General features: G+C 66.6%; 54 protein-coding genes and 2 pseudogenes (1 of these 56 running past the window's edge). 35 read left to right on the forward strand and 21 right to left on the reverse strand.

From position 1 onward, the window contains the following. Positions 1–247: 247 nt before the first annotated feature. Both AB4Z47_RS21840 and ramB read right to left on the reverse strand, forming a co-directional pair. Positions 248–370 (reverse strand): hypothetical protein, encoded by a 123-nt coding sequence (locus AB4Z47_RS21840; protein WP_441953165.1) that lies wholly within the window; start codon positions 368–370, stop codon positions 248–250. Between the two features lie 83 nt (positions 371–453). After that, positions 454–1,860: an acetate metabolism transcriptional regulator RamB gene (gene ramB / locus AB4Z47_RS21845; RefSeq protein WP_441953166.1), complete on the reverse strand. Its 1,407-nt coding sequence runs from the start codon at positions 1,858–1,860 to the stop codon at positions 454–456. Positions 1,861–1,953: 93 nt separating this feature from the next. Between ramB and AB4Z47_RS21850 the strand changes: the two genes are divergently transcribed. From AB4Z47_RS21850 to AB4Z47_RS21875, 6 genes are all read left to right on the forward strand, one after another. Then, the gene (locus AB4Z47_RS21850) at positions 1,954–3,465 is read left to right on the forward strand and encodes an ATP-dependent DNA ligase (RefSeq protein ID WP_441953167.1); all 1,512 of its coding nucleotides are present in this window, start codon (positions 1,954–1,956) and stop codon (positions 3,463–3,465) included. Positions 3,466–3,614: 149 nt separating this feature from the next. Further along, complete coding sequence (locus AB4Z47_RS21855) at positions 3,615–4,859, forward strand: lipase family protein (protein WP_441953168.1); 1,245 nt, start codon at positions 3,615–3,617, stop codon at positions 4,857–4,859. A gap of 91 nt (positions 4,860–4,950) precedes the next feature. Further along, positions 4,951–6,174 carry an anion permease gene (locus AB4Z47_RS21860; RefSeq protein ID WP_441953169.1) on the forward strand — a complete coding sequence of 408 codons (1,224 nt, stop codon included), beginning with the start codon at positions 4,951–4,953 and terminating at the stop codon, positions 6,172–6,174. A gap of 11 nt (positions 6,175–6,185) precedes the next feature. Next, the gene (locus AB4Z47_RS21865; RefSeq protein ID WP_441953170.1) at positions 6,186–6,467 is read left to right on the forward strand and encodes a hypothetical protein; all 282 of its coding nucleotides are present in this window, start codon (positions 6,186–6,188) and stop codon (positions 6,465–6,467) included. Positions 6,468–6,478: 11 nt separating this feature from the next. After that, complete coding sequence (locus AB4Z47_RS21870) at positions 6,479–6,814, forward strand: DUF3349 domain-containing protein (protein ID WP_441953171.1); 336 nt, start codon at positions 6,479–6,481, stop codon at positions 6,812–6,814. A gap of 17 nt (positions 6,815–6,831) precedes the next feature. Further along, complete coding sequence (locus tag AB4Z47_RS21875) at positions 6,832–7,122, forward strand: DUF3349 domain-containing protein (protein ID WP_441953172.1); 291 nt, start codon at positions 6,832–6,834, stop codon at positions 7,120–7,122. Positions 7,123–7,184: 62 nt separating this feature from the next. Here the strand turns inward: AB4Z47_RS21875 and AB4Z47_RS21880 are convergent, their stop codons facing one another. Beyond that, a complete protein-coding gene (locus AB4Z47_RS21880; protein WP_441953173.1) occupies positions 7,185–7,625 on the reverse strand; it encodes a DUF4254 domain-containing protein in 441 nt (146 codons plus the stop codon). A 52-nt stretch (positions 7,626–7,677) separates the two neighbouring features. After that, positions 7,678–7,980, reverse strand: a complete 303-nt coding sequence (locus AB4Z47_RS21885; protein WP_441953174.1) for a hypothetical protein — start codon at positions 7,978–7,980, stop codon at positions 7,678–7,680. A gap of 186 nt (positions 7,981–8,166) precedes the next feature. Between AB4Z47_RS21885 and AB4Z47_RS21890 the strand changes: the two genes are divergently transcribed. Then, the gene (locus tag AB4Z47_RS21890) at positions 8,167–9,027 is read left to right on the forward strand and encodes a helix-turn-helix domain-containing protein (RefSeq protein ID WP_441953175.1); all 861 of its coding nucleotides are present in this window, start codon (positions 8,167–8,169) and stop codon (positions 9,025–9,027) included. A 10-nt stretch (positions 9,028–9,037) separates the two neighbouring features. Then, the gene (locus AB4Z47_RS21895) at positions 9,038–9,253 is read left to right on the forward strand and encodes a DUF397 domain-containing protein (protein ID WP_441953176.1); all 216 of its coding nucleotides are present in this window, start codon (positions 9,038–9,040) and stop codon (positions 9,251–9,253) included. Between the two features lie 350 nt (positions 9,254–9,603). Here AB4Z47_RS21895 and AB4Z47_RS21900 read toward each other — a convergent pair whose 3' ends face one another. From AB4Z47_RS21900 to AB4Z47_RS21920, 5 genes are read right to left on the reverse strand one after another with little or no spacing between them, the layout of a single operon-like run. After that, positions 9,604–10,428, reverse strand: a complete 825-nt coding sequence (locus AB4Z47_RS21900; protein ID WP_441953177.1) for a class II fructose-bisphosphate aldolase — start codon at positions 10,426–10,428, stop codon at positions 9,604–9,606. 13 nt (positions 10,429–10,441) lie between these two features. Then, positions 10,442–11,389, reverse strand: coding sequence for a 1-phosphofructokinase (locus AB4Z47_RS21905; protein ID WP_441953178.1), 948 nt, complete (start codon positions 11,387–11,389; stop codon positions 10,442–10,444). Then, positions 11,386–12,537 (reverse strand): N-acetylglucosamine-6-phosphate deacetylase, encoded by a 1,152-nt coding sequence (locus AB4Z47_RS21910; RefSeq protein WP_441953179.1) that lies wholly within the window; start codon positions 12,535–12,537, stop codon positions 11,386–11,388. The genes AB4Z47_RS21905 and AB4Z47_RS21910 overlap by 4 nt, the downstream gene beginning before the upstream one ends. Next, positions 12,534–13,520, reverse strand: coding sequence for an ROK family protein (locus AB4Z47_RS21915; protein ID WP_441953180.1), 987 nt, complete (start codon positions 13,518–13,520; stop codon positions 12,534–12,536). Before AB4Z47_RS21915 ends, AB4Z47_RS21910 begins: the two co-directional genes overlap by 4 nt. Positions 13,521–13,533: 13 nt before the next feature. Next, positions 13,534–14,445: an SIS domain-containing protein gene (locus AB4Z47_RS21920; protein WP_441953181.1), complete on the reverse strand. Its 912-nt coding sequence runs from the start codon at positions 14,443–14,445 to the stop codon at positions 13,534–13,536. A 158-nt stretch (positions 14,446–14,603) separates the two neighbouring features. On the opposite strand from AB4Z47_RS21920, the gene AB4Z47_RS21925 reads away from it, so the two are divergent. The 4 genes from AB4Z47_RS21925 to AB4Z47_RS21940 all read left to right on the forward strand — a co-directional run bounded on the left by AB4Z47_RS21925 (position 14,604) and on the right by AB4Z47_RS21940 (position 18,703). Then, positions 14,604–15,854 (forward strand): extracellular solute-binding protein, encoded by a 1,251-nt coding sequence (locus AB4Z47_RS21925; RefSeq protein WP_441953182.1) that lies wholly within the window; start codon positions 14,604–14,606, stop codon positions 15,852–15,854. A gap of 28 nt (positions 15,855–15,882) precedes the next feature. After that, positions 15,883–16,737, forward strand: coding sequence for a carbohydrate ABC transporter permease (locus AB4Z47_RS21930; RefSeq protein ID WP_441953183.1), 855 nt, complete (start codon positions 15,883–15,885; stop codon positions 16,735–16,737). Continuing rightward, complete coding sequence (locus AB4Z47_RS21935) at positions 16,734–17,627, forward strand: carbohydrate ABC transporter permease (RefSeq protein WP_441953184.1); 894 nt, start codon at positions 16,734–16,736, stop codon at positions 17,625–17,627. Before AB4Z47_RS21930 ends, AB4Z47_RS21935 begins: the two co-directional genes overlap by 4 nt. Before the next feature lie 284 nt (positions 17,628–17,911). Continuing rightward, positions 17,912–18,703, forward strand: coding sequence for a DeoR/GlpR family DNA-binding transcription regulator (locus tag AB4Z47_RS21940; protein ID WP_441953185.1), 792 nt, complete (start codon positions 17,912–17,914; stop codon positions 18,701–18,703). A gap of 76 nt (positions 18,704–18,779) precedes the next feature. On the opposite strand, the gene AB4Z47_RS21945 is transcribed toward AB4Z47_RS21940, so the two are convergent. Further along, positions 18,780–19,061: a hypothetical protein gene (locus tag AB4Z47_RS21945; protein ID WP_441953186.1), complete on the reverse strand. Its 282-nt coding sequence runs from the start codon at positions 19,059–19,061 to the stop codon at positions 18,780–18,782. 565 nt (positions 19,062–19,626) lie between these two features. On the opposite strand from AB4Z47_RS21945, the gene AB4Z47_RS21950 reads away from it, so the two are divergent. Together AB4Z47_RS21950 and AB4Z47_RS21955 are read left to right on the forward strand one after the other, a co-directional pair. Continuing rightward, complete coding sequence (locus tag AB4Z47_RS21950; protein ID WP_441953187.1) at positions 19,627–20,868, forward strand: MFS transporter; 1,242 nt, start codon at positions 19,627–19,629, stop codon at positions 20,866–20,868. 7 nt (positions 20,869–20,875) lie between these two features. Then, a complete protein-coding gene (locus AB4Z47_RS21955) occupies positions 20,876–22,129 on the forward strand; it encodes an ATP-grasp domain-containing protein (protein WP_441953188.1) in 1,254 nt (417 codons plus the stop codon). Between the two features lie 211 nt (positions 22,130–22,340). On the opposite strand, the pseudogene AB4Z47_RS21960 reads toward AB4Z47_RS21955, so the two are convergent. Further along, positions 22,341–22,476 (reverse strand): annotated as a pseudogene (locus AB4Z47_RS21960) (nicotinamide riboside transporter PnuC); the annotation flags it as partial. A gap of 153 nt (positions 22,477–22,629) precedes the next feature. On the opposite strand from AB4Z47_RS21960, the gene AB4Z47_RS21965 reads away from it, so the two are divergent. From AB4Z47_RS21965 to AB4Z47_RS21980, 4 genes are all read left to right on the forward strand, one after another. Further along, entirely contained in the window at positions 22,630–23,433 is an 804-nt protein-coding gene (locus tag AB4Z47_RS21965; RefSeq protein ID WP_441953189.1) for an ABC transporter ATP-binding protein, read from the forward strand. A 127-nt stretch (positions 23,434–23,560) separates the two neighbouring features. Then, positions 23,561–24,307, forward strand: a complete 747-nt coding sequence (locus tag AB4Z47_RS21970; protein WP_441953190.1) for an ABC transporter permease — start codon at positions 23,561–23,563, stop codon at positions 24,305–24,307. Positions 24,308–24,374: 67 nt separating this feature from the next. Further along, positions 24,375–25,169 carry an ABC transporter permease gene (locus AB4Z47_RS21975; protein WP_441953191.1) on the forward strand — a complete coding sequence of 265 codons (795 nt, stop codon included), beginning with the start codon at positions 24,375–24,377 and terminating at the stop codon, positions 25,167–25,169. A 93-nt stretch (positions 25,170–25,262) separates the two neighbouring features. Beyond that, a complete protein-coding gene (locus AB4Z47_RS21980; RefSeq protein ID WP_441953192.1) occupies positions 25,263–26,351 on the forward strand; it encodes an ABC transporter substrate-binding protein in 1,089 nt (362 codons plus the stop codon). Here AB4Z47_RS21980 and AB4Z47_RS21985 read toward each other — a convergent pair whose 3' ends face one another. Together AB4Z47_RS21985 and AB4Z47_RS21990 are read right to left on the reverse strand one after the other, a co-directional pair. Continuing rightward, positions 26,352–27,389, reverse strand: a complete 1,038-nt coding sequence (locus AB4Z47_RS21985; RefSeq protein ID WP_441953193.1) for an XdhC family protein — start codon at positions 27,387–27,389, stop codon at positions 26,352–26,354. It abuts the gene before it with no gap. Positions 27,390–27,402: 13 nt separating this feature from the next. Next, complete coding sequence (locus AB4Z47_RS21990; protein ID WP_441953194.1) at positions 27,403–27,990, reverse strand: nucleotidyltransferase family protein; 588 nt, start codon at positions 27,988–27,990, stop codon at positions 27,403–27,405. A gap of 151 nt (positions 27,991–28,141) precedes the next feature. On the opposite strand from AB4Z47_RS21990, the gene uraD reads away from it, so the two are divergent. The 5 genes from uraD (at position 28,142) to AB4Z47_RS22015 (ending at position 31,986) form a co-directional block, all read left to right on the forward strand. Continuing rightward, positions 28,142–28,645: a 2-oxo-4-hydroxy-4-carboxy-5-ureidoimidazoline decarboxylase gene (gene uraD, locus AB4Z47_RS21995; RefSeq protein WP_441953195.1), complete on the forward strand. Its 504-nt coding sequence runs from the start codon at positions 28,142–28,144 to the stop codon at positions 28,643–28,645. Next, positions 28,642–28,959 (forward strand): hydroxyisourate hydrolase, encoded by a 318-nt coding sequence (gene uraH / locus AB4Z47_RS22000; RefSeq protein WP_441953196.1) that lies wholly within the window; start codon positions 28,642–28,644, stop codon positions 28,957–28,959. Before uraD ends, uraH begins: the two co-directional genes overlap by 4 nt. Positions 28,960–28,965: 6 nt before the next feature. Continuing rightward, positions 28,966–29,871: a factor-independent urate hydroxylase gene (gene pucL / locus AB4Z47_RS22005; protein WP_441953197.1), complete on the forward strand. Its 906-nt coding sequence runs from the start codon at positions 28,966–28,968 to the stop codon at positions 29,869–29,871. Next, positions 29,859–31,220: an 8-oxoguanine deaminase gene (locus tag AB4Z47_RS22010; RefSeq protein WP_441953198.1), complete on the forward strand. Its 1,362-nt coding sequence runs from the start codon at positions 29,859–29,861 to the stop codon at positions 31,218–31,220. The genes pucL and AB4Z47_RS22010 overlap by 13 nt, the downstream gene beginning before the upstream one ends. Before the next feature lie 316 nt (positions 31,221–31,536). Then, complete coding sequence (locus tag AB4Z47_RS22015; protein WP_441953199.1) at positions 31,537–31,986, forward strand: hypothetical protein; 450 nt, start codon at positions 31,537–31,539, stop codon at positions 31,984–31,986. Positions 31,987–32,274: 288 nt separating this feature from the next. Here the strand turns inward: AB4Z47_RS22015 and AB4Z47_RS22020 are convergent, their stop codons facing one another. The 3 genes from AB4Z47_RS22020 to AB4Z47_RS22030 all read right to left on the reverse strand — a co-directional run bounded on the left by AB4Z47_RS22020 (position 32,275) and on the right by AB4Z47_RS22030 (position 34,471). After that, positions 32,275–32,742 (reverse strand): NUDIX hydrolase, encoded by a 468-nt coding sequence (locus AB4Z47_RS22020; protein WP_441953200.1) that lies wholly within the window; start codon positions 32,740–32,742, stop codon positions 32,275–32,277. After that, entirely contained in the window at positions 32,729–33,253 is a 525-nt protein-coding gene (locus AB4Z47_RS22025; protein WP_441953201.1) for a DUF5919 domain-containing protein, read from the reverse strand. The genes AB4Z47_RS22020 and AB4Z47_RS22025 overlap by 14 nt, the downstream gene beginning before the upstream one ends. A 78-nt stretch (positions 33,254–33,331) precedes the next feature. After that, the gene (locus tag AB4Z47_RS22030; RefSeq protein ID WP_441953202.1) at positions 33,332–34,471 is read right to left on the reverse strand and encodes a S8 family serine peptidase; all 1,140 of its coding nucleotides are present in this window, start codon (positions 34,469–34,471) and stop codon (positions 33,332–33,334) included. Positions 34,472–34,828: 357 nt separating this feature from the next. Here AB4Z47_RS22030 and AB4Z47_RS22035 point away from each other — a divergent pair. Further along, positions 34,829–34,981: pseudogene (locus AB4Z47_RS22035) on the forward strand (factor-independent urate hydroxylase); the annotation flags it as partial. Between the two features lie 582 nt (positions 34,982–35,563). Here the strand turns inward: AB4Z47_RS22035 and AB4Z47_RS22040 are convergent. Then, entirely contained in the window at positions 35,564–36,433 is an 870-nt protein-coding gene (locus AB4Z47_RS22040; RefSeq protein WP_441953203.1) for a DUF6924 domain-containing protein, read from the reverse strand. A 498-nt stretch (positions 36,434–36,931) separates the two neighbouring features. On the opposite strand from AB4Z47_RS22040, the gene AB4Z47_RS22045 reads away from it, so the two are divergent. The 5 genes from AB4Z47_RS22045 to puuE all read left to right on the forward strand — a co-directional run bounded on the left by AB4Z47_RS22045 (position 36,932) and on the right by puuE (position 43,891). After that, a complete protein-coding gene (locus AB4Z47_RS22045; RefSeq protein ID WP_441953204.1) occupies positions 36,932–37,780 on the forward strand; it encodes an FAD binding domain-containing protein in 849 nt (282 codons plus the stop codon). Then, on the forward strand, positions 37,780–40,605 hold the full coding sequence (locus tag AB4Z47_RS22050) for a molybdopterin-dependent oxidoreductase (protein WP_441953231.1): 2,826 nt from the start codon (positions 37,780–37,782) through the stop codon (positions 40,603–40,605). Before AB4Z47_RS22045 ends, AB4Z47_RS22050 begins: the two co-directional genes overlap by 1 nt. After that, entirely contained in the window at positions 40,602–41,816 is a 1,215-nt protein-coding gene (locus AB4Z47_RS22055) for a DUF6986 family protein (protein ID WP_441953205.1), read from the forward strand. The genes AB4Z47_RS22050 and AB4Z47_RS22055 overlap by 4 nt, the downstream gene beginning before the upstream one ends. Positions 41,817–41,931: 115 nt before the next feature. Further along, the gene (gene alc / locus AB4Z47_RS22060) at positions 41,932–42,909 is read left to right on the forward strand and encodes an allantoicase (protein ID WP_441953206.1); all 978 of its coding nucleotides are present in this window, start codon (positions 41,932–41,934) and stop codon (positions 42,907–42,909) included. 73 nt (positions 42,910–42,982) lie between these two features. After that, positions 42,983–43,891 carry an allantoinase PuuE gene (gene puuE / locus AB4Z47_RS22065; protein WP_441953207.1) on the forward strand — a complete coding sequence of 303 codons (909 nt, stop codon included), beginning with the start codon at positions 42,983–42,985 and terminating at the stop codon, positions 43,889–43,891. Here the strand turns inward: puuE and AB4Z47_RS22070 are convergent. Further along, positions 43,881–44,330: an RDD family protein gene (locus AB4Z47_RS22070; RefSeq protein ID WP_441953208.1), complete on the reverse strand. Its 450-nt coding sequence runs from the start codon at positions 44,328–44,330 to the stop codon at positions 43,881–43,883. The two genes, puuE and AB4Z47_RS22070, sit on opposite strands and share 11 nt — an antisense overlap. A gap of 98 nt (positions 44,331–44,428) precedes the next feature. Then, a complete protein-coding gene (locus AB4Z47_RS22075) occupies positions 44,429–45,688 on the reverse strand; it encodes a cytochrome P450 (RefSeq protein WP_441953209.1) in 1,260 nt (419 codons plus the stop codon). 411 nt (positions 45,689–46,099) lie between these two features. Here AB4Z47_RS22075 and AB4Z47_RS22080 point away from each other — a divergent pair, with 411 nt between their 5' ends. From AB4Z47_RS22080 to AB4Z47_RS22105, 6 genes are all read left to right on the forward strand, one after another. Then, the gene (locus AB4Z47_RS22080; protein ID WP_441953210.1) at positions 46,100–47,221 is read left to right on the forward strand and encodes a hypothetical protein; all 1,122 of its coding nucleotides are present in this window, start codon (positions 46,100–46,102) and stop codon (positions 47,219–47,221) included. 742 nt (positions 47,222–47,963) lie between these two features. Next, the gene (gene aceA, locus AB4Z47_RS22085) at positions 47,964–49,250 is read left to right on the forward strand and encodes an isocitrate lyase (RefSeq protein WP_441953211.1); all 1,287 of its coding nucleotides are present in this window, start codon (positions 47,964–47,966) and stop codon (positions 49,248–49,250) included. A gap of 381 nt (positions 49,251–49,631) precedes the next feature. Next, positions 49,632–50,504: a 3-hydroxybutyryl-CoA dehydrogenase gene (locus AB4Z47_RS22090; RefSeq protein ID WP_441953212.1), complete on the forward strand. Its 873-nt coding sequence runs from the start codon at positions 49,632–49,634 to the stop codon at positions 50,502–50,504. 252 nt (positions 50,505–50,756) lie between these two features. Further along, a complete protein-coding gene (metE, locus tag AB4Z47_RS22095; protein WP_441953213.1) occupies positions 50,757–53,063 on the forward strand; it encodes a 5-methyltetrahydropteroyltriglutamate--homocysteine S-methyltransferase in 2,307 nt (768 codons plus the stop codon). Between the two features lie 120 nt (positions 53,064–53,183). After that, positions 53,184–53,603, forward strand: coding sequence for a VOC family protein (locus tag AB4Z47_RS22100; protein ID WP_441953214.1), 420 nt, complete (start codon positions 53,184–53,186; stop codon positions 53,601–53,603). Beyond that, positions 53,603–54,169 carry a TetR/AcrR family transcriptional regulator gene (locus AB4Z47_RS22105; protein ID WP_441953215.1) on the forward strand — a complete coding sequence of 189 codons (567 nt, stop codon included), beginning with the start codon at positions 53,603–53,605 and terminating at the stop codon, positions 54,167–54,169. The genes AB4Z47_RS22100 and AB4Z47_RS22105 overlap by 1 nt, the downstream gene beginning before the upstream one ends. Here AB4Z47_RS22105 and AB4Z47_RS22110 read toward each other — a convergent pair. Next, on the reverse strand, positions 54,159–55,499 hold the full coding sequence (locus AB4Z47_RS22110) for a tetratricopeptide repeat protein (protein WP_441953216.1): 1,341 nt from the start codon (positions 55,497–55,499) through the stop codon (positions 54,159–54,161). The two genes, AB4Z47_RS22105 and AB4Z47_RS22110, sit on opposite strands and share 11 nt — an antisense overlap. An 86-nt stretch (positions 55,500–55,585) precedes the next feature. Next, positions 55,586–56,258, reverse strand: partial view of an AI-2E family transporter gene (locus tag AB4Z47_RS22115; RefSeq protein ID WP_441953217.1) — the 3' portion only. The gene runs 548 nt beyond the window's last position; 673 of the gene's 1,221 nt are visible here — the last part of the coding sequence; its start codon lies beyond the right edge, outside the window; its stop codon occupies positions 55,586–55,588.

The raw sequence follows: 56,258 nt of genomic DNA on the forward strand, positions 1-56,258 counted from the left end.
GTCGACGGTCGACGATCGACGGCACCTGGCAACCCCCCGCCTCGACGCCGGTGAGCTGACCTGCCGCCCAGTGATGCCGCCGCAGCTCAGGCGGCGGTATCACCGCCACGCACCGAGGCCACCGCAGAAACGCACTCATCCGCCGCATACCGCGCGATGCGATGGGTCAAAATGGTCCTTTCTGACCCAAACTCGATTCGGCGCACCGGAATCGCGAAACCGCAGCTCGCCGAAACCATGAATCGGGTCACAACCCGTGTGCGGTATCTACGGGACGAAACCAATCCAGCAGCACGGAGGCGGTGCTGCTGGCGATCGCGACATTCGAGTCGTCGGGGCCCAGCACGGCACACACCTGCGAATCGGTCACCAAACCGTCATCGTGCGCGAGTCCTTGTCTCGCAGGTCTCCGCCAAGCACATGACCCAGGCGCGGTGAGCGGGGGCGGTGCGACTACTTCAGCACATACGGGGAGACCGAGCTGCGGTGTTCGCTGATGTCGAGGACCTTGCCGAGGGGTGGGAAGGCGCGTTGGGGGCAGTTGGCGCGTTCACAGACGCGGCAGCCCGCGCCGATCGGCGTCGCTTGGACTTCGTCCAGATCGATGCCGTCGGCGTAGATCACGCGGCCTGCGTGTCGCAGTTCGCAACCGAGGCCGATCGCGAAGGTCTTGCTCGGCTGCCCGTAGTGGGTGGCGCGGCGCTCCACCGTGCGGGCCACCCACAGGTACTTGCGGCCGTCGGGCATCTGGGCGATCTGCGTCATGATCTTGCCGGGATAGGCGAACGTCTCGTAGACGTTCCACAGCGGGCAGGTGCCGCCGCTGGCGGAGAAGTGGAAACCGGTGGCGGACTGGCGCTTCGACATATTTCCCGCCCGGTCGACCCGGACGAAGGAGAACGGGACGCCGCGCAGTGCCGGCCGTTGCAGAGTGGACAGCCGGTGGCAGATGGTCTCGTAGCTCTGTGCGAAGAACGCCGACAGCCGCTCGATGTCGTAGCGGAAATCCTCGGCGACCTCGTGGAAATGCGTGTACGGCAGGACCATTGCCGCGGCGAAGTAGTTGGCAAGGCCGAGCATGGCCAGCTTGCGGGCGTCCTCGGACGCGAAATTGCCCTCCTCGACCAGCTTTTCGAGCAGCTCCCCGCACTCGAAGTAGGCCAGCTCGGCGGCCAGCTTGAAGGTGCGCTGTCCGCCGGAGAGGTGCGGTGCGATCTCGAGGTGCTGGGTCTGCGGGTCGTAGCGGTGCAGCACGCCCTCGCCGAGGTCGATGCGCTCGATGATCCGTACGTCGTGCGCGCGCAGCATCCTGGCGACTTCGCTGTTCACGTCACCGCCGTGGAAGCGGATGCGCGCGGTGAGTTCCTCCGCGGCCGTGTCCAATGCATGGATGTAGTTCTGCCGCTGGTAGAAGTAGTCGCGCACTTCCTCGTGCGGTTTGCTGATCGCGGCGGTGCCCGCGCCGTCTGCGAACCGGTCCTCGGTGGCGGCCGCGAGCTGGGCGGAGGTGTTGCGATAGCGGTTGTGCATGTTCACCAGCGCGCGGGCCATGCTCGGGTGCGCCGAGATCATGTCCGCGATCTCCTGGGTGTCGGCCTCGATGCCCAGCTCCTGATCCATCACGACCTCCTGGAGTTCGGCGATGAGCCGGGTGTCGTCCTGGGAGGAGAAAAACGTCGCGTCGACGCCGAACACCTCGCTGATCTTCAGCAGCACCGGTACGGTCAGCGGGCGCACGTCGTGTTCGATCTGGTTGAGATAGCTCGCCGAGATCTCCAGCTTCTGGGCGAGTGAGACCTGGCTCAGCCCACGTTCGGTCCGCAGCTGGCGTAGCCGCGCTCCGACGTAAGTTTTGGCCATGTGTCCAGTTTATGGGCGCTTTCGCAAACCTGCCAAGGGGAAATTAGCAGTCGGTCGGAGCGATATGTCACACCTCGGGGTTACCGTCGAGAGGTGTTGTTCTCGGATGTCGTGCAGGCCTCGGAGACCGTTCGAGCGACCAGGTCACGAAAGACGAAGATTGCCACGCTGGCACAACTGCTGACATCGGCCGCGCCGCACGAGTTGGCGCCGGTCGTCGCCTGGGTGTCCGGCGAACTGCCACAGGGGCGGATCGGGACGGGTTGGCGCACGCTCACGGCGATGGACGGCACACCGGCAATCGTTGCGACGCTGACGGTTTCGGCGGTGAACTCCGCGCTGAGCGATCTGGCCGAGACCGCGGGCCCTGGCTCGACTGCCCGCCGCAAGGAACTGCTTGCGGCGCTGTGGTCCACCGCGACCCATGACGAACAGGACTTTCTCCTGCGACTGCTGACCGGCGAGTTGCGCCAGGGCGCGCTCACGGCGCTCGTCGGCGAGGCGGTGGCCGCGGCCGCGGACGTGCCGCCGGATTCGGTGCGCAGGGCGTACATGCTTTCCGGTCGGCTGCCGGTCACCGCCGCGGCCGCACTCACCGGCGGAGCCGAGGCGCTGGCCGAGTTCCGTCTGGAGGTCGGCCGTCCGATCCAACCGATGCTCGCCGCACCGGGCGCGACGCTCGACGAGGCGCTTGCCGAGTTCGACGGCGAGGTAAGTGTCGAGCACAAAATGGATGGCGCCCGTATCCAGGTGCACCGGGAGGGCGATCAGGTCCGGGTCTTCACCAGGACGCTGCGTGACATCACCGCGGGGGTGCCGGAGCTGGTGGAGCTGGTCGCCGGGCTGGCCTGTACGAGCGTCGTGCTGGACGGGGAGACGCTCGCGCTCACCGACTCCGGGCGGCCGCGTCCATTCCAGGAGACCATGAGCCGCTTCGCCGAGGTGAGTTCCACGCGGGAGTTGCTGCTGCACCCGTACTTCTTCGACTGTCTGCACCTGGATGGCAGGGACCTGCTCGACGCCCCGCTGTCCGAACGGCGCGCCGCGCTCACGAAGGTGGCCGGGGCGTACAGCATTCCCGCGCTGATCCGGCCCGACGCCGAGGCGGCCGCCGAATACTTCGACGGTGTGCTCGCGGCCGGCCACGAGGGCGTCATGATCAAGTCGTTGACCGCACCGTACGCGGCGGGCAGGCGCGGGCGGGCCTGGCAGAAGATCAAGCCGACGCACACCCTCGACCTGATCGTGCTCGGCGCGGAGTGGGGCTACGGTCGCCGCACCGGCTACCTGTCGAATCTGCACCTCGGCGCGCGCGATCCGGAAACCGGCGATCCGGTGATGGTCGGCAAGACATTCAAGGGGTTGACCGACGCGCTATTGCACTGGCAGACAGCCGAATTCCCGCGGCACGAGCGGGCCCGTGACCGGTCCACCGTGTACCTGTGGCCGCAACTCGTTGTCGAGATCGCCCTCGACGGTGTCCAGGTCAGCCCGCGCTACCCCGGCGGCGTCGCCCTGCGCTTCGCCCGGGTGGTGCGCTATCGCCCGGACAAGGATCCCGTCGAGGCCGACACCATCGACACGGTGCGCGGACTGCTGCCTTGATCAGACCGTGATCTGACACCGTCGGCGTGTGACGCTGCGCTGAGGGTTGTGCCGCTGTCAGTATGGGCTCATCAGGGTGGCAGATGCTCGACACTGCAATGGTTCGGCAGGTTTTCTTGCATCGGGACAGGGGTCGGCAGGTGGGTGCGATGGTGCGTTTGCGGTACGTCGGAACGGTGTTGGCGCTGGTCGCTGCCTTGGCGGTGAGTGCAGCGGGGACGTCCGCGCGCGCGAATCCGATCGAGCAACTCCTCGCGCCGTCGCGTGAGTACGCCGGAGTTCTGCCTACGCCGCTGGGTGATCCGTTCTATACGCCGCCGCCGGACTTCGAGAACCAGCCGCTGGGAACGATTCTCGCGACCCGCCCGAGCGGCACGGGCCTGACCCTCTTTCCGCTGATCTCGACCGAACTGCTGATCCGATCCACCGACGCCAAGGGTCGGCCGGTGCCGGTGGTCGCGACGTTGCTCATGCCGACCGCGCCGTGGACCGGCCCCGGGCCGCGCCCGCTGCTGTCGTTCAACGCCGCGATCGACTCGCTCGGGCACAAATGTGCGCCGTCCTACGAGCTGAAATCCGCGCTGGAGAGCAAGTTGTGGGCCGCGCAGATTCCGCTGTCCAAGGGATATGCCGTAATCGTCCCCGACCACCAGGGGCCGCGGGAGGCGTACGGGGCCGGTCGGATGGCCGGTCACGCGGTGCTCGACGCGATCAGGGCCGTGGTCCGCACACCGGACTTCGGGTTGTCGCCCGACACGCCGACCGTGGTCACGGGTTACTCCGGTGGCGCGATCGCGACCGGATGGGCCGCGCAGTTGGCACCGGACTACGCGCCGGAGGTGAACCTCGTCGGCGCGGCGTTCGGGGGCGTGCCCGCCGACTTCGGCATGCTGCTGGCCGGCATGGACGGCCGCAACGCCGCCTCCGGAGTGTTTCTCGCCGCGACACTCGGGTTGGCCCGGGAGTATCCGGAAATGCTCGGTCTGATGAACGACAACGGCTGGCGCCTGGCCCAGATCGGCAAGGACATGTGCATGTCGGCGGAGGGGTTCGCCGGTGTCGTCGCGCCGATTCCGGTGCAGGCGCTCACCGATGTCGCCGCGCCCACCCAGCTGCCGATGGTCAAGGAGATTCTGGCCGACAATCGCATGGGCGCGACCGCGCCGAAGGTGCCGGTGTTCCTCTATCACGCCACACATGATCCGTGGGTGCCACTGGCCGGGACGGAGAATCTCTACGCGGACTGGTGCCGTGCTGGGGCGGAGGTGGACTTCGAGGTGTATTTGGGGGAGCACTTCATCGTCGGCCTCAGCGGGATCCCAGGTGCGAATGCGTGGATAGACGATCGATTCGCAGGTCGTCCGGTGACACCGGGATGCACGCGGCGCGGCTGAGAGGGGACACAATCCGCGCTATCCCGTCCTCGACGTTCGACTAACGGTAACCGCTTGGCGATGACGTTGGCGGGTGCCGCACACTGGAGGCGTGACCGTCGAATTACTGGTTCTCCTGATCGTCATCGTGACGGCACTCGCATTCGATTTCACCAACGGCTTCCATGACACCGCCAACGCCATGGCGACGTCGATCGCCACCGGTGCGCTCACGCCTCGCGTCGCGGTCGCGCTGTCGGCGGTGCTGAACCTGCTCGGCGCCTTCCTGTCGGTCGCCGTCGCCGCCACCGTGGCCAAGGGCATCGTTCGACTCGATGCCGTGTCCGGTCACGACCTGCTCGTCATCGTCTTCGCCGGCCTGGTCGGCGGTATCTTGTGGAATCTGCTCACCTGGCTGTTCGGCCTGCCGTCGAGTTCTTCGCACGCCCTGTTCGGCGGTCTGATCGGCGCGACGCTCGCCTCGCTGGGCTGGAGCGGCGTGATCTGGGCGTCCGGATCGGACGGGGTGGTCACCAAGATCATTCTTCCTGCGGTGCTCGCTCCGGTCGTGGCCGCGCTGGTCTCGGCGATCGGCACCTGGCTGGTCTACCGGATCACCAGGTCCTCCGCGGAGGACAAAGTTACCGAAGGCTTCCGTTGGGGCCAGATCGGCTCCGCCTCGCTGGTCTCGCTGGCGCACGGCACCAACGACGCGCAGAAGACGATGGGCGTGATATTCCTCGCCCTCGTCGCGCATGGGACGCTCACCAAGAACGACGAGCTGCCGTTGTGGGTGATGGCCGCGTGTGCCGTCGCCATCGCGGCGGGCACGTATCTCGGCGGCTGGCGGATCATCCGGACGCTGGGCAAGGGGCTCGTCGAGATCGACTCGCCGCAGGGGCTCGCGGCCGAATCCGCGTCCGCCGCGATCATTCTCACCTCCGCCCACTTCGGGCTGCCGCTGTCCACCACACAGACCGCGACCGGCTCGATCCTGGGTACCGGGCTAGGCAAGGGCGCCGAGGTGCGGTGGGGCGTGATGGGGCGGATGGTGGTCGCATGGTTGCTCACGCTGCCGCTGGCCGGTGTGGCCGGTGCGATCTGCTGGGCGGTCGCGCACTTCGTCGGTGGGCTGGCCGGCGTGCTCGTGGTGTTCGGCGTTCTGATCGCGCTGTCGACCCTGATGTATCTGCGGTCCCGGCGAAATCCGGTGCACACCGGCAACGTCAACGAGTGGCCGGGCGGCGCCACCGGCACGCCAGGAGTTACCCAGGACTCGGCAGACGGCGGGCAGACGACGGAATTCGGCTCGACGTCCCATTCGGCACAGGTCTAGGAGGTCCCGGCGTGCACACTCTCGTCACGAATCTGAACTCGCTGTGGAAGGTGATGTCGGCCGGGCTGCTGCTCGGGGCGGGGCTGCCGATGATCTTCGCGATCGGAGTGCGGTTCTGGTCGGCGTCGGAAATCGTCGAGGAGGGAGACGCGGTGCGGCGCAGCTACCCCGCGCTCGCGGTAGCGGTGGTGTGTCTCATGTTGGTCGTGGTGGCAATCCTCACCGGAATCCTCTACACCGCAAAAGCTTTCATCGCGGCAAGGTTCGGCATTCATCTGTTCGAACAGGCATGAGGGGCGTCAGAGTGACCGATCGAGCGAAACCCGCACAGCTACGGCCGCACCTGCTCGGCAAGATCGTGGGCTGGCTGCGCGCCGGCTATCCACAGGGGGTCCCGCGTTCGGACTATGTCGCCCTGCTCGCGGTGCTGCACCGCCACCTCACCGACTACGAGGTGGTCGCGATTGCCGAGGAGTTGGCGGCCTCGAATCCGGACGGCGAGATCACCCACGCCGAGATCGAGGAAGCGATCGTCCGGGTCGCGAAGGAGCAACCGGACGACCGCGACATCGCCCGCGTCGCCTCCCATCTGGCAGCGGGCGGCTGGCCACTGGCCGACCCCCCTGCCGATTCCGACTGAACGAAAAGCGTTCGCCGATGCCACCTTTCCTGAACGCCATCATCGACTGGCTGCGGGCCGGATATCCGGAGGGTGTCCCGGAATCCGACTACATCCCGCTGCTCGCCCTACTGCGCCGCCGACTCTCCGATGAGGAGGTAGCTCAGATCGCCGCCGAGCTGACCGGCTCCGGCGAACTGCCCATCGACAAGACCGACATCCAGGTGATGATCACGAAGCTGACCAACGACATGCCTTCCGAGGCAGATGTGACGCGCGTGCGCACTCGGCTGGAAACCCACGCCTGGCCGGACCCGTCCGAGGATTAGCTCAGGCGGAGAGTTCACCCGAGCTGTCAGCGGCGATGCTCTCGGCACGATTCGGTGGCGGTTCATCGTTGGTCGCGCGGGCCGCTGAGGTACGGGAGGCGGCGAAGGCCCGCCGAGACCTCGTAGGCGAGGTCTTCATAGCCGAGCGCGAGTTCGGCGAGACGCTCCCATGCGTCGTGGACGGCCCATTCCGGTGCGATGGGTAGGACTTCGTCGGCGCACGCGGAGAACTGGGCGAGACGGTCGATCACCATGCCGACGGTTTCAGTGTGCATGTGGGCGCCGCCGTGTGGAGGTGGCACCTCGGTGGCGACCCAGCGGTCGATGGCGAGAACGAGTCGGGCGCGGTGCTGATCGATGTCGGTCGCCTCGCCGTGCTCGGTGTGCAGCCGTTGCCGGTGCAATCCAGTGAGTAGGTGTGCGGATTCGAGGATCGGATGGTCGTGCCGGGGCACGACACGGCAGGCGTGTAAAACGAGTTCTTTGGTCGGCAGCGGTTCCACTGCGATAACCCCCTGGATCGAATGGTGTTGTGCGGTATGCGAGACGTAGAAATCAGCGGCGATGCCGCCCGCCAGGGCGCGGCAACCGGGGCCCACGTCGCGGCGGCCCGGTATCCCAAGGTGTCTCGATAACGACCAGACCGAGGGCTTCCAGCGCCGTGAGCCCCATCCGGCTCGCCAACTCCTCCATCAGCGAAACCGTTTCCGCCGCTTGGATCGCCGCCGTCGCCTGCTCCGTCGTCAACATCCGGCCGCGCAGATACGACACCACCCACGCATCCTCGCTGACCCGACGCGCCTGGTGCGGCGTGCGATCACTCACGATCCATGCCCGGTCGATGACGTGCACAGACATCAGAACCCCCTCGTTCCCGCGCATACGGGCCCGGAAAGCCCCCGCCTGCGATGCGCAACACAAAAAGATTAGGGACAGACCACCGATAGGTCAAGTTGACCTATCTATTGACAAACCTCGGTTGGATATGAATGCGGGTACGGTCGTCTCCACGAATTGCCGGAGCTGGAAGGACACGATCGGACGATGGCACCACTCTCGCCTACGGTCGCGCGCTGGGAGCTCATGCGGCGTATTCGACTCCGTCGCAACGAGTTCGATGTCAGCGCCTCGGTGGTGGCGAAAGAACTCGGCTTCACGCTGTCGTATTGGTCGAAGGTGGAGAAGGAACGCGTCCTGGCCGAGGACAAACTGAAGAAGCTGATGAGGTTGCTCGAATTCGAGCCTGCCGAGCGCGAGGAGATGCTGCGGCTGCGGGATATTGCGAAGCAGCGCGGGTGGTGGTCAGGATATGCGGGGCTGTTGTCCGATGAGGTGACACGCCTGTATGGGTTGGAGTATGGCGCGCAGCACATCCACACTTACGAAAGTGTGCTGGTCCCTGGGTTGCTGCAAACGCGGGACTACGCACAGGCACTATTCACCAACGACCTCGCTCGGGTTCGAAGGGTGGAGATCGACCGGTGGGTCGAGGTGCGTATGCGCCGCCAGGAAAGATTGACCGGACCCGATCCGCTTCGCCTGGTGGCGGTAATCGGTGAAGCCGCGCTTACCCAGCGCACCGGCGGTGTCGACGTGCTGCGAGGGCAGCTGCGCCATCTCGCGTCGCTGATCGAGCAGCGTCCCGACACCCTGGATATCAGGGTCATACCGTTCGAGGCGCCAGGCGGGGTTCTACTCGGCGGAGCCACCTTTCACGTGCTCGGCTTCGAGAGCACACTCCTACCGGACATCGCCTGGAGCGAGACTCTTGTCCACCTCGGGCTGATCGAGGACACCGAGCCGGTACGGCATCTCAGCACCATGTTCGACAGTGCGCTTGTCGATCACGCCATGTCCCGTGCCGATTCGCTCGCGTTGATCGAGACAAGAGCCGCCAGCTTGTAAACTCGACGATGTGGATAGCCCGGGTTTTCCTATGGAGGGCTGGTTCAAGTCGTCCTATTCCAGTGACAGTCAGGCGTGCGTCGAGGTTCGCTTCGACGGTGAGCGAGTCCTCGTCCGGGACAGCAAGTATCGAGGCGTGGTCGGTGCCCGACCGATCCTGTCGTTCGACCAGGCCGACTGGTCGAGCTTCACCTCCGCCATCCGCTCCGCTTCTGACCTGATTTGATCGGCCCACACCACTCGGTTCCCAGCTGACTCTCAGCTCGGTGGCAACGAGCACTCAGCTGGGCGCGCGAGAGTAGTCCTGTCGGTGCGACGCGATCGGCCCGACAGCTGTACCGGTGGACAACTGCCCTGTTCCACCACCCCGTCGGCCGGCGGCGCCGAACCCTCGCCCGCGCCGCCGGCCGCATCTCCTTCGAACGAGCGACACAGCATTGCACCAAAGGGGACTGTCTCCGGTTCCCCGTCGGACCCCGCGCATGGAGGCGGGGAAGCTCGTCAGAGCCATGGCAGCGCCGAGCGTGGCCGGAGAGTTGCCGTCCACGAAGACGTTCGGCCCTCGCACTGATGAGGTCATGCCAGCAGGTGGAGGAAGTGTTCGACTTCGGACTGGATGGCGGAGCGGGCGGGGACGAGGTATTTGCGGGGGTCGGCGAGGGTGGGGTTGGTGGTGAGGGTGGTGCGGATGGCGACGGTCATCTGGACGTTGAGGCGGGTGGCGATGTTGATTTTCGTCATGCCGTGGTCGACGGCGGCGCGCAGTCCATCGTCGGGGACGCCGGATGAGCCGTGCAGGACCAGGGGGACCGGGACTTTCGCGGCCAGGCGGGCGATCAGGTCGGTGTCGAGTTGCGCGGTGCGGCTGTGCATGGCGTGCGAGGATCCGACGGCTACCGCCAGCGCGTCGACGCCGGTGGCGGTCACGAATTCGACCGCCTCGTCGGGATCGGTACGGACGCCGGGGGTGTGGGCGCCGTCCTTGCCGCCGACTTCGCCGAGTTCGGCCTCGACGTGGACGCCGCGCTCATGGCACCAGCGGGTGATGGCGCCGGTGGCGGCGACGTTGTCCGGGTAGTCGAGGGTGGAGCCGTCGAACATGATCGAGCGGATACCGAGATCGACGGCGGCGCGAACCAGTTCGGGGTCGGTAGCGTGGTCGAGGTGGACGGCGACGGCGGCGCTGCTGTCGGCGGCGATCCGCAGACAAGCGAGTGCGAGCGGGGCGAGACTGCGGTGATAAAGCGCCGTATTCTCCGAAAGCTGCAATACCACTGGTCTTTTCGCCGATTCGGCGGCGGCTGTGATGGCCTCGGCATGCTCCAGGGTGATCACGTTGAACGCGCCGAGACCGCCGGGGCAGGCGGCGGTGATCAGGTCGGCAACCGAAGTCAGCGGCATTGCGGGCGTCTCCTCATGGCTGAGCGCGCGTCGGCAGGTCCAGGTGTTCGACGCGGACGGTCGGGGCGATTCGGGCGCGCAGACCGCGGTCGATTTCGCCGGCCACCGGGATGACGACGGAGGAGGCGGAGGTGGCTACCGCGTCGGTGAGGATGGCGGGCCAGTCCGGGGCGGTCTCGGTCGAAAGCGCGGCGATCACGGCGGCTGTTGCGGAATCACCTGCGCCGATGGGGTTTCCGGCGAGTGGTTCAGGAAGCACTGCCGACCACGCGCCATCGGCGGTAACCGTGACAATTCCTTCGGCACCACGTGTCGCGATGACCGCGCGCACCCCCCGATCGATGAGCGGATAGGCGGCGGTCACGACGTCGGCGGCGGTGTGCGGTTCGGCACCGGTCAGTCGGTGCAACTCTTCACCATTCGGCATGAGCACGATGCCTGGCACCTGGGCGGCCAAGCGCAATGCCTCGCCGTCGACATCGCAGATGGTCGGTACGTCGGCCGCGATCGCGGTCCGCGCGATCTCGGCGGGAAGCGAGGGATCGATGCCGACCGGCAGTGACCCGGAGATGACCAGCCCATCGATATCGGGTAGCAGACCCGCCACACGGACGGCCAATTGTTCGGCGGCATGCGGGTTGGAGACGCGGGCGCCCGGCTCCCACAGCGCGGTGGCGGTGCCGTCCTCGGACTCGCTGATCACCACGGTGCGGCGTACCCAGGGCAGTGCGTGCACGAAGTCGACCGGCATCTCCAGCTCGGCGACCGCCGCGAAGGCGTGATCGGAGAATCCGGTCGCCCTGGAGTATTTGCCGAGTTGATTCAGCACCCGGGTCACGTTGATGCCTTTTCCGCCGATGCGCTGCTCCGCCGAGCGGACCCGGTGGGCCTGCCCGCGTTCGAAGCGCTCGACCCGGTAGGTCATGTCGTACGCGGGATTCATTGTCACGGTGAGGATCACGACAACCACTGTCCTCGTCTGAGCACCCGGCGCAACTGGAGACTGTCATCGACTGTCAATATGTCGGCGAACTGCCCGGGCCGCAGGTCACCGACGTCGGTCAGCCCGAGCGCCGCGGCCGGGGTCGCCGTGGCCGCCAGCACCGCCTCCCGCAGCGGAACACCTGATTCGCGCACCGCTCTCGCCACGCACTGCAGCAGCGTGCTGACTCCGCCCGCGATCGAACCGTTGGCGATACGCGCGACCCCGTCGCGCACCGTGACGGGCTGTGTGCCGAGCCGGTACTCGCCGTCCTGGAGCCCCGTCGCCTGCATGGCGTCGGTGACGAGCGCGACCCGTCCCGGTGCGGCTGCGAACACCAGTGCGACGAATCCGGGATCGACGTGCACGCCGTCGCCGATCAACTCTACGGTCGCGTCCCCGGCCGCCGCGGCGACCAGACCTGCGGCGATCGGGCCGGGATCGCGATGGTGCAGTGGTGGCATCCCGTTCGCGAGATGGGTGACGATGCTTCCGAAGCCTTTGGGGCGCAATGCTTCCCGAAACGAAGCAAAGTCGGTGTCGCTGTGGCCCAGCGCGACCACGACGCCGATGTCGACCAGTCGCCGCGCGACGGCCGCGTAGCCGGGTAACTCCGGTGCGATCGTCTGCACGAGCAGATGCGCGCCACCGGCGGCCAGGAGTTGGTCGGTCAGCTCGGGATCGGGGTCGCGCAGAAATCGCGGATCCTGTGCCCCGCATCGGGCCTGGGACAAAAAGGGACCCTCGAGATGAATGCCGCCGAGTACCCCTTCCTCGGCCAATTTCCGCAGCACGGCGGTCTGCGCCACCATGTCGGCGCCGGCCGCGGTGACCACGCTCGCCACCACCGTGGTCGATCCGCTGACGTGATGGAACTCGGCCGCCGCCCGCGCCTGCGCGCCGTCCACGGTGTCGAACCGGTACCCGAATCCACCGTGGTTGTGCATGTCCACAAGCCCGGGCAGGATGATTCCGGAGATCGGCGGCTCGGGTGCGTCCAGGTGCCCGGCGCGCCACTGCGCGAACGGCTGCACGGCGGCGATCCGCGCTCCGGAAACCGAAACCACCCCGTCGTCCAAGCCCGCGCTCGCCGAAACGATGCGCCCCCGAATCGCCAGGTCGGTCATTCGAGTGCCCCCCGTCGGGCGAACAGCGCGGCGCCCGCAAGACCGGCGCGGACACCGAACTCGCCGAGTACGACTCGTGGTGCGGGGACCAGGCGCAGCCGGTCGACCAGTGCTCGGTGTAGCGGCTCGGTCAGGGCGGCGCCCGCTCCGGCGAGACCGCCGCCGAGGACGACCAATTCGGGGCAGGCCGCGTGCACCAAGCCGACCAGTCCGTCGGCGAGCGCGCCGACCGCGTCCTCGACTACCGCCGCCGCGTCGGGATCGGTGGTCGACAGAACGAAAACATCTGCGGCGCCGTCTATTTCGCGTCCGGTGCGGCGAGTGTAGGCGCGCGCCATGGCCGCTCCGGAAGCCACGGTCTCCACGCAACCGATATTGCCGCAGGGGCACGGTAATCCGCCCTCGCGTCGAACGGGCACATGGCCGTATTCGCCGACCTGTCCGTAACTGCTGCGTACTAGTCGTCCACCTGCGGAAAGCGTGCCGGAGATGCCGGTACCGAGGATGATCACGCACACGTTGTCGTGCCCGCGTCCCGCGCCGAACCGCCACTCGGCCCAACCCGCCACGGCGACATCGTGCTCGATGAGGACCGGGATCTTCCAGCGTCGGATGAAGCGGTCGCCGATACGCACGTCCCGCCAGCCGACATTGCTGCTGAACACTGCGATCGAGTTCGCGGTGTCGACGATGCCCGGCAGCACCACCGCCGCCCGGCCGACCCGGTGGCGCTGTTCGCCGGACAGTTCGGCGAGCAATCGGTCGCCGAGCTCGCCTATCGCGTCGAACGCGGCCTCGCCCTGCGGGGTGTCAAAAGTTCCTGTCGCGAGTACCGTGCCCGCGACGTCGGTGATCTCGCCTTTGATGGTGGTTCCGCCGACGTCCACTCCGAGCACGAGCGCGTCGTCGGACAACGCCACGGCCGGCCGCGGAGATGCCACCGCGGTGCGGCGTGGGGAGGCTGCGTCCGGTGCGGAGTTCACCACAAGACCCTGGTCACGGCTCGAGGACCACGGAGCGGTTCAGGTTGCGTGGGTGGTCGGGATCGAGTCCGAGATCCGCGGACCGCAGCACGCAGAGCCGGTGGACGCGCACCAGGTCGGCCATCGGGTCGATGTCGCGATATTCCAGGTGTGCGCCGGTGACGACGACGTCATCGGCGAAGTTCGGCTCCAGCGGTCCGAAGGCCCAGACCGCGCGACCCGGCGCGGAGATGCTGATCGGGCCGTGGCGGTATTCGGTCGCCAGGTACGCCTCGGTCCAGGACTGGCAGGATTCGCGCAGTTTGAGCGCCGCCTCGTCCGCGATGGCCGCTGCGAACCCCATGCCGACGAAGCTGATCTGCTCGGCCCCACGTACCTCGGCGAGCGATACCGCGGGGTCCTCCGCGAGCACCGCGCGGGCCTGCGTGATCACCGGATCCAGGTCGTCGCCCAGGTGTGCGCGCAGGATCGCCAGCGTGGTGGTCGCGAAGCGGGTCTGTACCACCGACTGTTCGTCGACCTCGTCGATGAGGATCGGATCGCCCAGCTCCAGCACCGGGGTGCCGGGGCTGGAGCAGATGACGGCACGGGGGATGTGTGCCGGAATATCCCGCATGGCACGCACCACTTCGGTCGTGGTGCCGGAACGGCAGATCACGAGATAGCGGTCGTAGTCGCGATCGCGTACCTCGCTCGCCGGCCAGGCGTCGGTGCGCCCGTGGCCTGCGCCTTCGCGCAGCGCGGAGATCGCGCGGGACATGAACAGTGAGGTTCCGCAGCCGATCACGGCCACGCGCTCGCCAGGTTGGGGCAGCACGGCTCGGTGGTCGGCGGCGACGGTCGTGGCGCGTGCCCAGTCGTCCGGCTGGGTGGCGACCTCGGTGGCCAGATGGGTCACGGGAGTGGATTCGGCGGAGAGCGGCACACGGACAGGATCTCCCTGGTGATCGTTCATGTCAAATTTACGATCAAATCAGTCACATGTGATCACCGCACGAGCTAGATTGAACCGCACGGACGGTATGTCCTCCCATCATCGGCGGTCCGCTGGCGCCGGGTGTGCAAATCTGAAAGGTTCTGCTCGTGAAAAGACCACTCCACCGCGTACTTGCCGGAGTCGCGATGGTCACCGGCCTTGCGCTGGCGCTGTCGTCCTGCGGTTTCGGTTCGAAAAATGCCGCAGACTCCGACACCACGATCAACTTCCTCGCTCCCGCCTACAGCGACGGCGCCACCGGTACCAAGGCCCTGTGGGACGGCATCATCGCCGGCTTCCAGCAGCAGAACCCGGGCCTCACCGTGAATCTGCAGATGGAGTCGTGGAACTCCATCAACGACGTGGTACGCACCAAGCTGCAGTCGAAGTCCACCACACCCGACATCCTCAATATCGACGCGTACGCCAGCTTCGCAAGCGACGGCATGCTGTATCCGGCTGCCGACATCGTGTCGGCACCGGTGCTGGCCGACATCCAGCCCGGATTCGCCGCCAATGCCTCGCTGAACGGAACGCAGTACGCGCTCCCGCTGTTCGCCTCGACTCGCACGCTGTTCTACAACACCGACCTGTTCGCCAAGGCGGGCGTCGCCGCGCCGCCGAAGACCTGGGCCGAGCTGACCGATGCGGCGAAGAAGATCCAGGCGCTCGGCGGCGGCGTGTCCGGGTATGGTCTGCCGCTCGGCAGCGAGGAGGCCCAGGGCGAGACCTCCATCTGGACCTTCGGTGCGGGCGGCTCCTGGTCCGACGGCGACCGGATCACCGTCGACACCCCGCAGAACCTGGAGGGCGTGCGGGCGATGCGTGAGCTGATCGACGCCGGCGCGACCCAGCCGAATCCGGGCGCGACCGACCGCAAGGACGTGATCAACGCCTTCATCCAGGGCAAAATCGGCATGATCGAGGGCCTGCCGCCGACCATCGGCCAGATCGCCGCGAAGAACCCGGGCCTGCAGTACGCGACCGCACCCTCGCCGACGAAGACAGGTGAGCCGGTCACTCTCGGCGTCGCCGATCACCTGATGGCCTTCGAGAAGGACGGCAAGAAGACCGAGTCGATCAAGAAGTTCCTCGACTACTTCTATTCCGCCGACGTGTACTCGAACTTCGTGCGACACGAGGGCTTCATTCCGATCACCAAGAGCGCTGCCGCCGAACTCGCCGACGACCCGGTCACCAAGGCGTTCGCCGGGACGCTGCCGGTGGCGCGGTTCTACCCGAGCAACAATGCGAAGTGGGCCGCGGCCCAGGGCGCCATCCGTCAGCAGATGGGCACCATCGGCCAGGGCGCGGACCCGGCCGAGGTGTTGCAGCGGATTCAGGAAGCCGTGAAGTAGCGTGCGGCGCAGAGGAACACTGGCGGCGATGCCGTGGATCGGACCGTCACTGGTCTTGATCGCGGCCATTGTCGCCTTCCCCGCCTGCTACATGGTGTGGACCAGCACCAGGGACCTGAGCGCTTACGGCCAGGACCGTGGCAACGCCGGGCTGGCCAACTACCGGACCCTGTTCGGGATCTCGGAGCTGGGCTCGGTCCTGGTCCACACGGTGATCTGGGTGGTCGGCGTCGTGCTGATCACGCTGCTGCTCTCCGCGGCGTTGGCCCAGTTCCTGAACAAGGACTTCCCCGGCCGCACCGCGGTGCGGATGGCGATCCTGGTGCCGTGGGCGGCATCGGTGGTGATGACGACGTCGATCTTCTACTACATGCTCGATCCGGACGTCGGCATCGCGAACCGGTTTCTCGTCGACATCGGGGTGCTCGACCGGGGTTACGGCTTCACCAAGCAGCCGACGCAGGCGTTCCTCGTGGCGATGGGTGTCGCGGTGTTCGTGTCCGTGCCATTCACCACGTACACCATCCTGGCCGGTCTGCAATCGATTCCGGCCGAGATCGACGAAGCGGGCCGAGTCGACGGCGCCGGAGCATGGCAGCGCTACCGCTATCTCACACTGCCGCAGCTTCGTCCGGCGATCGCGGTGGCGACCGTCATCAACATCATCAACGTGTTCAACTCGCTGCCGATCCTGCAGGTGATCACCGGCAGCATCGCGGGATTCTCCGCGGACACCACGACGACCTTGACCTTCAAGCTGATTCGCCAGAACCAGCAGATCGACACCGCCGCCGCGATGAGCGTGCTGAACTTCGCGTTGATCCTCGTCATCATCGCGATCTACGTGAAGGTGATCCGGCCGACCAAGGAGGTCGACCGATGACACTGCAGGCGGACGTGGCGGGGGTCGCGGGTGCGGTCGAACCCGGCGCGCGCACGGGCGACGGGACCAAGCGGCGTCGCTGGGAACTCACCGCGGTCGGTGTGGTGCTTTCCGCGGTATTCCTGCTGCCGTTCCTCGTTATGGTCCTCGGTTCGATGAAGAGCAGGGCGGAAATCCTGCGCATCCCGCCGACATACCTGCCGCAGGAGTGGCATCCGGACAACTACGCCACGATGTGGAATACCCCGGAGACGCCGCTGCCGTTCAACCTGGTCAGCACGATCGTCATCTCGGTCTGCGCGACCGCGCTGGTGCTTGCCGTCGCGATTCCGGCGGGGTATTACACAGCGCGCCATCGTTTTCCGGGCCGCGTGGTTTTTCTCGGCCTGGTGCTGGTGACCCAGATGTTGCAGCCGACCGTCCTGGTGACCGGGTTGATCCGGGAGTTCTTCGCGCTCGGCATCAACGACACTTGGCTGGCGATGATCCTGGTGAACGCCGCGTTCAACCTGTCGTTCGCGGTGTGGATCCTGCACAGCTTCTTCGCCGCCATCCCGGTGGAGATCGAGGAAGCCGCGCTGCTCGACGGATTGAACCGCTGGCAGACGCTGATCCGGGTCAGCCTGCCGCTGGTCTGGCCGGGCATCGTTACCGCGACGATCTTCGTCGTGGTCTCGTGCTGGAACGAGTTCGCTGCCAGTTTGGTCGTGCTGACCACACCGGAAAACCAGCCGCTGTCGGTGGCGTTGACCAAGTTCGTCGGGCAGTACGACACGGCGTGGCAATATGTGTTCGCGATTTCCACTGTCGGCATCATTCCGGTGGTGTTGCTGTTCGCACTCATCGACAAGCGTCTGGTGGCAGGTCTGACCGCCGGCAGTGTCAAGTAGATGACCGGGTCTGATCGGTTACCGGTCGAGATGGGCCGAGCGGTGAATGATTGGCGCAGGCAACAACTTCGACTGGTGTCGGCGCCACCGGTGCTGCCAGGCGGCGGGTACGATATCCGGCGCACCGAACCCGCCGTGCCACACGCCGCGGTTTCCCAGGCGCATCGTCGACCCGGCTCGGCATCACCGCCGGGGAATCTTGACGGTCGGCACCGTGCCTGTGGTCATATTGTTCGCGTGTTTGGAGAAACAGCACGTCGTTCGCACGGCCCTGGCGGTGTGCGATGACCGGATCGACGGACCGGCCGCAGCGGTGGAACAGGCTGCTGGAACTGCTCGCCGAATCCGGGCGGCTTTCGGTGGACGAGGCCGCCGAACAGCTGGGAGTGTCCCCCGCGACGGTGCGCCGCGATTTCACCGCGCTGGCGCAGCAGCAGCTGGCGACCAGGACACACGGCGGGGTCGTGGCGACCTCGGTCGCCTACGACCTGCCTGCCCGCTACCGTCAGACCGCGGGCGAAGCAAAGCAGCGGATCGCGGAACATGCTGCGTCCCTCGTGGATCCGTGCACGGTTATCGCGATGAACGGTGGCACCACCACCACGGCGGTGGCCAGGGCGCTGGCCGGGCGCACCGATCTGGGGATGTCCGGCGACGATCAGCTGACCATCGTCACCAACGCGCTCAACATCGCGGGTGAGATGGTACTGCGGCCGCATATGCGCACGATCGTCCTCGGTGGTGTGGCACGGCGGGAGTCCTACGAACTGCACGGGCCGCTGGCCGAACGGGCGCTGGCCGAACTGCGGCTCGACCAACTCATCCTCGGCGTGAACGCGATCTCCGCCGAGGGCGGCGCCCAGTGCAGGCACATCGACGAGGCCGGGGTCACCACCGAGATGGTGCGGCGCTCGGGACATGTGATGGTGGTCGCCACCGCGGACAAGCTGGAACGCACCGCGCTGGCCCGGATCTGCGGCATCGAGCAGGTGCAGGTCCTGGTTACCGACAGCGACGCCGACCTCGCGGCGGTGGCGGCGATCCGCGCGGCGGGAGTGCGGGTCGACCTGGTGTAGGCGCCGACGGACGGTAAGGGGCGAAAGACGATCAGGACCGCCCGCCGCAGCCATGGCACGAAACTTGTGCTGCTGCTCAACGGGATCCAAGATGTCGCGAGATGAGCGCCGCACCGAGCACAACGACAAGGCGTGCCAGGAGCCGGCTTTCCCGCCACAGCGCTACCGCGTCCGCGCCGACAAGCGTGGCAATCGCCGGGTCCAGTACCACGGTGTAGTACTGGTGGAAGATGCCCGCAATGTAGCTGAAGACCAGACCGGTAACCACCGGCCAGACGCCCCACAGGGGTAGCGACGCACGTTGGCGATCGGTGCGGGTGGCGTTTCCGCGCAGCAGGATTCCTGCGACTCCTCCCACTGGTTCAGTCGCCGCCAACGCGGCGTCCGACAAGCGGGATATCGACGACAACGACTGTGACACAACGAAATACAACTGACCTGTACCAGTTGTAGTATTGCGCCCCTTCGCGGAAGCGAACGGGCGCAACGGTTCGCGGAGTCCTCGCCGCGTTGTTACCCCCTCGCTCGGATGCGGATATTCCTGTCCGGACTGACGGATGTTTCCCCGTGAGCGCTTGCCTTAGGGTCCGGATTGCGGCAGCCTGATACTCGGAGATGGACCGGCACAAAGCGTTTGAATGCTGCCGAGCAAAGGAGGACCCGGTGGAGTCCGTGGCACCAACCCGCCGCCTCGCCCTGGAGATGGTGCGCGGAATCGCGCGCATCGGTGTCCACATCGCCAGGGATGCGGCTCGATGAGTCCTGTTCGCACCGAAAACCTGGTCGGCGTCCGACTCTCCGAAGAATATTTCTCCGATACGCTGCGTGAAGTCCTGCAGGGGATCTACTTATGCTGCGGGTAGATTTGGGAAGTGTGTGCGTGTGAATGAATATATCCTCGCCGATGCGAGGTGGTGTACCCATTGGCCACTGCGGTAATCGGCAGGCGGAAACTGATAGCGTTTCCCGCAGAAGTATGGATCGTTTCGATAACCACTTTTCTCAGCCGGTCGGTTGGTTTCCTGGCGCTGTTTTCCACGGTGTTCTACAAATCGATCGGACTGAGTGCCTCAGGCTTGTCTCTGGCGTTGTTCGCGGCCGGTTTCGCCGGCGTACTCGGGTCGCTTGTCGGTGGGTGGTCTGCCACCCGGTTCGGGTCGACCAACGTGCTGATTGCCGGATCTGTACTCAATGTTCCACTGTTGTTTCTTCTTGGATTGATGTCGACGGAGCCGGCGTCGGCGATTGTGGTGGCGTCCCTCAGTGTGGCGGTGACGCAGTCGTTCTCCGGCCCTGCGGCGGCTTTGGTTACCGGCTCGAGCTACAAAGGCGACACCCTGACGGTGGTCGCGTTTCATCGGATTTTCCTCAGCAGCGGTGTCACCGTTGCCCCAGTCGCTGTTGCGGTCGTGGGACAAGACAACTTCTCATTGCTGTTCTCTCTGTCCTCGCTCGGTTCGCTGTCGACTGCCGTGTTACTGCTGTGTGAGCGCTCTCGACTTCGGGCGGCGGAGGAACGCGCGGCAGCGCGGGAGCGAAGGGCGTACTCGACGGAATTCGATTCCCATTCCACCGTGCATGCCGAATATGACGTCTCCCATACGGCGCGCCTGTGGGCGATCGTCGTGGTCTTCGGAACTGCGATGACAGTCTATTCCCAGAGTATGAGTGGAATCCCCCTTTCCGTCGAACGAATATCCGGTGACGGGCAATTGTATAGCGTTCTACTCGTCGTAAATTCTATTTTCATCATTGTCTTCGAGTTGCCGCTCAGCTCCATGCTGTCCAAGCTGAGATGGAACTATGCGCTGGGGCTCGGTGTTTTCGTCACAGGGGTCGGACTTGCTGTTTGCGGATTCGGAACAAGCTGGACTGTGTGCATTTTCGGATTCGTGCTGTTTTCTTTGGGGGAGGCCATGTTTATTCCGCAGGCCAGCGCATCGATAGCGAATATTTCCTCCCATTCGGAGAACCCCAGATATCAAGGATATCTGTCGGCTGCTCAGTCGATTGGTTTCGCGGTCGGACCGGGGATCGGAGCCTTCGGAGTCCTGCATGATCGCGCGATGTACTGGGCGCTCGTAGTCCAGATTTCATTGGCCGCGGGGGCAGTAGCGGTAGTAGCCGGAATAGTTAAGGATAGGAGTCCGGATCGTGTCGGATAATTCGGTCTTGATCGTAGACCCCGTGAGCTCGGGAAAACTGTATCTTCCGCTGCTCGAGGAGTATGGGATCAACACAATACTGTTGGATACCGACCGGGCCCTGGTGTCAGGGTTTCGTACTGCGCCCACTCCGGGCGCGTTGGATTTCGCCGCAGACTTCGGGTCTTCCTACCAGCTGCTCCGTCAGATGTGTGTGGAACGATCAGTGAAATATGTTGTTGCCGGATCCGAGCCCGGAGTCGAGCTGTGCGATCGCCTGCGCGCCGACATTCCGGATTGCCCCGCCAACGATGCCGCTTCGCCGATGCGGAGATGGGACAAGCAGTACATGTTCGAGGCGTTGGCGGCTGCCGGTGTTCCCAGTCTGACAACACGGTCTGTTGCCGCGGGCCGGAACATCGTTCCGGCAGAAGCGGTTGCGGAACTACGCGAAGGTCGGACGCTGGTTGTCAAACCGGCTCGGGGCGCCGCCTCCGTGGACGTTCGATTGGTTGAAACTCCCGACCAATTGACCGACGCCGTATCCGCGATCACGGACAGCGCCGGACTCTTCGGGGGCCACTCAGGCGCTCTGATCCAGGAAATGTATCCCAGCCCGAGGGTGGAATACGCCGTGGACACCTTCTCTGCTCAGGGCAGTCACGAACTTCTGTGTGTCAGTGTGTACGACAAGTGGGTGTCGGGTTCTGGTGACTTCGTCTACGAGCGGGGTAGGTGGCTCGACCACGATGATCCGATGGTGGCTGAGCTGACGGATTACGCGCGGCGGGTGCTCGATGCCTTGGGGGTACGTGTCGGACCTGCGCACATGGAGATCATGTCAGGTGCGCTGGGGCCTCGCCTGATCGATTTCGGGGCGCGAGCGCACGGGATCGGCCATCCTCAGCAGACCTATCTGCTCACCGGGAACTCACAGATCCACCGCGAGTGCGATTACATCGCGGAGCTTTTCGGGGTTCGCGCTCCGTCATCGGAGCGACGTGTCGGCTATTCGCTGTCCCGGCGTGGTGCACTCGTGCTCTTCAGTATTGATCGACAGTCCCGGTATCTGGGTGGGGCAGAGGCGGAACTCGTGGGGCTTCCCGGCGTTGTGGAGGTCCGGATGGCGGCCGAGCAGGATAAGACGTACCTGCCGACCCGGTCGATGATGGATTCGGTGGCTTTGGGCCTCGCGTTCGTCGTCGCGGACAGCACCGACGAACTGGATTTCAGGTGCGCCGAAGTTCGCAAGAGAGTTGGCGACTTCTTTATTGCCGTCTGACCCGGCAGGTGCTCGGCCCACCTCTACCAAATGACCGCCACAACCACACCCGGACAGTTCCGTGACGAACCCCGCCGGGGTACCGCACCGAACCGCGGCTTGCTGACCAGCGCGTTCGCAGTTGCCCGCTGGGGGTATCCGCGGGTTCTGCAGATTCTGCACGTCAGCTGGTTCGTTCGGGTTCGGGCCTGTGCCTGCGGTGATCCCGTTCTCCGGTCGGCCATGCCCAGACCCGGCGGCGCATGCCGCCGGGCGCGGAGGCGAGGCCGAAGCCGTTGCCGATCACCTCGCTCCAGAGGATCTCCGAGCCTGCGATGGGCAGCCGCGTCGAGCAACGTGATGATCAGGACTCGCTGTGCGACCCGTGGCGGGCGGTGTCCCATCCGGATCGGCTCGTTTCGATTCGGAATACCCGCTCTACGCCCGGCATGTAACGATTGCGCAATCTGGCGTCGCGATTCGCAATGTCCACGCAACCGGGTGCTCTTAGGGTGACCGGCATGAGCACGGATAGCAGCACTGCCGGGGGGACCGGAATTCACATCAGCGGGTTGACCAAGACCTTCCGGGTCGGGCGGAAAACGGTGCAGGCGCTGGATTCCGTGGATCTACATACCGAGCAGGGCGCGTTTCTCGCGCTGCTCGGCCCGTCCGGTTGCGGCAAGTCCACGGTACTGCGCATTCTCGCCGGGCTGGAGACGCCGACCGCGGGCAAGGCGCTGATCGACGGCGAGACACCCGCCGAACTGCGCGGCCACCACGAATTGGGCATCGCGTTCCAAGATTCGGCGCTGCTGCCTTGGCGTTCGGTGGAATCGAATATCAAGCTGCCGCTTCAGGTCGCCGGAATGACACCCGATCCGGCGCAGATCGCCGACCTGATCCGGCTGGTGGGACTGGACGGATTCGAGAAGGCCAAACCCGCGCAGCTGTCCGGCGGCATGCGCCAGCGTGTCTCGATCGCCCGGGCGCTGGTGGTGAAGCCGACCGTGTTGCTGCTGGACGAACCGTTCGGCGCACTCGACGACATGACCAGGCAGCGACTCAATCTGGAGCTGCTGCGGATCTGGACCGAGAAGCCGGCGACCACGCTGATGGTCACGCACGGCATCGCCGAGGCGGTGTTCCTGTCCGACGTGGTCGCCGTGATGAGCCCGCGGCCCGGCCGGGTGCTGGAGCTGGTCGAGATCGATCTGCCGCGTCCGCGGCTGCCCGAGATGATGCGAACGCCGGAGTTCCACAAGCTGCACGACTACCTGTCGGAGTTGCTGTTCGGAAAGTCCGGGAAGGGAGGTGTGGCATGAACGCCCACGATCCGGCGCGCTGTCTGCGCTACGGCAAGCCCGGCTGGCAGCGGTTGAGCATGCCCCCGCAACCGGTGCGGCGCCAGCCGCTCGCGCGGTGTATCCGACGTGCCTGGGGAGGCGCGCGATGAAGCGCCTCGGCGGCGTGCTGGGCGTACTCGGGCTGGTCGCGGTGTGGTGGATTCTCGCAGCGCTCGGCGTCGCAGGCGGCACCATACCCAGCCCGTGGCAGGTGCTGCACACCATGGTCACCGACGGGTGGGGGCTCTACGGGCCCAACTTCCGGATCACCGCGCTCGGCGCGCTGAAGGGGTTCGTCTGGGGCAATGGGCTGGCCATCGCGCTGGCCATCCTGATCGTGCTGGTCCCGCCGATCGAGTCGCTGGCCACCCAGCTGGCGATCCTGAGCTACTGCACGCCGCTGCTCGCGCTCGGCCCGATCATCCTTGTCGTGTTCGGCGGACGAACGCCGACGGTGTTCCTCGCCGCGATGTACTGCTTCTTCACGACGATGGTCGGCACCGTCACCGGGTTGCGCTCGGCCGACCGGACCAGCCTCGACCTGGTGCGCGCCTATGGCGGTGGGCGCTGGCAGCAGTTGTACCGGGTGCAGGTGATCTCGGCGCTGCCGAACACTTTCGCGGCATTGAAGATCGCCGCGCCGTCCGCCGTGCTCGGCGCGATCATCGGCGAATACCTCGGCGGCGTGGACAGCGGCATCGGGGTGGCGCTGACCGCAGCGCAGACCGCCTACAACGTGCCGCGCACCTGGGGCATGGCGCTGGCCGCCGCGGCACTGGCCGGACTCGGGTACGCGGTGGTGGCGCTGGCCGCACGGTTGGCCGCTCCGTGGACTGCCCAGGAGGAGCGATGAGGGGCCATTGCGCAGCGCCTGATCGTTCCGACCGGGTGCGGGTGTCCCGGAAGATACAGGAGGAGCGATGAAACTACTGCGACGGATCGGACGATTCCTGTTCCCGCTGTTGATCTCGCTGCTGCTGATGCTGGTGATCTGGTACGTCTTCCTGAAAGCTTTCCCGCAGGTCGGGCCGCGGGTCGGTAAGTCTCCGGGTGACATCTGGACCTATCTGGTGACCGCACCCAACGCGAGTACCGCACGGCAGGCGATCATCGACGATCTGCAGATCACGCTGCGGGACGCGGCGATCGGGTTCGGTGCGGGCATGCTCGCCGCGCTGGTGGTCGCGGCACTGTTCGTCTCGTTCGCCACCGTCGAGCAGACGTTCCTGCCGGTGGCGATGCTGTTGCGCTCGGTGCCGCTGGTCGCGCTGACCCCGATCATCGTGCTGGTGTTCGGCCGCGGACTGGCCGGAGTGACGGTGATGGCCGCGATCGTCGTGTTCTTCCCTGCCCTCGTCATGGTCATGGCGGGCCTGCGCAACGCGCCGCGCCAGGCCTTGGATCTGGTGGCCGCGTACGGCGGATCGCGGTGGACCGGGCTGCGGATGGTGGCAGTCCCCGCGGCGCTGCCCTCGGTGTTCGCCGCCGCGCGAATCTCGGTGCCCGGCGCGCTGATCGGCGCGCTGATCGGTGAATGGCTCGGCAGCGGAACCGGGCTCGGCGCCAGCCTGATCCGGGCCATCCCGACCTTCCAATACAGCAAGCTGTGGGCGTCGATCGTCATCGTGACGCTGGTCTCGGTGCTGCTCTACGCGATCGTCGGCGTGGTCGAGAACCTGGTGCTCGCGCGCTTCGGACCGGAGGCGGGAAGGTAATGACCGACCGATCCGGTCGGCAGAGTTCGCGCAAATCCACGCTCGGAACGTCAAAGTAAAGAAAAGGAAACGCGGTGGACCTAGATTCGGCCCATGACACCCGCGCAACGCTCTTCGTTCGGGCACCTGAACCGACGCTCGTTTCTCCGTTACTCCGCGCTGACCGGCGCCGTGCTCGGCGGTGCCGGAGCGCTGGCCGCCTGCGGCAGCGATTCCAGCGACTCGTCGGGCGGGTCGACGCCGGACGGTTCCAGATACGGCAGGGTCGCGGTGCAGCTGTCCTGGCTGAAGAACATCGAGTTCGCCGGAGAGTACTTCGCGGACTCGAAAGGCTACTTCGGAGAGGCCGGTTTCGGTTCGGTCGATCTGGTCGCGGGCGGTGCCGCGAGCACCTCGGTGGAAGCAGGCTTGGACACCGGCAAGATGTGGCTGGGGCTTTCCGCGCCGCAGACCACCGCGCCGGCGGTCTTGGAGGGTCTGCCCGCGAAGATCGTCGGCACCACCTACCAGAAGAACCCGTTCGCGATCGTCAGTTCCGCGGCCAGGCCGATCAGGTCCCCCGAGGACATGAAGGGACGCAAGATCGGCGTGCAGGACACGAACCAGCTGATCTTCAACGCGCTACTCACCGCCAACGGCCTGAAGCCGAGCGATGTCACCATCGTGCCCGCCCAGTTCGATCCGACACCGCTGGCCAACGGCGAAGTCGACGGATGGGTCAGTTACGTGACCAACGAGCCGATCACCTTGGCGGCCAAAGGTTTCCAGAACACGCATTTTTTGTTCGCCGATTTCAACTTGCCGTTGGTAGCCGAGACGCTGACGGTGCAGCAGTCCACGATCGACAAGGAGCGCGACAAGCTGAAGGCATTCTTGGTCGCCGAGATCAAGGGCTGGAAGGACGCGGTGGCCGCCCCCGCCGAGTCGGCCAGGCTGGCGGTCGAGGTGTACGGCAAGGACCAGAAGCTCGATCTCGATGAGCAGACGAAAGAGGCTGCCGCCCAGAACGAACTCGTGGTTTCGCCGGACACGGCCGCGAACGGCCTGCTCACGATGACCGACACACTGATCGAGCAGAACATCGCAGCGCTACGCAGCGCCAAAATCGACATCAAGGCCGAGCAGCTTTTCGACCTGTCCATACTGCGCGAGGTATACGCCGAAAATCCCGCACTGAAATGACTAGATTCCCAGCCCCACAACGGTTTTCGGCGTAACCGGGATCTCTCCGCTGTATGGGTCGGACGGTTTTGCCGGTTGGGCGGCGCGCGCGGCGAGGAGTTCGGCCGCGATCGCGACCGCCACTTCCGGCGCGGTGCGTGCGCCGATGTCCACACCCGCCGGGGAACGAAGGCGGGCCAGTGTCTCGTCGGAGAAACCGCCCGCCCGCAAGTCCTCCATGCGCCGGAGGTGCACCTGACGCGACCCCTTCGCACCGAGATAGCCGAGCTCGGGTAATCGCAGCGCGACGGTGAGCAGTGGAATCTCGAACATCGGGTCGTGCGAGAGGACGACGATGCCGGTGCTGCTGTCGATTTCCCCCGCCGAGGACAGGGTGTTGAGGTACCGGTGCGGCCAGTCGATGACGACCTCGGCACCCGGAAACGATTCCGGCGTAGCGAAATTGGGCCGCGAGTCGCAGATCGTCACCCGGTATCCGAGCAGCCCGGCCTGCACCGTGAGCGCGGCCGCGAACGAGTTGGCGCCGAAGATGATCAGCCGAGGCGGCGGGGCGAACGAGGCGACGAACACATCCGAATCCGGTAGCGAGACCAGCTCGGTGGCGTGCTTCTTGTCGGTGATCAGGTGCTGGCCGATCAGGTCCTGGTCGGAATTCCACACCACGGTGAAAACGGTGACCCTGCGATGCGCGGCGATCTCGGCCGCCACATCCGGAAACTCTGGAAAGTCGCGGCGGGAGAACGGCTCGGTGAAGATGTCCATCAAGTTCTCGCCGTTCGCGCCCGTCTCCATGCCGGTAGCCACGCCGTAGCGGTGCAACGCGCGACGGCCCGTGCGCGCGGCTTGGAGCACCGCCTCGTAGGCGATCTCCTCCAGACCGCCCGCACCGACCGCGCCGTACACGCCGCCATCCGGGTCGACCAGCATTGCCGAGCCCATCGGTAGCGGGGCGGAACCCACCGTGCGCACGATGGTGGCCAGCCCACCCGTCCGGCCCGAATGCCACACCCGCAACAGATCGTCGACGATGTCCCGCATCAGCTAGCTCCGATCACCGTGCGGTCGTGGCCGGGAAGTCACGATCGACCCCCGTCGCCAAATCGTCGCACGTGACGCATACCATATCGTCCCTGCCTGACAAATATGTGCGAGCTCCGGAATCTCCTACGGCGGCAGCGCAAACCGCGTTCCAATGCTTGTGCGCGATGACAACGGGATGGCCCGGTGTGTTGTGGAACACGGCTCGCGCGAGACCGCTCGGCGCCGCGAACGCGGCTGCGGTCACTCGAGTGACCACATCGGCCCCGACATCCGGGGTGTCGACCGGCATGATCGCGGCGAACCGCGCGGGCGTGCGCGCCGCCGCGATCAGACCCGCCCGCAGCGAGGCGCCGAGTCCGGTGGCCCAGTCCGCCGCCCACACGTGCTGGGCGCCCGGCGGCAGATCGACGATCTGCGGCGAAGGGCCGGTCGCACCGAGGACCACGATCACCGGATCGCAGCCTCCACCGGTCAGCGCGGCCACCGCGGCACGCAGCCATGCGCCACCTTCGGCGATCGCCTTCGGCTGCCCGTAGCGTGTTCCGGCGCCCGCGGCGAGCACGATGCCCGTACAGGTCTGGGAGATGGGGACACCCATGGGTATGAAGGTAGTACCGCGTTGTTTCCTCCGCACGAGGTAAAACCGGTGCTCAGACGGTATGCCCCGCCGTGTCGTCCCCTCCGACACGCCGAAGGTGATCTCGCGCTTTCAGCTGGCGGCCGGGCGGGTCGTGGTCGATGCTGGTCGGATGGCAGACCAGGGATCGGGCCTCGCGGGGTTCGATGCGATGTCCGACGACGCGGCCTATCAGGCATTGCTCGCCTCTTGCTCGTCGCCGGGTCTTGCTCGCTGGCTTGTCGCGGGCCGTCCATATCCGAGTGTCGAGGCGCTCTTGGACACCGCCGACGCGGCAGTGACGCGGCTGCCCGAGTCCGAGATCGATCTGGCCCTCGCGGGGCATCCCCGGATCGGGGACCGGCCGCATTCGGCGGCCTCGGCGCGTGAGCAGGCCGGGGTCGCGACGGCCGCGGACGAGGTTCGCGCGGCGCTGGCCGAAGGCAACCGTGCCTACGAGGAGCGGTTCGGGCACATCTACCTGGTCTGCGCGACCGGCAAGTCGGCCGATGAGCTGCTCGCGCTGCTCACCGACCGGCTGCGCAACGATCCCGAGACCGAAAGGCAGATTGTGCGAACAGAACTGGCGAAGATCAACCGGATCCGGCTGCGCGGGCTGCTGGAGGACCGGAGGTGAGCACGTTGAGCACCCATGTGCTGGACGCGGTGCGTGGCATGCCTGCCGCGGGGGTCGCTGTGACGCTGTATCGGCGTGCACGGCAGCTCGATTCGAGCGCGACCGACGACGACGGCCGGATCGGGGCGTTCGGTGCGGAGCTCGACCCGGGTACCTATCGTCTGGTGTTCGACACCGGCGCCTATTTCGCTCGATACGAAGTCGAAACCTTTTACCCATCGGTCGCCATCGCGTTCGCCGTCACCGAAGAGCGGCACTACCACGTGCCGTTGTTGCTGTCGCCTTTCGCTTTTTCCACCTACCGAGGGAGCTGAGCCGAGATGGAACTGACCGGGCCGATCGTGCTGTCGGATCATCGATACGGCAAGGCGGAGAACCGGATCGTCCGGATATACCGGGAGACCGCGCGGCACGAGATCCGCGACGTGACCGTCTCCACGGTGCTGCGCGGAGATTTCGCCGACGCGTACGTCGCGGGTAGCCAGGCGAAGGTGCTGCCGACCGATACCCAGAAGCAGACCGCGTACGCCTACGCGAAGCAACCGGGACTGCGGGCGATCGAGGACTACGCGCTGGCGTTGGCCGGTCATTTCGTCGCCGAGATCGAGCCGGTGACCAGCGCGCGCGTCGACGTCGACGAATACGCCTGGCAGCGGGTGACGGTCGGCGGCGTCGAGCACGATCACACCTGGGTGCGCCGTGGTCCGGAGGTGCGCACGGCGGCGGTCACCGTGGCGGGCGCGGGCGAGGACCGGCAGGCGTGGGTCGTCGGCGGAGTGAAGGACCTGACCATCCTGAAGTCGACCGGCTCCGAGTTCGCGGACTTCCTGACCGACGAATTCACCGTGCTCGCGCCGACCCACGATCGGATGCTGGCCACCTCGCTGATCGCCGAGTGGCGATTCGCGGCCACCGACGGGGTCGCCTGGGACGAGGTCTACGCCGGGGTGCGGGCGCGGCTGGTGGAGACCTTCGCGACGAAGCACTCGAAGGCACTGCAGCAGACGCTGTTCGAGATGGGCAAGGCCACGCTGGAGGCGTACCCGGTGCTCGCCGAGATCCGGCTCGCCGCGCCGAACAAACACCACTTCGACTACGATTTGGCCCGATTCGGCATCGAGAACCGCGGCGAGGTCTACCACGCCGCCGACCGTCCCTACGGCCTGATCCACGCCACCGTGGCGCGTGCCGACGCACCGGAAGCCGGGCCCGCATGGACCCGGTGACCGTCATCGAGGGCTGTGCGATCGCGACGGTCGACGCGCAGCGCACCGAATACCGGCGTGGTCATGTCGTCGTACGCGGCAAGCGGATAGCGGCGGTCGGTGCAGGGCAAGCGCCCGAACCCGAACCCGGCGCGCGGCGCTTCGACGGCCGGGGCTGCCTGCTGACCCCGGGGCTGGTGAATACCCACCACCACCTCTACCAGTGGATTACCCGTGGCCTCGCGGTGGACAGCTCGCTGTTCGAGTGGCTCACCACGCTGTACCCGATCTGGGCGGGTATCGACGAGGAGGCGGTGCGGGTCGCCGCCACCGGTGCGCTCGCCGCGCTCGCCCGAACGGGATGCACCACCACGACCGATCACCACTATCTCTTCCCGCGCGAGGGCGGTGACCTGCTCGGCGCCGAAATCGCCGCGGCGCAGGAGGTGGGTCTGCGCTTCCATCCGTGCCGTGGCTCGATGGATCTGGGTGCGAGCGCGGGCGGGCTGCCACCCGATCACGTGGTGGAGAGCCTGGACGACATTCTCGCCGCGAGCGCGGAAGCCGTCGCCCGCTGGCATGATCCGTCGTTCGACTCGATGCTGCGGATCGCGCTGGCCCCGTGTTCGCCGTTCTCGGTCACGCCGGACCTGCTGTGCGAGTCGGCGGTCCTGGCCCGCTCGTCGGGGGTGCGGCTGCATACCCACCTCGCGGAGACCATCGACGAACAGGATTACTGTGAGCAGACTTTGGGCAGCACGCCGGCGCAGTACTTGGAGCGGCTCGGTTGGCTCGGCCCCGACGTCTGGTACGCGCACGCCATCCACCTCGATGACGCCGCCATCGCCACCATGGCGAAAACCGGTACCGGCGTGGCACATTGCCCGACCTCGAACGCGCGGATCGGCGCCGGTGTCGCCCGCACCGCCGACTTGGTGCACGCGGGTGTCCCGGTAGGACTGGGCGTCGACGGCGCAGCGAGCAACGAAGCCGGCTCGATGATCGAGGAACCGCGCAACGCGCTGCTGTATGCCCGCAACAAGGGTGGTCCCGGTGCGATGACCGCCCGCACCGCGCTGGAACTGGCCACGATCGGTGGTGCCCGAGTGCTCGGGCGAGAAAACGAGATCGGCTCCATCGAGGTCGGCAAACTGGCGGACCTGGCGCTATGGCGCCTGGACACCGCCGCACACGCCGGGATCGAGGACCCCGTGACCGCGCTCGTCCTCGGCTCCGCCCCACCACTGGCCGCGCTGATCGTCAACGGGCGTGCGGTGCTGAGCGATGGTGAAGTGCGTACCGTCGCCATGGATGCGGTTGCCGCGCAGGTGGCGCGCGCGCAGGCAGCCTTGATCGCGAAGGCCGGGTGATCCCGGTCCAGAACGTCGGGTAGCGCTCGAATCTGCGTGGATCCGGTCGGTCAGCCGCACGTCGAGGCTGTTGTAGGGGGCTTCGGCTTGGCGCAGTCGGCGTACTTCTGGCGGATCCAGGTCTGCGGCGGTGTGCCTGCCGTAGAGCAGGCGCACCCTGGTCAGCGCGCCGAGGCGCGCCACCCCGCCCTCGCCCGGACGAGCCCGACGACTGCCGACGGCTCCATTTCGGGCAGCAGGTGTGCCCTTCGCGCGGATCTCGGTCGTCGGCGGGAAGTCGATGGACCTCCCGTCGTGGTCGCGGAAGAATGCGTCCATGAGCAACGAGCTGAGAGGCGCCGTGGTGGCCGGGCTGATCAAGCTTGCGGGAAGCCCCGACTACCGAGACAGGGCGGACGCAGGTCGCTGCCTTGCCAGCTTCGCCGAGATACCCCAGACCAGGGGACCGCTGTTTGACCTCGTGCTCGATACCCGCGACACATTCGTCACCCGCGCGACGGCGGAGGCATTGCTCCGGCGTCAGGACACGGTCGGGTTCGCAGCGGTCGCCTCAGGTCTCGCTGCCGCCGACCCGAACCACGCCGACTGGATCCACACAGCGGTGCTCGACGTATTCGGGGTGTCCTCCCGTGACCGGGACGCCGCCGTGCGAGAGTGCGAGATATTGACCGGGTCCCCTGATGAGCAGGCGCGTCGTGGAGCGAGCCGGCTGATCGCCATGCTGGCCGGGATCAACCCGATTCTCCGCCCAGCACAGGACAACTAGACATCAATCGCCCGACGCGCTCGCGGCAATGAGCACATCTCCCTCGACGATGCCTATCATCCTCACCCCGCCGCACCCACCACCACGCCAGAATTCATCCCGTATCGACTCCACCGATACGCCGGGTGCGCCAGAACTCCCAGTGCTGCTCGGTGGATCTTCGCCCGACTATTCGAGTTCGGATCTCGATCCAGGCCCGCCGACAGCCGGCAAGCACGGCGTTGTCGGCGTAGGCGAGTTCGGTGGTGGCGGCGTCGGTTTCGGTGATGATCAGCCTTGATTCAAGCCCTACCGGATGGCCGGCCACTCACCCGACCGCCAGTCGTCCACACGGCGTCGGATGCTCGCGACCATCGGCAGTTCGTCGATCTCGTCCGGCGCGAACCACGCCACCTCATGCGACTCGTCGGAGATGCTGAGTTCACCGCCGACCGGGCGGCCGAGGAGGCAGATGGAGAACTCCTGCCGGACTTCTCCATCGTCGTAAGCGAATACGTGCCCGGGGTTGGTGTAGGTGCCGACGATGCCCGCGATTTCGATGTCCATCCCGGTCTCTTCCCGGGTTTCCCGGATCCCGCATTCGGCGAGGGATTCGCCGAGTTCCATCTTTCCGCCCGGTAGCGCCCACATGTCGTTGTCGACGCGACGCTGTAGGAGCACTTGCCCGTCTTCGTTCACTACGACGACGGAGGCCGCGGGCACAAGACTGTTCGGTGCGGGTGCGTTCGGGTCGTTCTCGTAGTCACGACGTCCCATGACAGGCTTCCTCCCAGATGCTTTGGCCGCGGGTCCAGAGTTCTTCGACGTGGTCAGTGAAGCGATCGAACATGCCATCGTTCTGTTCGCGCCTGATGTGCAGCATCGGCGAGTCGTGGCCAACCCTGCGCGCGAGGATGGGGGTGACGATCATGTCGTTGTCGAAGCGGAACACCGACAGGTTTACGTGTCCGGTCTCGAATCGTGCTTCTATGTTGTCGATTCTGCGCAGCTTGTGCAGTTCGCCGACGGTTACGGCGATGCGGGTCGCGAGGGTCAGCGGAACGTTCTCCTCGCGTTCCCGTTCGCGGGTGACGTCGCTGTCCGGGTCGCCGATCAGGAATCGGATGCGGCACCCGTTTGCGGCTTTGCGGCGAAGCAGGTTGGACAGATTCGCGTGCTCCAGCCACAGGAAGTAGTTGGTGTAGCCCGCGAACGTCAGCTCACGTTTGGCGTTGGCTATCAGCGTGCGCCACAACGAAGCTGGAGCGGCGGACCGGTAAGGGAACATTTGGACGACCTCACGGTCTGGCCCCGTTTTGAGGGTCAGCCGTACAGCTGAAGGCCACTCGCGCGCCGAACATCCCCATCAACGCCCTTGTGCCGGAGGCGACGGCGGCCGACGGCGGCTCTTGATCACGGTGGCGATCACGATGCCCAGGATGATGATCGCGAAAACGCCGACGAAGGTCAGGACGGTGGAAAGCGACGACGAGCCCTCTTTATGCGACGCAGCGGGCGTGCTCGTGCCAGCGCCCGGTGTCATGCTCTGCGCGGCGAGTGCCTGGTCCAGGCGTTCGTAGACCGGGTTGGGCGCGGTGGTCGGAACATTCTGCCGCAACGCATTACGGAGGCTGAGGGCTCCATAGCCCGTCTGATCGTCCCTGCCGGAAGGGCCCACGTCGGTGACCGTCGCCGTGATCCGCTGCACGATCCGCCGTGCGGACTCGTCAGGGAACTTCGAGCGGATCAATGCCACCGCGCCCGCGACGAGCGCCGTCGCCTGGCTGGTCCCGTACCCGTGGTGGTAGAGCCGGCCGTCCTTGCCGAGCGACCCGACGTCGACACCCGGCCCGGCGACCGTGACGTAGTCCTGCCGCTGTGTCTTCTCCCACGGATTGCCCTGGTGGTCGTACGCGCCAACCGCTACGACGCCGGGACAGGCGGCCGGATATTGAGGGTCGTTACCGCTGTCGCCGTCATTCCCGGCGCTGGCAACGAGAACGGCATCCTTCTTCGCCGCGTACGCGACCGCATCGAGAACCTGGGGAGGGCAATGATCGGGGTAGGCGGCCGCGATGTCCGCGTGCGACATGCTGACGACCTTCGCCCCATGGTCTACGGCATAACGAATGGACTGGGCTTCTACGTCGGGTGACGTTTCTCGGTCGACGACTGAAAGGATCCGCGCTTCAGGGGCGATCCCCACCCAGTTGGTCGGTCCCTCGCCCTGTGCGGCGATCAGACTCGCCATGCCGGTGCCGTGGCCGCTCTCCGGATCGATATCCTGCCTGCCGTCGGTCCCGGTCCCGTTGAAATCGGCACCGGGCAGCACCACACCGTTGAACTCGGGCAGATCCGCGTTCACGCCGGTGTCCAATACGGCAACGGTGACGCCTGCGCCCTTCGTCAGCGGCCAGACGATGCTCTGGATGGCGAAGGAATCGAACCACCACTCTTCGGAGTGCGGCTCAGGGGTCGCTTCCGCGGGACCGCCGAGGGGCGTCATGAGGGCACAGCTCGCCAACACCGTAAGCGCTGATCGCATCACCCGTCGCACTGGCTCACCTCGATTGACTCGCCGGTCTCGAGGGCAGCCGTCCCGGATGTCCTCGCCCTCCTACAGCCACGTGGAACGCTCGCGCTCCTTCTCTCCCTGGCCGTGACCAGGGTGCATCGGCGACGTAACAGCATGTCGTGCAAGCATTTCGGGGGCTGGCTGGTGGAGCATCGGCGGTGCATGTACAACCCATCGCTGACGATAGAGTGTTCCGACGATGCTCCAGGCCCCACCTTATCGGGCACCCTCATGCGTGTCCTGGCCACGTTCCGGATATGTTTCACCGCACCGACTTTCGAGACATTGCCGAACAAACACCACTTCGGCTAGGACCTGGCCCGGTTCGGCATCGAGAACCGCGGCGAGGTCTACCACGCCGCCGACCGTCCCTACGGCCTGATCCATGCCACCGTGGCGCGTGTCGACGCTCCGGAAGCCGGGCTCGCATGGACCCGGTGATCGTCATCGAGGGCTGTGGCTGGGAACCGCAGGCGTCCTTCTGGCGGATCCCAGCTCTGCGGCGGTGTGCCTGCCGTCGAGCAGGCCCACCCTGGTCAGCGCGTCGAGGCTTGCCACCCGGCCTCGCCCGGACGAGCCCGGCGACTGCCGACGGCACCATTTCCAGCAGCAGCGACACGGTCAGCACGATCACCTGCGCTTGCCCGACAGCAGGACGGAGCCGAGGTGGATGGCCGTGCCGACGGCGGAGCCGGCGATCATGCCCGGCTGCCCGTGCGCCGCACCCACGATGGCATCGCCGACCTGGCGAGCAGTAGTCGCGGTGGCAAACGACAGCTGCTGCTCCTACCGTTGAATACGCGAATTCGCCAGTCCGAAACCCTGATTAGCGCCGATGCCCCTGTACTGCCTGTTACGTCGATTTGTTCAGAAGAGCGTCGATGTCGAGAGTTCGAAGGTGTCCTCGTACACGCTCAGCGAAGGCCGGAGCACTGTGAGGCAAGTGCGAAAACGGCGACCAAGGCTGAGACCTTCCCCGCGGTACGTGGGGCGAACACCACGTGGTGTGCCCCCTTGGCGCTGTCAGTAGTGCTCTTCCCGGTAGACGCCGTCGGCGTCGACACCACAGCTCCACTCACCAAAGCTCGTGTTTGCCAGCGCCATGTTGACGACGAAGGAACCGGCCGCTGCGAGGGTGATCCTGAACGGATCGTCGTCATCGTCGGGCAGGTTGTTCACGGCCAGCAACGGGAACTCCGCGGAGGCCAGTGCCCACTCGTCGGCGACGAGGACGAGAGTGCTGTCGGGCCAGTCCTCGTCATCGCGCCCGATCCGCGCCTGGATCTGATCCGCCGTGAAGCCCGCGTAGGCGCGGTTGTCGATGACGGTGATCGACTTGTAGCGATCCGAGCCTCCTTCGAGGGCCTGGAGGAAGCGTGCCCACTCATCTGGCTGCTCGAAGGACGTCCGCACCAGGAGCGGACCCACGGCCTCCTCGATCGCGGAGGAGGGCGGCTCGGGCTCGGCCCCCGTACGCTCGCCGGGGATGACCTGAATGAGGAAGCGGGGCTTCTTGCCGTCCGACGACCGGTCACTGGCATGAACGCGGATCAGGTAGGGGCCGACTCCTGCGGTGGCGAGATTCTCTTTGCGCAGAGGCTCGTATCCGCTGTCGCACAGGGCGAGGAAGCCGGTCGTGGAGATCACGGTAATCTCTTCGACCTCGTCCCAGCCGCTCTCTGCTCCCGGGTCATCTCCGGCGTAGAGGGTGACGATGGGGTTGTCCAGGGTGCTTCCGGCGTCGATGTGCAGCCAGTCCTTCTCGGCCGCCAGGAACTCGCGTCCGCGCGGCTGCTTGCCGGCATCGGGGTCCATGACGGCCAGGTCGCCCCACTCGTTCATCTCGAGCGGCCGGGTGCGGCCGTCGAGGAGCGGCCAGTTGGAACGCTGCATGGAGAACCCCCATCGTGCTTGCTGTGCTGCCGATTACGTCCTGGAAGGGTAGGCGGGAACCGTGGCAGGCCCGTCGCGCGCCTGACGTAATACAGATGTAGTAGAGAGTGTCGACCTTGCGCCAGGGCGCCAGCGCCGCCGATATCGCCTGATCCAGCGAGGAGATGCGGCGAGCCTGCCGTCGTTCTTTGCGGCGCTGAGGGGAGGGCCGTACACGCGGCATGGTGCCCCCGCCGAGCGCAGTGCCGGGTGTGCCTGCCCTCCCGGTGTCGTGCCTGGTCAGGCCATAAGCGAGATACTGGAACAGTGTCGGTTCGGACAGTCGGTGGAGCCTGGGTCGGTGCAGCTGTGGCGGCGATGCGCCCGGCCGGACGGGGCTCGGCCGGGGACGGTCGCTCGCGACCAGGTAACGGCCGCGAAATCTGCGGTGGGTGTCGCGCAACATCGCGGCAATCGACCGGCTCTACCTTTGGCGGAGAGGCAGGAACGAGGTGAGACGTGGACCTGGACACGATCCGGGAGGTAGTGGTCGCGCGCGAACGAGCGGATCTGAGGGCGCTCGGGGCGTCGACCGCGGTTCTCGCCGGCGGGACGTTTCTGTTTTCCGAGCCGCAGGATCGGTTGGAGCGGCTGGTGGACATCACGACCATGGGGTGGCCCGCGTTGGAGGTGGTCGCGGACGGACTGGAGATCGCCGCGACCTGCACCCTGGCCGAATTCGCGGGGGCCGCGCCGGGGCGCGAGCTGGGGACACCTGTGCTGCGCGAAGGGTGGCCGGGGACCGCATTGTTCGCGCGATCCTGCCGGGCCCTGCTCGCGTCACACAAGATCTGGCGTACCGCCACGGTGGGCGGCAACGTCTGTCTCGCTCTGCCCGCCGGTGCGGTGCTCGGGGCGCTGACCGCACTCGACGGCGTCGCGCTGGTGTGGTCGTCGGATGGGTCGGATCGGCATATTCCCTTGCAGGACTTCGTTATTGGTCCGGGATATACCGTGCTGCAGCAGGGTGATGTACTGCGGTCCATCACCGTTCCACTGTCGAGTCTGTTGGCGCGGACCAGCTTTCGGAAGATCGCACTCGCGCCGCTCGGGCGGTCCGGTGCCGTGGTGATGGGCCGGCGGAACCTGGACGGCCGGAGTGCTGTCACTCTCACGGCCGCCACCATCCGGCCCGTCGTGCTGGATTTCGCTGTGCCACCGAGCGACACCGAGATCGCGGGCGCGGTCGGCGCGATCGATTCCGCCTTGTGGTTCGACGACCCGCACGGATCGCCGGATTGGCGTCGGCACGTCGCAGGGCTGCTTGCCCGCGAGGTCGCCGCGGAATTGCGGGAGCGTGCATCGTGATGAGGTTCGAGGTGGACGGCAGGCCCGTCGAGATCGAAGTACGGCCGGGGCAATGCCTGCGGACCGCGCTGCGCGACAGTGGGCATCTGGCCGTGAAAAAGGGTTGTGACGCGGGCGATTGCGGCGCGTGCTCGGTCCTGGTCGACGGCGCGGCGGTGCACTCCTGCGTGTTCGCGGCCTACCGCGCCGCCGGACGTGTCATCACCACGGCCGCCGGGCTCGGGACGCCGGACGACCCGCATCCGGTGCAGCGCAGGTTCCTCGACAACGCCGGATTCCAATGTGGTTTCTGCACCGCGGGCATGGTTGTCACGGCCGCGGGCCTCGGTTGCGGAATCGCAGGACAGGTCGGCGAGTCCGAGACGGAACGCGCCGAATTGATGAAGGGAAACCTGTGCCGCTGCACGGGTTACCGGGCGATCGGAGCGGCGCTGGGCACGCCGAGAACCGCGGACGACCCCACCTCGGACGCGACTCCAGCGCAACCGGTCGATACGACAGGGCGGGCCGGCAGCGGAGTCGGGGCTCCGGCCGGACCCCGCATCGTCACCGGCACCGAGCCTTTCACCTTCGATGTGCTGCCCCGCGCCATCGCGGACGGCGGGCGACCGGGCGATCCCGTCACGAGGCGGGGCGACACCGCCACGGCGCCTCCGACGCCCCCGCTGCATATTGCGGTATTGCCGAGCCCGCACGCGCACGCGGTGATCCGATCGATCGACACCGTGGCCGCCGAAGCGCTGCCCGGCGTGCATGCGGTACTCACCCACGCCGACTCGCCACCTGTCGCGTTCTCGTCAGCGCGGCACCAGCTGCGGGCGGACGACCCCGATGACACCTATGTGCTCGACCGCACCGTCCGTTTCGTCGGACAGCGCGTGGCGGCGGTCGTGGCCGAGAGCGTCGCGGTCGCCCGCGCTGCGTGCGCGCTGCTGCGGGTGGACTATGAGATTTTGCCCGCGGTGTTCGATCCGGAGGAGGCGCTGCTCCCGGGTGCGCCGAAACTGCACGGGGACAAATCGGACGCGGCCCGGATCGCGGATGCCGACCGCAACCTGGTCGCCGAAGTGCACGGCGCCGTCGGCGATGTGGCGGCGGGTCTGGCCGCCGCGGCGCACGTGGTGCGGGGTGTGTGGGATTCGCCGCGCGGGCAGCACGTGCATATGGAGACGCACGGCGGGATCGGATGGCTGGATGCCGACGGCAGGCTCGTCATCCGGTGCAGCACCCAGGTTCCTTTCCTGGTGCGCGACGAACTGTGCCACCTGTTCGGGCTGTCGCGCGCGCAGGTGCGAGTGTTCGCCGCGCGGGTCGGCGGCGGGTTCGGCGCCAAGCAGGAGATGCTGGTCGAGGACCTGATCGCGCTGGCCGTGCTGCGTACCGGCAGGCCGGTACAGTACGAGTTCACCCGCTCCGACGAGTTCACCGCCGCGACCTGCCGCCATCCGATGCGGGTCGCGGTGTCGGCGGGCGCCGACGCGAACGGCGTACTGACCGCGTTGGCCGTCGACGTTCTAGCCGATGCCGGGGCGTACGGCAACCACAGTGCGGGAGTGATGTTCCACGGTGTCGGCGAGTCGGTGGAGATCTACCGCTGCGCCAACAAGCGGGTCGACGCCCAGGTGGTGTACACCAACAACCTTCCTTCCGGCGCATTCCGCGGCTATGGCCTCGGCCAGGTCATATTCGGGGTGGAGTCGGCGTTGGATGATCTCGCCAGCACGCTCGGCATCGACCCGTTCGAGTTCCGGCGGCGCAACGTGGTGGTGCCCGGCGACCCGCTCGTCGGCGCGGCGGTGAACGAAGGCGACCTGGTGTTCGGCAGCTACGGCCTCGATCAGTGTCTCGACCTCGCCGAGCGAGCTCTGCTGCGCGGCAACGATATTCGTGCTCCGGGTGCGGAATGGCGGGTCGGCACCGGCATGGCCGCCGCGATGATCGCGACGATCCCGCCGCGTGGGCACCATTCGGACGCGACGGTGAGTCTGCTGCCGGACGGACGCTATGAGATCCGGGTCGGCACGGCGGAATTCGGTAACGGCACGACGACGGTGCACGCGCAGCTGGCCGCCACCGCGCTGGACACCGACGCGTCCCGCATCGTGATTCGGCAGTCCGACACCGACCTGGTCGGTCACGACACCGGCGCGTTCGGCTCCACCGGCATCGTGGTCGCCGGCAACGCCTGTTATGCGGCGGCGCGGGAGCTGCGCGCGCTCATACTGGCCAGGGCGGCGAAGCTGGCGGGCATTCCCAAGCACGACTGCGTGCTGGAGGCCGGCGGCGTCCGTTGTGGCGACCGGCTGCTCGGCGCGGACGAGCTGCTGGTCGACGGTGAGCTGACCGCGCACGGCGAGCACGCGGGCAGCCCCAGGTCGGTGAGTTTCAACGTGCACGCCGTCCGCGTCGCCGTGCACCCCGACACCGGCTCGGTCCGCATCCTCCAGTCGGTCCATGCCGCCGACGCGGGCACGGTGCTCAACCCGGTGCAGTGCCGCGGGCAGGTGGAGGGAGGTGTCGCGCAGGCCGTCGGTTCGGCGTTGTACGAGGACATGCGCAGCGATCATGGTGTGGTGACCACACGGACCTTGCGGCACTACCACGTCCCGCAGTTCGCTGACGTGCCACGCACCGAGGTGTACTTCGCCGACACGGCCGACGAGCTGGGACCGCTCGGCGCCAAGTCGATGAGCGAGTCACCGTACAACCCGGTCGCGCCCGCTCTGGCGAACGCGATCCGCGACGCTGTGGGGGTGCGCATGGTCCGGCTGCCGATGACGGCGGACCGGGTCTGGCGTGCGATCCAGGAGGAGGACCGACGGTGATCAAGGTGCCCGCGAACGTCCGCGCCAGGATCGAGGCACTGCTCGACGGGGTCGACGCTGACCTGCGCCGCAGGTATCCGGGCTCGAACGGCAGGCCGCAGCCGATCCACACCGTGTACGTCCCCGCCGATCGGGTCGCCGAGGAGACCCCGCGGGAATGGGGCGCGGCCGCCGTCGAGCTGCTCGACCGCCATTTCGACCTGCTGGCGGCCCTCGACCGAACCGCTTCGCTACCGGACGTTCGCAGACGGCTGGAGCAAGATCCGGTCCAGGACCTGCGCATCGACTTCGAGGACGGCTACGGCTTCCGTGCCGACGCCGAGGAGGACCGCGCCGCGGCGGCGGCGGGCGCCGTGCTCGCGGCCTGGGCGCGGCGGCCCGGCAGCCCGACCGGTGGCATTCGAATGAAGGGCCTGGCAGGCGGCGAGCGCAACCGTGCCCTGCGCACGCTCGAACTGGTGCTCGACAGCGCGGGCGGAGTACCGAACGGATTTGTCTTCACGGTGCCGAAAATCCGTGCTGTGCCACAGGTTATGGCGCTTACGCAGCTCTGTGCGGGCCTCGAGCGCGGCTACGGCATCCCGGAGGGCACGCTGCGCTTCGAACTGCAGATCGAGAGTCCGCAGGCGATTATCGCCGCGGACGGCACCGCGCCGGTGGCCGAGATGATCGGACTGGCCGAGGGGCGATGCAGCGGACTGCATTTCGGCACCTACGACTACACCGCCGCCTGTGGTGTCGCCGCACCGGATCAGGCGCTCGACCACCCGGCCGCCGACTACGCCAAGTCGGCCATGCAGGTGGCGGCAGCGCAGACCGGCGTGTGGGTGTGCGACGGCTCCACCCAGATCGTGCCCGACGCCGAGCCCGAAGTGGCGCTGCGCAACCATCACCGCCTGGTCGCCCGATCGTTGCGACGCGGTTACTACCAGGGCTGGGACATGCATCCCGGCCACCTGGTCACCCGCTGGCTGGCTACCTACGACTTCTTCCGCACGGCGATCGACGTGGCGGTGCCGCGTCTGCGGGCCTACCTGGACCGGCGCGGCGGCGGCGTGCTGGACGAGCCTGCCACCGCGGAAGCGCTGGCCGCCACTGTGCTGCGCGGGATCGACTGCGGCGCCCGCGACGACTCGGGCGCCCCCGAGTTGACCGAGGCGGTCCTGCGCGCCTTGGTGGCCCGTACACCGATTCCGCCGGAGACGCCATGAACGGCCACCCGAACGGTACGGTCCCGCAAGATACAGGAGGTGTGATGAGACACAATCGCGCAGCGCTCATCGACGCCGACAGGGTGCGGGTGTCCCGCAACATACAGGAGGTGTGATGCGCGATCTCGTCGAGAACGAAGAGTTCACGCTGCTACCGGATCTGGCGGTTCGCCCGCTCGGCGGCGCGGTGATCTGGGCCGATGACGAATCCTTCGCGGAGAAGGAGAATTTGATCAACCCGGGCCCGGCCGATTACCGGCCGTCCACCTTCGGGCACAAGGGGCAGATCTATGACGGCTGGGAGACTCGCAGACACCGTGGACGGCCCGGCGACGACTCGGCGATAGTGCGGCTCGGCGTGCCGGGCGTGATCCGCGGGATCGTGGTCGACACCGCGTGGTTCACGGGCAACTATCCGCCCGCGGTCTCGGTCTCCGCGCTGGAGATCGATGATTATCTGCCCGCAGAATCCATTGCCGCGCACGATGATTGGGTTGTGCTGATCGACCGCTCCCCGGTAGCGGGCGACAGCCGCAACCTTTTCACCGTCGAGAGCGAGAAGCGCTGGACGCATGTGAAACTCACCATGCACCCCGACGGCGGCGTGGCCAGGCTGCGGGTGCACGGCGAGGGCAGGCCGGACCAGAGGCTGCTCGGCATCGGCCCGCTGGATCTGGCCGCGCTGGAGAACGGCGCGCTGGTGCTGGACTGCTCCAATCGCTTCTACAGCTCGCCCAATCAGCTGCTCTATCCGGGGCTGGCGCGGCGCATGGGCGACGGCTGGGAGACCGCCCGTCGCAGGGACGACGGCAACGACTGGGTGCACATCCGGCTGGCCGGGCCCGGATTGATCCGGCTCGCAGAGCTGGACACTTCTTACTTTCTCGGCAACAGTCCGGGTGCGGCCCGGCTCACCGGCCGCACCAACGACGGGACCGAGTTGGAGTTGTTGCCGCGTACCGCGCTGCTGCCCGACACCAGGCACCGTTTCCCGATCGCGCCGGTGGCCGTGTCGGTGGAGGAGGTCCGCCTGGACATCTATCCCGACGGCGGGCTCGCGCGGCTGCGGCTGTACGGGGAGCTCGGCGCATGAGCGGGTCAAGGCCCGGAGGCGGCAGCCTGCGTAACCACGGAGGGCCTCCCGCTCATGCCAGAGAGGACACCGCATGAGCGAACGGGATTTCGTCGGCTACGGCCCGAGGCCGCCCGACCCGAAATGGCCGGGCGACGCGCGGATCGCGGTCCAGTTCGTGCTCAACTACGAGGAAGGCGGCGAGAGCAATGTCCTCGACGGCGACGAGCACTCCGAGACGTTCCTTTCGGAAATGACTCCGGCGGAAGCGTTTCCGAATCGCCATATGAGCATGGAATCGCTCTACGAGTACGGCTCCCGTGCTGGGCTTTGGCGGGTGCTTCGCGTCTTCGACCGGCGCGAGCTGCCGTTGACCATATTCGCCGTTGCCCGTGCTATGCAACGAAATCCACAGGCGGTGGCCGCTTTTCGTGATCTCGGCCACGAGATCGCCTGTCACGGCCTGCGCTGGAAGTCCTACCAGCTGACCGACCGCGACACCGAACGGGCGCACATGGCGGAGGCGGTGCGCATCCTGACCGAACTGACCGGCGCCGCGCCGCTCGGCTGGTACACCGGCCGCGACTCGCCGCACACCCGTGAGCTGGTGGTGGAGCACGGTGGGTTCGTCTACGACTCGGACTCATACGCCGACGACCTTCCGTACTGGGTGCGGGTGCACGACCGGGACCATTTGGTGGTGCCCTACACCCTGGACACCAACGACATGCGTTTCGCCTCGCCCGCCGGATTCCCCACCGGCGAACAGTTCTTCGCGCATCTGCGCGACGCCTTCGACGTGCTGTATCGCGAAGGCGCGGAGGGTAGTCCGAAGATGCTGTCGATCGGGCTGCACTGCAGGCTGGTCGGCCGTCCCGCCCGCACCGCCGCGCTGGAGCGGTTGCTCGACCATGTGCAGTCGCACGACCAGGTCTGGATCACCCGCCGCATCGACATCGCCGAACACTGGCAGAAGGAGCATCCGGTGGGCGCTATGTCCTGAGTTCGTCACGTCGGCGCACAGTCCGCAGGCCACACGCCTGCCCGACACTTTCGCCCTCCAAGATGTATTGCATGGCGATAACGACGAAGCCGAACAACCACCGCCAGAGCGTCTGCCAGAATCGTGGGCGTCGGCCGTCCTTCCACCGCACCACCCGCATGCCATAGAGGAGCTTGGCGATACTTCCCCGGAAAAGCAGGGTGCCGATCACATGATTGGCGAAGGACAGCGCGAACACGCAGACGACCCACGCCGCGAGAAACGCCACAGCGCCGTCGGTGTCGGGAAAAACGCGCTGAGAGACACCGAGGCCGACGAATAACACCAGGAAGCCGTCCGTTACTGCGGCCAGACCTATTCTGTTTTCGCCCGCCTCCTCCGGCACCCGCACCTGCGACTGCCGGTGTGGCTGCGACTGTGCCCGCGAACTGAAAGCCATTGGAAGAATTCCTAATTCAATGCTGCTCGATGGAACGGTCGATTGTAGTCGGTGGAAGTCGGATTCTTCTGGAGAGACGGCTGGCGACCGTAACGCGTTTACGCCAGAGGCAGCGGCGGTGATTCCGGGAAGACGACGGGCAGGGCCGTCATTGCTCGGTGGAACGGGCCCGGCCGCCAGGTCAGCTCATCAGGTGGTAGTGCCAGACGCATCTCGGGCAACGCGTCCAGCAGCTGGTCGATGGCATCCTGGGCGATCAGGTAAGCCAGCGAACTGGCGGGGCACCGGTGTGGCCCGCCACCGAAAGCCAGATGGGCGCGATTCCCCGCGTACTGGTCGGAGCCGATCGCTGGGTCGGTATTGCAGGCGGTCATGCTGATCAGGACAGGTTGGTGGGCGGGCAGCCAGAAGTCGTCGATCAGGATCGGCTGCTTCGGGAAGCTGATACAGAAGTTCGCCATCGGCGGATCGTTGAACAACACCTCGTCGAGAGCATCCCGGGTCGACAGGCTCCCGCCCAGCACGCTGCCGCCGAATCGCTCGTCGGTCAGGATCAGCAGCAGGGTGTTGACGATCAGATTCTGCTGCGGTTCGATACCCGCGCCGTACAGCGTGCTCAGCTGATACACCATTTCCGTATCGCTCAGCTCGGCTGGGTGCTGCATTATCCGCGTGGTCACGTCGTCGCCGGGTTCGGCTCGCTTGAGCAGGATCAACCTTGTCAGCGCCTCGGCGAGGGTCTTGTTCCCGTTCTCCGCGCCGGCGCCGCCCTCGACGATAGCCCGCAAACTGGTTGCGGCCTGCTGTGCGAGCTCGGCGGGACAGCCGAGCATGGCGTTCAGCACCGCGAAGGCCAGCGGAAGCGCATACTGGCGGACCAGATCCGCGGACCCGTCCGCGCAGAACGAATTGATCAGCGGGATCGCGATCTGCGCCACGATGTCGTGCAGGAGGTACTGATCGACACCGTCGAGACCCGCGATGTTGGCCTGTCGATAGCGAGCGTGCGCGACGCCGTCGTTGCGCAGCGCGTTCGGCCGCCACTTCATCATCGGTAGCAACGGGCACTCGGCGGGAATGTCCTGTTCCCAGGTGCGCGGATCGGCCGGAAAATGGTCCGGGTCGTTGAGGATCCGGACTGCGGCGTAATACCCGATCACCAAGGTGGCGGGTACGCCCGGCGCCAACTCCACCGGCGCCAACGAGCCGTACCTTTCACGCATCTTGCGATAGGTGCCGTGTGGATCCGACGAGAATTCGGGTGAGTACAGCGGAATCCGCGGGCCGTCGGTGTCGATCGGCGAGCCGTGCGGCGTGTGGCCGGGTCGGCTGTGCGCTGGAGACGGGGGCATCGTCATCGGCGAAACTCCAAGCGGTCGAACAACAAGGGCCGTGAGCCTAACCCGGATCGTTTGTGCCGCTGATGCGCTTTGCGTGATCTGGTTCGGATTGGGTTCTGCGGCCGCGTCTGCCTCGGACCGGCGTGGTTCGGGGCCCGTTAGCCGGTTGGCTGCCATCCCGGCGTGTTCAGGAAAACTCGGGGTTCTTCAGCCGAGGCCCCATGGCAGCCGGCGAAGAACTCTCACTCGGATGCGGAGTCAGTTGCGTTCTGATGCTTGGGTTCCCGCGCCCCCGGACCATAGGTGACGTGTGGTCTGCGGCAGCGTTCGGCTGTTGCGGACCAGCGCACCGCCGCGGGTTGCTCTGGGCGATCGTCAGGCAAGACGAGCTGCCCAGACACGCTGGGCTGAAAGGATTCTCAGACATGGTTGGGTATCTGGTCGCATATTCCGCGCCAGCTTCTACTCTGGTGCTTATGCTCTATTCTGGAGAACGCTGGCTGGTCACCGCTGGAAGCTTCGGCGCGGCAATGGTCGATCGGATCCTCGAGCGCGGCCATGCTCCCATTGTGGTGTGCGGGCCCGCGAGGTCGTGACATGCTACCCGTTGTCTACCAGGTGACCAAGTACGACCCAGCCGATCGTGACGACCGCGGCTACTACATCGGTGCTGAGGACAGCATCAGCGACCACGGCCGAGTGGAAGCCGCCTACCTCGACGCCGCGGCGGCCTTCGCCGAGGACACCGCAGTAACTCATCTGACAATTCGTGACCCCGCCATCGCAGGTTTCATCAATTTCGGCTTGGAAGCACCGATCGACGGCCATGGGCTGAGCGGGCTGTTCCCGTCAGACCTGACCGGCTATCACGACGGCGCTCAGGTGGGTCTCAGCACGGGTCTCGAACTTTTACGCGCCATGCTGCGCGACAGTGGCGCATGGTGCCGGCTGGAAGTGGAGGGAAGGTTTTTCCTCCACGTCGGATACGACCAGTACATGTATATCGGCAGTACTGAATCCTGCGAGCAGGCAGTTGCTCGCACCCGCGCACTCGGGCTGTTCCCGCAGCGGCTCGACATGTCCCCATGTGACCCATCCTTCGATGAGCCGGGCGAGCAACGTTGCGCCGACGACGCGTTCTGGGCTGAACTGACCGACCTCGTCAACCGTCACGGATCAGTGCTACTGGAAGAGGGCTACGTCACTAACGCGTCCCGCTGGTGTCGCCTCGACGCCACCAACATCAGCATCGTTCGCGCCGGACTGACGCCACGCGCCCGACTGCTTGTCTGGCCGGATCTCTGCACCGACGTCGCGGCCGTACTTCGTGCGGTCCCCCGAGAAGGACTGATCGAACTCGTCTGGGAAAACCAAGATGAGTACATCACCAGCTTCCTCGCCGACGACGAAGACCACGCGCAACTGCCCGCGCAACTGGCTCGGGCACGCGCCGCGATGATATTGCCCATGACGGTGGACGAGCGTAGCCCCCTGCTCGCCGGCGTGCTCCCCGACGACGATGGAGTTCTACGCGCCCGCTGGACGCCATGACCCCTTGCCGGTGCCGCTGAAAGTTCAGCAAATTGCTCGGCGTCAACTTCTTTCGACGGTGAAGTATGGTCGTTCGCCGGTCGACCAGCCCCACAGGGGCAGCTTGGCTCGGTTTGTCCGTCCTTGGCCCGGAGTGGCCAGGTCACCTGCTGCGGTTGACGGCAGCGATGCCGTCGAACGTAGGGATATGGCTGTTGTCGAACCACTTCGCAACAGCCGTATTTCTACTGTGGATCGCGCCCGGAGCCGAGCCACTTCCACGGAGGCGGTCTGGCCGCTGCTGTGGGGTGCTCTTGGACCACGTCGTCTCGGGCATATCGGTCTTCACGCTTGGTGACTCCTTGCGGGTCGGTGCCGCGATTCTGTCGCCAGTCCTCGCGTGGCGCAGGCCACAGCGGCCTTGTGAATGTGCTCACAGGAGGGAATTGCCGGGTGCGTCGTGGGTGGCCTGGCCGTCGATCGCTAACAGTACGGGCGTTACGCTAAAATCGCACGTCAGGGCTACTGGCCGGTAGGTTGCACGCTTGCAATTAGGTGGCAAATTTTGCAGAGTTGGCAAACGTCGCTCGAAACCTAGCTGAGATTCGCAGTAGCAACAGGTAGACGGCTATTTCTGGTTGTGCAATCGTGTGGAAGTACATCCGATAGGCCTAGCAAGCCTGCAAATTGCCGCTCCAGCAGTCTGAGTTGTTGCAATGCTCGACCCCTGCGGCATCGATCGAACGAGGAAGTGGAGTCAGAGATGTCGACCACCGGCACCCCGAAGACCGCTGCGGAAATCCAGAAGGATTGGGACACCAACCCCCGCTGGAAGGGCGTCACCCGGAACTACACCGCGGAGCAGGTGTCGAAGCTCCAGGGCACTGTCGTCGAGGAGGCCACCCTCGCGCGGCGCGGTTCGGAGATCCTCTGGGATCTCGTCAACAACGAGGACTACATCAACTCGCTCGGCGCCCTCACCGGCAACATGGCGGTCCAGCAGGTCCGCGCCGGCCTGAAGGCCATCTATCTGTCGGGGTGGCAGGTCGCGGGTGACGCGAACCTGTCCGGCCACACCTACCCGGACCAGAGCCTCTACCCGGCCAACTCGGTGCCCGCCGTGGTCCGCCGCATCAACAACGCGCTGCTGCGCGCCGACGAGATCGCCAAGGTCGAGGGCGACACCTCCGTCTCCAACTGGCTCGCCCCGATCGTCGCCGATGCCGAGGCCGGCTTCGGTGGCGCGCTGAACGCCTACGAGCTGCAGAAGGCCATGATCCAGGCCGGCGCCGCCGGCGTGCACTGGGAAGACCAGCTCGCCTCCGAGAAGAAGTGCGGCCACCTCGGCGGCAAGGTCCTCATCCCGACCCAGCAGCACGTCCGCACCCTGACCTCCGCGCGGCTGGCGGCCGACGTCGCCGACGTGCCCTCGGTGATCATCGCCCGCACCGACGCCGAAGCCGCCACCCTGATCACCTCGGACGTGGACGAGCGCGACCGGCCGTTCCTGGACGGCACCCGCACCTCCGAAGGCTTCTACGGCGTGCGGAACGGCATCGAGCCCTGCATCGCGCGTGCCAAGGCCTACGCCCCCTACGCCGACCTGATCTGGATGGAGACCGGCAAGCCCGACCTCGAGCTGGCCAAGCAGTTCGCTGAGGCCGTGCGCAACGAGTTCCCGGACCAGCTGCTCGCCTACAACTGCTCCCCGTCCTTCAACTGGAAGGCGCACCTGGACGACGCGACCATCGCGAAGTTCCAGAAGGAGCTCGGCGCGATGGGCTTCAAGTTCCAGTTCATCACCCTGGCCGGCTTCCACTCGCTCAACTACGGCATGTTCGACCTGGCCTACGGCTACGCCCGCGAAGGCATGACCGCCTACGTCGACCTGCAGGAGCGCGAGTTCGCCGCCGAGGAGCGCGGGTACACCGCCACCAAGCACCAGCGTGAGGTCGGCGCCGGCTACTTCGACCTGATCGCGACCACCGTCGACCCGAACACCTCGACGGCGGCACTGAAGGGCTCCACCGAAGAGGGGCAGTTTCATTAGGCAGCGCCTGCGGCGCTGCGTGTTCGCGGCCCCTGGGAGTCTCGCGTCCGAGCGACCGCTGCTCGCGCCTGCGGCGCATGCGCAACGGTCACTCGGACGCGAGACGGGCCGCGAACGGCGCTCGATGGCCTCGCGCGTTGTGGTTGCGTAAGCAGTGACCTAACGATTTGGGGCTCGGCTGGTGCTAACCGAGGGAAGTGAGGCTCCTGACGTGAATACCGATAATCCCCTACTCCGGTAGGGGTGTTCGCCCTCCCCGCTGAACAGCCCCGGCGGGGAGGGCATCCCTATAACTTGGACCATCGGAGGCTTCGCTCACAACCGAGCGGCACCTTCACCACAAAGCCACCCGACAGCCAGACAAACCAGCAGGAGCGGGACGTGAGCAGCGAAAAGATCCAACGCGTCGGTGTTATCGGCGCCGGCCAGATGGGCGCCGGAATCGCGGAAGTGTGTGCCAGGGCGCACGTCGACGTGCTGGTGTACGAGCAGACCCGGGAACTGGCTGCCGCGGGCCGCGCCCGCATCCTCCGGTCGCTCGACCGTGGCGTGAGCAGCGGCAAGATCACCGAGCGCGAGCGCGAACAGGCCGCGTGGCGCCTGCGCTTCACCTCCGACATCGGCGACTTCGCCGACCGCCAGCTGGTAGTCGAGGCGGTACTCGAGGACGAGAAGGTGAAGACCAGCATCTTTGCCGAACTGGACAAGGTCGTCACCGACCCGTCCGCTGTGCTGGCCTCCAACACATCCTCCATCCCGATCATGAAGATCGCGGTCGCCACGGCGAACCCCGAGCGGGTCGTCGGAATGCACTTCTTCAACCCCGTCCCGGTGCTGCCGCTGGTCGAGCTGGTCACCACGCTCAAAACCAGCGAGTCGGTCGCCGCGCGGGCCGAGGCCTTCGCGGGCGATGTCCTCGACAAGCAGGTCGTGCGCTCCGCCGACCGCTCCGGTTTCGTGGTCAATGCCCTGCTGGTGCCGTATCTGCTCTCGGCCATCCGCATGGTCGAATCCGGTTTCGCTACCAAGGAGGACGTCGACAAGGCGATGGTGCTCGGCTGCGCCCACCCGATGGGTCCGCTGGCGCTGACCGACCTGGTCGGCCTCGACACCGTGAAGTCCATCGCCGACTCGATGTACTCGGAGTTCAAAGAGCCGCTGTACTCGGCTCCGCCCCTGCTCATGCGCATGGTGGAGGCGGGACTATTGGGTAAGAAAACAGGAGCGGGCTTCTACCAGTACAACCACCGGTAGGCGTTCGGTACAACCGCGAGGTGGTCGGCGAACCCTGGGGCGAAACGGTCCGATTCCGCTAGCGCCGTCGGGCGCGAGTCTTACGAGCGCCGTTCGCGGCCCGGCTCGCGTCCGAGCGGGCGAAGCGCATGCGACGTAGTCGCGAGTCTCGCCCGCTCGGACGCGAGCCATAAGGGGGCCGCGAACACGCAGCGCCGCAGGCGCTGCACATCAAACACAGCGTTGCACATCGAACACAGGAGTATCCCGCTCATGGTGAACGTGACTGACGGCTATGGGTCGAGCGTCCTCGGCTATCCCAGGATCGGACCGCACCGGGAGCTCAAGCGGGCACTGGAGGCCTACTGGCGCGGTGCGATCGGGCGCGACGAGCTGCTCGCGGTCGGCCGCGATATCCAGGAACAGCAATTCAGCGAGCTGGCCGCCACGGGGCTGACTCAGGTTCCTGGCAATACCTTCTCGTTCTACGACCACGTGCTGGACAACGCGCTGCTGTTCGGTGCGGTCCCCAAGCGGTTCGAGCCGTACCGGGACGGGTTGGACCCGCTGGACTTCTACTTCCTGATGGCGCGCGGCCGGCCCGACCTGCCGCCGCTGGAGCTGGTCCGTTTCTTCGGCACCAACTACCACTACCGCCAGCCCGAACTGGACGCCGACACCGAATTCTCGCTGCACCCCGAGGCCCTGCTCGACGAATTCGACCGGGCGAAGGAGCGCGACATCGAGCTGCGGCCGGTGGTCATCGGTCCGGTGTCGCTGCTGTTGCTGTCCAAGGCCGGGCACATCCCGGGGGAGCCGGGCGATTTCGACACTCTGAGTCTGCTCGACAAGCTGCTCCCGGTATACGAGGAGCTGTTCGAGATCCTCGCCAAGCGGGGCGCCACCTGTGTGCAGCTGGACGAGGCCGCGTTCACCAGCGAGCGCACGCCCGCCGAACTGGCCGCCTTCGAAGTCGCCTACCAACGGCTTTCGAAGGCGCCGTTGCGCCCACGCATCCTGGTCACCGGCCAGTACGGCGATTTCGGCGAGGCATTGACCATCCTGGCCGGCACCGGTGTCGAGGCGATCGGGTTGGACCTGGCCAGCTACCGGATCCGTCCGGATGATCTGGCCAAGGTGCCTGGCATCCGGCGTAAGCGCCTGTACGCGGGCGTGATCAGCGGTCGCAACGTGTGGCGTGCCGACCGCTACGCGACGCTGGAATACCTCAACGAGCTCGCTCAGGTGTGCCCGGACCTGGTTGTCGCGACCGGGACCACGCTGCTGCACGTGCCATACGACCTGCTGACCGAATACGACATCGAGGGACATGTCGCCGACCGCCTCGCCTTCGCGAAACAGAAGGTGGGGGAGGTGGTTTCGCTTGCGAAGGCGCTCACCGAGGGTGCGTCGGACAAGTGGCGCAAACGTCCGACCGAGGTGCATTTCAAGCAGAAGCACGCGGTGCGGCAGCGGGTCTACGCGGTGACGCCGGACATGCGTTCGCGCGAGCCTTACGAGGTGCGCAGGGAAGCGCAGCAGCGCAAGCTGAATCTGCCGCCGGTGCCCGCGACCACGCTCGGGTCCTTCCCACAGACCGGTCGAATCCGCCAGGCGCGCTACGAACTCGGTGAGGGGCGGCTGTCCTACGAGGACTACCGCAAGCGGATCGAGGCCGAGATAGCGGCGACGATCCGGCTGCAGGAGGACATCGGTCTCGATGTGCTCGTGCACGGCGAGCACGAGCGCAATGACATGATCCAGTACTTCGCCGAGCTACTCGACGGATTCGAGACCACTCACTTCGGCTGGGTGCAGGTGTACGGATCCCGGTGTGTGCGGCCGCCGATCCTCTACGGCGACGTGGCGCGGCCCGCGCCGATGTCGGTGGAGTGGATCGGCTACGCGCAGTCGCTCACCGACAAACCGGTCAAGGGCATGGTGACCGGACCGGTCACTATGATCGCGCGCTCGTTCGTCCGTCAGGACCAGCCGTTGCACGAGACCGCCGACCAGGTGGCGCTGGCGATTCGAGACGAGGTGGTCGACCTGGAAAAGGCGGGTATCTCGATCATCCAGGTCGACGAGCCCGCGATCCGCGAGATGCTGCCATTGCGTCCGGAGGGCAGGGCGGAGTACCTGCGCTGGGCGGTGGACGCGTTCCGGCTGGCCACCTCCGGTGTCCAGGCGGAGACCCAGATCCACACGCATATCGGCTATTCCGGCCGCGCCGAGGTGGTCGAGGCGATCGAGGAACTCGACGCCGACGTCACGGCGATCGTGGCGACCCGTTCCATCGAGTGGGTGCTGCGGGCACTGAAAGAGGACTCCCGCTCGGGGCACGGGCTCAGCCACGGCGTCGGCCCCGGCGTGTACGAGAGTCGTTCCGCGCGCATCCCGGACATCGACGAGCTCGACGAATTACTCACGGCGGCAGCGGAAGCGGTGACGCCGGAGCGGTTGTGGGCGAATCCGGACGGTGGCTTGAAGACGCGCCACTACTGGCAGCTCGAGCCGTCGTTGCGCAATCTGGTTGCCGCGGCGCGCCGCGTCCGCAGGCGTGCCGAGGCCGCCGAGTGAGATAGCGCTGACCAGCGAAAAACCCGGGCCGCCGTCGCGTTCGACCGAATCGAAGGTGGCCGGGCCTGCGCGGAGTGCGACTGGCTTAATTCGGTTCGGTACGAACCGTATTATTCACGTATGGAAACCGACAGCTGGCCGGACTCGCTGCGCGTCGCGCAGGTCCGTATCGCCCGCCCGACCGACCGCCTCGACGAGGTGGTGCGCTTCTATGTCGAGGGTCTCGGCCTGCGCGAGCTCTACCGATTCGAGAACCATGCGGGCTACGACGGGGTGATGCTCGGACTGCCCGGAGCCGGATATCACCTGGAATTCACCACGCATGAGAACGGCAGCCCCGGCGATGCGCCGAGTGCGGAGAATCTGTTGGTGTTCTACTTCGACGGCGAGACCCACATGTACGACGTGGCGCAACGGCTCGGCGAATTCGGTGTCGAACCGGTGCCCGCGGAAAACCCCTTCTGGGCAGCCAACGGCGGTCTGACCTTTCCTGATCCGGACGGCTGGCGCGTCGTGCTGATGCCGCGCCCGGTCTTCTGATGGCGGGCCGGACCCGCGACGACCGGATCGACGCCGCGGTGCTGATCGCCGCGCGCGAGGTGCTCGACGAGGTCGGCTACGCCGACCTGTCCATCGGTGGGGTCGCCGCTCGCGCGGGCCTGCACCGCCCGGCGATCTACCGCAGGTGGCCGTCGAAGCGCCACTTGGTGGTCGACGTGGTCGCCGACCTGCTCGGCGTGCAACCCACCCCCGACACCGGTGATCTGCGCGCCGACCTCACCCACGCTATGCGCACTCTCATTGCCGCGCTGCGGGATACCTCGCTGCACCGGGTGCTGCCCGCACTGGTCGCCGACTTGGCGGGGGACGCGCGGCTGCGCGCCCATTTCCTGGCCACGGTCTTCGAACCGCGCAGGCAGACCACCGCGACCGCGCTGCGGTCGGCCATCGAGCGGGGCGAGGTCGATCCGGGGATCGATCTGGACTTCGTACTGGACGCGGTCGCCGCGCCGATCTATTACCGCGCGCTGTTCGGGCACCTGCCGCTGTCGGATGAACTCGCCGGGCAGTCGGTCGAGGCGGTGCTGCACGCGATCACTCGCTGAGGGCAGCCAGCGAGGTGAGCGTCGCGAGCATGTCGGTAGCGGCCTTGGCGACCGAGTCGGGCCCGGCGGAGGCCAGGGCCGCCGCGGCAGCGGCACGGAAATCGGTGAACAGCGCGACGCAGGCCGCTGCGGCGGCACGGTCGGCCGGGGTGAGTTCGGCGTCGTCCTCGGCGGCAGACTGCCATGCGGCGGTGGCGATCACCTCATGCAGCCAGTTGAGCAAGCCGAGCCGCAACGGCTGCGGTCCGGTGAGCCAGCGGAATGCGCTGGCATGCATCACATCGGTGCGCTCGTGCAGCATGGCGCCGAGCACGACGACGGCGGCGGGCGCGGTGACGGAGTAGATCGAACCCTGGTGCAGGACAGTGGAATACAGAAATTCGATACCGCGCGACTGATCCTCGGTGTCGGCGCTGATCAAGTCGACGAGCAGTTCGGGCGCGTCGGATGCGGAACCGTGGGCGTGCTCCAGCCCAGCCCAGTCGGTCTCGCGCAGCACGGTCGCGGCGCGCTCCCAGTAGATCGGCGCGATGGCGTCCGCCGCCCGTGCTCGGGCTTCGGCGTCGGTCGAATCGAGTGCGCGCTGGAAGGCGGCCAGCGCCGCGGCGGTGTCGCCGAGCCTGCTGCTGAGCAGCCCCACGTCGAAGCTGGCCCGTGCGGAGACGGCGGGATCACCCGATTCCACCAGGTGACGGCTGACGTCCCTGGCTCCGGCCAGATCGCCGGCCTCGCTCAAGTGCTGGACGAGATCGCGTGCCACCACGACTGCCTGCTCGGCGGGCCAGCGATCGGTGGCGGTGCGGTAGGCGATCTTCACGCCGTCCAGGTCGTCCTCGTTGCGCAACAAGTAGGCCAGATTGGACAGGGCGAGCCGGGCGATCTCGCCGGGGCCGGAGGCAATCGCATGTCCGTAGGCCGCCCGCGCCGCACCGGAATCTCCGCGCTGGGCCAGCGAATAGCCGAGATTGATCCACGCGCGGGGCGCCGCGTCCGGATGCCCGGACTCGGCGGCGAGCTGGTATGCCGCTTCCGCGGCGGCGATATCGCCACGCTCGGCAAGCAACACAGCGAGGTTGTACGCCGCGCGCGGCGCCGCCTCGGAATGATTGGAATCGACGGCCACCCGGTAGGCCGCCTCGGCCCCCGGCTTGTCGCCCGCCGCGCTGAGCAAGTCACCCAACTCCACGGCGGCCGACGGCGCCCAGTTCGGATGCCCGGAAGCGACAGCGGCTTGGAACGCCTCGCGCGCGGCCGCCACGTCGTTGCGCCTACGGTGCATCTTGCCGAGGTCGAAGGCCAGGTCCGGCGGCCGCTTCAGCATTGTTCCCATCCAGCCTCGGCACCGTGCGGTGCGAATCGTCTCCGAAGAGTTCTACCCGGGACGCGAGCCCATGGCCAGCCGTAGCGCCCGCAGCCTCACCGTGCCGGCGGTTTTCCGCTGCCGGAGAAGCGAATACGCAACTTCCTGGTCCATTTTCGGCGTGGCTGCTTGGGTTCCGGCGGATTGATGTCGAGGCCGGGCTGGACGTCGTAGCGGCGGATGTACGCGCTGGAGAACGCCTGAACCGTCGCGGTCACCGGAATGGCGAGCAGCGCGCCGGTCGGGCCGAGTAGCGCCGCGCCCGCCAGCACCGCGCCGAACGCGACCGCCGGGTGCATGTCCAGCGTGGTCGCGGTGATGCGCGGTTGCAGCACGTAGTTTTCGAACTGCTGATAGAGCACGATGAAGCCGAGAATCCACAGCGCGGTGCTCGGGCCGTGCACCAGCGCGACGATCACCGGAAGCGCGCCCGCGAGATAGGTACCGACCGTGGGGATGAGCTGCGAGACCACACCGACCCAGAGCGCGACCGCGAACGCGGAGGGAATGTCCAAGACCCGCAGCGCGGCGTAGTGCGCGACCGTCGAGATGAGCGCGAGCAGGCCGCGCGAGAAGATGTAGCCGCCGGTCTTCGCCACCGCGATGTCCCAGGCGCGCAACACATGCCGCTGTCGCCGCGGCGGCAGTAGTGAGCACACGGCGTGGCGGAAGCGCGGGCCGTCGGCGGCGAAGTAGTAGGTGAACAGCAGGATGCCGAGGCCTTGGAAG

Source organism: Nocardia sp. 2TAF39 (genome assembly GCF_052114905.1).
Lineage (GTDB): Bacteria > Actinomycetota > Actinomycetes > Mycobacteriales > Mycobacteriaceae > Nocardia.

Bases quoted from the DNA above. Each gene is read 5' to 3' on its own strand.
- ramB (WP_441953166.1), bottom strand. From the start codon at position 1,860: ATGGCCAAAACTTACGTCGGAGCGCGGCTACGCCAGCTGCGGACCGAA.
- AB4Z47_RS21855 (WP_441953168.1), top strand. From the start codon at position 3,615: ATGGTGCGTTTGCGGTACGTCGGAACGGTGTTGGCGCTGGTCGCTGCC.
- AB4Z47_RS21875 (WP_441953172.1), top strand. From the start codon at position 6,832: ATGCCACCTTTCCTGAACGCCATCATCGACTGGCTGCGGGCCGGATAT.
- AB4Z47_RS21885 (WP_441953174.1), bottom strand. From the start codon at position 7,980: ATGTCTGTGCACGTCATCGACCGGGCATGGATCGTGAGTGATCGCACG.
- AB4Z47_RS21890 (WP_441953175.1), top strand. From the start codon at position 8,167: ATGGCACCACTCTCGCCTACGGTCGCGCGCTGGGAGCTCATGCGGCGT.
- AB4Z47_RS21900 (WP_441953177.1), bottom strand. From the start codon at position 10,428: ATGCCGCTGACTTCGGTTGCCGACCTGATCACCGCCGCCTGCCCCGGC.
- AB4Z47_RS21910 (WP_441953179.1), bottom strand. From the start codon at position 12,537: ATGACCGACCTGGCGATTCGGGGGCGCATCGTTTCGGCGAGCGCGGGC.
- AB4Z47_RS21930 (WP_441953183.1), top strand. From the start codon at position 15,883: ATGCCGTGGATCGGACCGTCACTGGTCTTGATCGCGGCCATTGTCGCC.
- AB4Z47_RS21935 (WP_441953184.1), top strand. From the start codon at position 16,734: ATGACACTGCAGGCGGACGTGGCGGGGGTCGCGGGTGCGGTCGAACCC.
- AB4Z47_RS21940 (WP_441953185.1), top strand. From the start codon at position 17,912: ATGACCGGATCGACGGACCGGCCGCAGCGGTGGAACAGGCTGCTGGAA.
- AB4Z47_RS21965 (WP_441953189.1), top strand. From the start codon at position 22,630: ATGAGCACGGATAGCAGCACTGCCGGGGGGACCGGAATTCACATCAGC.
- AB4Z47_RS21970 (WP_441953190.1), top strand. From the start codon at position 23,561: ATGAAGCGCCTCGGCGGCGTGCTGGGCGTACTCGGGCTGGTCGCGGTG.
- AB4Z47_RS21975 (WP_441953191.1), top strand. From the start codon at position 24,375: ATGAAACTACTGCGACGGATCGGACGATTCCTGTTCCCGCTGTTGATC.
- AB4Z47_RS21980 (WP_441953192.1), top strand. From the start codon at position 25,263: ATGACACCCGCGCAACGCTCTTCGTTCGGGCACCTGAACCGACGCTCG.
- AB4Z47_RS21985 (WP_441953193.1), bottom strand. From the start codon at position 27,389: ATGCGGGACATCGTCGACGATCTGTTGCGGGTGTGGCATTCGGGCCGG.
- AB4Z47_RS21990 (WP_441953194.1), bottom strand. From the start codon at position 27,990: ATGGGTGTCCCCATCTCCCAGACCTGTACGGGCATCGTGCTCGCCGCG.
- uraD (WP_441953195.1), top strand. From the start codon at position 28,142: ATGGCAGACCAGGGATCGGGCCTCGCGGGGTTCGATGCGATGTCCGAC.
- pucL (WP_441953197.1), top strand. From the start codon at position 28,966: ATGGAACTGACCGGGCCGATCGTGCTGTCGGATCATCGATACGGCAAG.
- AB4Z47_RS22010 (WP_441953198.1), top strand. From the start codon at position 29,859: ATGGACCCGGTGACCGTCATCGAGGGCTGTGCGATCGCGACGGTCGAC.
- AB4Z47_RS22015 (WP_441953199.1), top strand. From the start codon at position 31,537: ATGAGCAACGAGCTGAGAGGCGCCGTGGTGGCCGGGCTGATCAAGCTT.
- AB4Z47_RS22020 (WP_441953200.1), bottom strand. From the start codon at position 32,742: ATGGGACGTCGTGACTACGAGAACGACCCGAACGCACCCGCACCGAAC.
- AB4Z47_RS22025 (WP_441953201.1), bottom strand. From the start codon at position 33,253: ATGTTCCCTTACCGGTCCGCCGCTCCAGCTTCGTTGTGGCGCACGCTG.
- AB4Z47_RS22030 (WP_441953202.1), bottom strand. From the start codon at position 34,471: ATGACGCCCCTCGGCGGTCCCGCGGAAGCGACCCCTGAGCCGCACTCC.
- AB4Z47_RS22040 (WP_441953203.1), bottom strand. From the start codon at position 36,433: ATGCAGCGTTCCAACTGGCCGCTCCTCGACGGCCGCACCCGGCCGCTC.
- AB4Z47_RS22050 (WP_441953231.1), top strand. From the start codon at position 37,780: ATGAGGTTCGAGGTGGACGGCAGGCCCGTCGAGATCGAAGTACGGCCG.
- alc (WP_441953206.1), top strand. From the start codon at position 41,932: ATGCGCGATCTCGTCGAGAACGAAGAGTTCACGCTGCTACCGGATCTG.
- puuE (WP_441953207.1), top strand. From the start codon at position 42,983: ATGAGCGAACGGGATTTCGTCGGCTACGGCCCGAGGCCGCCCGACCCG.
- AB4Z47_RS22070 (WP_441953208.1), bottom strand. From the start codon at position 44,330: ATGGCTTTCAGTTCGCGGGCACAGTCGCAGCCACACCGGCAGTCGCAG.
- AB4Z47_RS22075 (WP_441953209.1), bottom strand. From the start codon at position 45,688: ATGACGATGCCCCCGTCTCCAGCGCACAGCCGACCCGGCCACACGCCG.
- aceA (WP_441953211.1), top strand. From the start codon at position 47,964: ATGTCGACCACCGGCACCCCGAAGACCGCTGCGGAAATCCAGAAGGAT.
- metE (WP_441953213.1), top strand. From the start codon at position 50,757: ATGGTGAACGTGACTGACGGCTATGGGTCGAGCGTCCTCGGCTATCCC.
- AB4Z47_RS22100 (WP_441953214.1), top strand. From the start codon at position 53,184: ATGGAAACCGACAGCTGGCCGGACTCGCTGCGCGTCGCGCAGGTCCGT.
- AB4Z47_RS22105 (WP_441953215.1), top strand. From the start codon at position 53,603: ATGGCGGGCCGGACCCGCGACGACCGGATCGACGCCGCGGTGCTGATC.
- AB4Z47_RS22110 (WP_441953216.1), bottom strand. From the start codon at position 55,499: ATGGGAACAATGCTGAAGCGGCCGCCGGACCTGGCCTTCGACCTCGGC.